The 57,671-nt window shown below is 41.6% G+C and carries 51 protein-coding genes and 2 pseudogenes (1 of these 53 running past the window's edge); 29 read left to right on the top strand and 24 right to left on the bottom strand.

Features of this window, described 5'->3' with window-relative positions:
- A protein-coding gene (locus tag E3K36_13940; GenBank protein MCF6156309.1) for an amino acid dehydrogenase crosses the window boundary here: on the top strand, window positions 1-897 show its 3' portion. Its footprint begins 150 nt before the window's first position; only the last 897 of its 1,047 coding nucleotides appear in the window; the start codon falls outside the window, past its left edge; the stop codon is at window positions 895-897.
- Between the two features lie 257 nt (window positions 898-1,154).
- Here E3K36_13940 and E3K36_13935 read toward each other — a convergent pair whose 3' ends face one another.
- From E3K36_13935 to E3K36_13880, 12 genes and pseudogenes are all read right to left on the bottom strand, one after another.
- On the bottom strand, window positions 1,155-1,583 hold the full coding sequence (locus tag E3K36_13935; protein MCF6156308.1) for a ferrous iron transport protein A: 429 nt from the start codon (window positions 1,581-1,583) through the stop codon (window positions 1,155-1,157).
- Window positions 1,576-1,830, bottom strand: a pseudogene (locus E3K36_13930) (hypothetical protein). The gene E3K36_13935 and the pseudogene E3K36_13930 overlap by 8 nt, the downstream one beginning before the upstream one ends.
- Window positions 1,831-1,892: 62 nt before the next feature.
- A pseudogene (locus tag E3K36_13925) lies at window positions 1,893-2,828 on the bottom strand (radical SAM protein).
- Window positions 2,829-3,057: 229 nt separating this feature from the next.
- Window positions 3,058-3,774, bottom strand: coding sequence for a hypothetical protein (locus E3K36_13920; protein ID MCF6156307.1), 717 nt, complete (start codon window positions 3,772-3,774; stop codon window positions 3,058-3,060).
- 141 nt (window positions 3,775-3,915) lie between these two features.
- Complete coding sequence (locus tag E3K36_13915) at window positions 3,916-4,455, bottom strand: hypothetical protein (protein MCF6156306.1); 540 nt, start codon at window positions 4,453-4,455, stop codon at window positions 3,916-3,918.
- 324 nt (window positions 4,456-4,779) lie between these two features.
- Window positions 4,780-5,973: an NAD(P)/FAD-dependent oxidoreductase gene (locus tag E3K36_13910; GenBank protein ID MCF6156305.1), complete on the bottom strand. Its 1,194-nt coding sequence runs from the start codon at window positions 5,971-5,973 to the stop codon at window positions 4,780-4,782.
- Window positions 5,974-6,036: 63 nt separating this feature from the next.
- A complete protein-coding gene (locus E3K36_13905; GenBank protein MCF6156304.1) occupies window positions 6,037-6,747 on the bottom strand; it encodes a DUF1641 domain-containing protein in 711 nt (236 codons plus the stop codon).
- Window positions 6,748-6,789: 42 nt separating this feature from the next.
- Window positions 6,790-7,587, bottom strand: a complete 798-nt coding sequence (locus E3K36_13900; GenBank protein MCF6156303.1) for a sulfite exporter TauE/SafE family protein — start codon at window positions 7,585-7,587, stop codon at window positions 6,790-6,792.
- A 228-nt stretch (window positions 7,588-7,815) separates the two neighbouring features.
- Complete coding sequence (locus tag E3K36_13895) at window positions 7,816-9,198, bottom strand: MBL fold metallo-hydrolase (GenBank protein MCF6156302.1); 1,383 nt, start codon at window positions 9,196-9,198, stop codon at window positions 7,816-7,818.
- 1,292 nt (window positions 9,199-10,490) lie between these two features.
- Window positions 10,491-11,186, bottom strand: a complete 696-nt coding sequence (locus E3K36_13890; GenBank protein ID MCF6156301.1) for a DUF1326 domain-containing protein — start codon at window positions 11,184-11,186, stop codon at window positions 10,491-10,493.
- A 313-nt stretch (window positions 11,187-11,499) separates the two neighbouring features.
- On the bottom strand, window positions 11,500-11,820 hold the full coding sequence (locus tag E3K36_13885; GenBank protein ID MCF6156300.1) for a hypothetical protein: 321 nt from the start codon (window positions 11,818-11,820) through the stop codon (window positions 11,500-11,502).
- Between the two features lie 143 nt (window positions 11,821-11,963).
- Entirely contained in the window at window positions 11,964-12,431 is a 468-nt protein-coding gene (locus E3K36_13880) for a hypothetical protein (protein MCF6156299.1), read from the bottom strand.
- 621 nt (window positions 12,432-13,052) lie between these two features.
- Between E3K36_13880 and E3K36_13875 the strand changes: the two genes are divergently transcribed.
- The 6 genes from E3K36_13875 to E3K36_13850 all read left to right on the top strand — a co-directional run bounded on the left by E3K36_13875 (window position 13,053) and on the right by E3K36_13850 (window position 20,314).
- The gene (locus E3K36_13875) at window positions 13,053-14,258 is read left to right on the top strand and encodes an NAD(P)/FAD-dependent oxidoreductase (GenBank protein ID MCF6156298.1); all 1,206 of its coding nucleotides are present in this window, start codon (window positions 13,053-13,055) and stop codon (window positions 14,256-14,258) included.
- A 641-nt stretch (window positions 14,259-14,899) separates the two neighbouring features.
- Window positions 14,900-16,573, top strand: coding sequence for a hypothetical protein (locus E3K36_13870; GenBank protein ID MCF6156297.1), 1,674 nt, complete (start codon window positions 14,900-14,902; stop codon window positions 16,571-16,573).
- 139 nt (window positions 16,574-16,712) lie between these two features.
- Entirely contained in the window at window positions 16,713-17,618 is a 906-nt protein-coding gene (locus E3K36_13865) for a zinc ABC transporter substrate-binding protein (GenBank protein ID MCF6156296.1), read from the top strand.
- Window positions 17,619-17,624: 6 nt separating this feature from the next.
- Window positions 17,625-18,329 carry a metal ABC transporter ATP-binding protein gene (locus E3K36_13860; protein ID MCF6156295.1) on the top strand — a complete coding sequence of 235 codons (705 nt, stop codon included), beginning with the start codon at window positions 17,625-17,627 and terminating at the stop codon, window positions 18,327-18,329.
- Between the two features lie 9 nt (window positions 18,330-18,338).
- On the top strand, window positions 18,339-19,205 hold the full coding sequence (locus E3K36_13855; protein ID MCF6156294.1) for a metal ABC transporter permease: 867 nt from the start codon (window positions 18,339-18,341) through the stop codon (window positions 19,203-19,205).
- A gap of 134 nt (window positions 19,206-19,339) precedes the next feature.
- The gene (locus E3K36_13850) at window positions 19,340-20,314 is read left to right on the top strand and encodes a tetratricopeptide repeat protein (protein ID MCF6156293.1); all 975 of its coding nucleotides are present in this window, start codon (window positions 19,340-19,342) and stop codon (window positions 20,312-20,314) included.
- Between the two features lie 239 nt (window positions 20,315-20,553).
- Here E3K36_13850 and E3K36_13845 read toward each other — a convergent pair whose 3' ends face one another.
- Window positions 20,554-20,823: a hypothetical protein gene (locus tag E3K36_13845; protein ID MCF6156292.1), complete on the bottom strand. Its 270-nt coding sequence runs from the start codon at window positions 20,821-20,823 to the stop codon at window positions 20,554-20,556.
- A gap of 114 nt (window positions 20,824-20,937) precedes the next feature.
- On the opposite strand from E3K36_13845, the gene E3K36_13840 reads away from it, so the two are divergent.
- From E3K36_13840 to E3K36_13800, 9 genes are all read left to right on the top strand, one after another.
- On the top strand, window positions 20,938-22,134 hold the full coding sequence (locus E3K36_13840; GenBank protein MCF6156291.1) for a cation transporter: 1,197 nt from the start codon (window positions 20,938-20,940) through the stop codon (window positions 22,132-22,134).
- A gap of 801 nt (window positions 22,135-22,935) precedes the next feature.
- Entirely contained in the window at window positions 22,936-23,358 is a 423-nt protein-coding gene (locus E3K36_13835) for a DUF3303 domain-containing protein (protein MCF6156290.1), read from the top strand.
- Window positions 23,359-23,404: 46 nt separating this feature from the next.
- A complete protein-coding gene (locus tag E3K36_13830; protein ID MCF6156289.1) occupies window positions 23,405-24,595 on the top strand; it encodes a sulfite reductase subunit A in 1,191 nt (396 codons plus the stop codon).
- 151 nt (window positions 24,596-24,746) lie between these two features.
- The gene (locus tag E3K36_13825; GenBank protein MCF6156288.1) at window positions 24,747-25,208 is read left to right on the top strand and encodes a cyclic nucleotide-binding domain-containing protein; all 462 of its coding nucleotides are present in this window, start codon (window positions 24,747-24,749) and stop codon (window positions 25,206-25,208) included.
- 315 nt (window positions 25,209-25,523) lie between these two features.
- A complete protein-coding gene (locus E3K36_13820; protein MCF6156287.1) occupies window positions 25,524-26,339 on the top strand; it encodes a Ni/Fe hydrogenase subunit gamma in 816 nt (271 codons plus the stop codon).
- Window positions 26,340-26,622: 283 nt separating this feature from the next.
- The gene (locus tag E3K36_13815; GenBank protein MCF6156286.1) at window positions 26,623-27,414 is read left to right on the top strand and encodes an oxidoreductase; all 792 of its coding nucleotides are present in this window, start codon (window positions 26,623-26,625) and stop codon (window positions 27,412-27,414) included.
- 269 nt (window positions 27,415-27,683) lie between these two features.
- Window positions 27,684-28,973, top strand: a complete 1,290-nt coding sequence (locus tag E3K36_13810) for a Ni/Fe hydrogenase subunit alpha (protein MCF6156285.1) — start codon at window positions 27,684-27,686, stop codon at window positions 28,971-28,973.
- 113 nt (window positions 28,974-29,086) lie between these two features.
- On the top strand, window positions 29,087-29,569 hold the full coding sequence (locus E3K36_13805) for a hydrogenase maturation protease (GenBank protein ID MCF6156284.1): 483 nt from the start codon (window positions 29,087-29,089) through the stop codon (window positions 29,567-29,569).
- A 6-nt stretch (window positions 29,570-29,575) separates the two neighbouring features.
- Window positions 29,576-29,845 (top strand): hydrogenase maturation nickel metallochaperone HypA, encoded by a 270-nt coding sequence (locus tag E3K36_13800; protein MCF6156283.1) that lies wholly within the window; start codon window positions 29,576-29,578, stop codon window positions 29,843-29,845.
- A 178-nt stretch (window positions 29,846-30,023) separates the two neighbouring features.
- On the opposite strand, the gene E3K36_13795 is transcribed toward E3K36_13800, so the two are convergent.
- The 8 genes from E3K36_13795 to E3K36_13760 all read right to left on the bottom strand — a co-directional run bounded on the left by E3K36_13795 (window position 30,024) and on the right by E3K36_13760 (window position 36,284).
- Window positions 30,024-30,821: a hypothetical protein gene (locus E3K36_13795; GenBank protein ID MCF6156282.1), complete on the bottom strand. Its 798-nt coding sequence runs from the start codon at window positions 30,819-30,821 to the stop codon at window positions 30,024-30,026.
- A gap of 241 nt (window positions 30,822-31,062) precedes the next feature.
- Window positions 31,063-31,602, bottom strand: a complete 540-nt coding sequence (locus tag E3K36_13790; protein ID MCF6156281.1) for a YqhA family protein — start codon at window positions 31,600-31,602, stop codon at window positions 31,063-31,065.
- 12 nt (window positions 31,603-31,614) lie between these two features.
- The gene (gene dnaJ / locus E3K36_13785; protein MCF6156280.1) at window positions 31,615-32,724 is read right to left on the bottom strand and encodes a molecular chaperone DnaJ; all 1,110 of its coding nucleotides are present in this window, start codon (window positions 32,722-32,724) and stop codon (window positions 31,615-31,617) included.
- A 20-nt stretch (window positions 32,725-32,744) separates the two neighbouring features.
- Entirely contained in the window at window positions 32,745-33,893 is a 1,149-nt protein-coding gene (locus E3K36_13780; protein MCF6156279.1) for an aminotransferase class V-fold PLP-dependent enzyme, read from the bottom strand.
- A gap of 2 nt (window positions 33,894-33,895) precedes the next feature.
- Complete coding sequence (locus E3K36_13775; GenBank protein ID MCF6156278.1) at window positions 33,896-34,921, bottom strand: thiazole biosynthesis adenylyltransferase ThiF; 1,026 nt, start codon at window positions 34,919-34,921, stop codon at window positions 33,896-33,898.
- 1 nt (window position 34,922) lies between these two features.
- On the bottom strand, window positions 34,923-35,600 hold the full coding sequence (locus E3K36_13770) for a hypothetical protein (protein ID MCF6156277.1): 678 nt from the start codon (window positions 35,598-35,600) through the stop codon (window positions 34,923-34,925).
- A 219-nt stretch (window positions 35,601-35,819) separates the two neighbouring features.
- Window positions 35,820-36,038 carry a NifU family protein gene (locus E3K36_13765; GenBank protein MCF6156276.1) on the bottom strand — a complete coding sequence of 73 codons (219 nt, stop codon included), beginning with the start codon at window positions 36,036-36,038 and terminating at the stop codon, window positions 35,820-35,822.
- 18 nt (window positions 36,039-36,056) lie between these two features.
- Complete coding sequence (locus tag E3K36_13760) at window positions 36,057-36,284, bottom strand: DUF1858 domain-containing protein (GenBank protein ID MCF6156275.1); 228 nt, start codon at window positions 36,282-36,284, stop codon at window positions 36,057-36,059.
- A 279-nt stretch (window positions 36,285-36,563) separates the two neighbouring features.
- Between E3K36_13760 and E3K36_13755 the strand changes: the two genes are divergently transcribed.
- Together E3K36_13755 and E3K36_13750 are read left to right on the top strand one after the other, a co-directional pair.
- Window positions 36,564-37,430, top strand: a complete 867-nt coding sequence (locus E3K36_13755; GenBank protein ID MCF6156274.1) for a hypothetical protein — start codon at window positions 36,564-36,566, stop codon at window positions 37,428-37,430.
- A 35-nt stretch (window positions 37,431-37,465) separates the two neighbouring features.
- Window positions 37,466-38,752 carry a glutamyl-tRNA reductase gene (locus tag E3K36_13750; GenBank protein MCF6156273.1) on the top strand — a complete coding sequence of 429 codons (1,287 nt, stop codon included), beginning with the start codon at window positions 37,466-37,468 and terminating at the stop codon, window positions 38,750-38,752.
- Between the two features lie 54 nt (window positions 38,753-38,806).
- On the opposite strand, the gene E3K36_13745 is transcribed toward E3K36_13750, so the two are convergent.
- Window positions 38,807-40,495: a diguanylate cyclase gene (locus tag E3K36_13745; GenBank protein MCF6156272.1), complete on the bottom strand. Its 1,689-nt coding sequence runs from the start codon at window positions 40,493-40,495 to the stop codon at window positions 38,807-38,809.
- Window positions 40,496-41,154: 659 nt separating this feature from the next.
- Here E3K36_13745 and thiE point away from each other — a divergent pair.
- The 9 genes from thiE (at window position 41,155) to E3K36_13700 (ending at window position 51,525) form a co-directional block, all read left to right on the top strand.
- Window positions 41,155-41,877, top strand: a complete 723-nt coding sequence (thiE, locus tag E3K36_13740) for a thiamine phosphate synthase (GenBank protein ID MCF6156271.1) — start codon at window positions 41,155-41,157, stop codon at window positions 41,875-41,877.
- 39 nt (window positions 41,878-41,916) lie between these two features.
- Complete coding sequence (locus tag E3K36_13735; GenBank protein MCF6156270.1) at window positions 41,917-42,300, top strand: phosphoribosyl-AMP cyclohydrolase; 384 nt, start codon at window positions 41,917-41,919, stop codon at window positions 42,298-42,300.
- Window positions 42,301-42,424: 124 nt separating this feature from the next.
- A complete protein-coding gene (locus E3K36_13730; GenBank protein MCF6156269.1) occupies window positions 42,425-43,222 on the top strand; it encodes a hypothetical protein in 798 nt (265 codons plus the stop codon).
- A 293-nt stretch (window positions 43,223-43,515) separates the two neighbouring features.
- Entirely contained in the window at window positions 43,516-45,387 is a 1,872-nt protein-coding gene (locus tag E3K36_13725) for a hypothetical protein (protein ID MCF6156268.1), read from the top strand.
- Between the two features lie 4 nt (window positions 45,388-45,391).
- The gene (ccsB, locus tag E3K36_13720) at window positions 45,392-46,243 is read left to right on the top strand and encodes a c-type cytochrome biogenesis protein CcsB (GenBank protein ID MCF6156267.1); all 852 of its coding nucleotides are present in this window, start codon (window positions 45,392-45,394) and stop codon (window positions 46,241-46,243) included.
- Between the two features lie 18 nt (window positions 46,244-46,261).
- A complete protein-coding gene (locus E3K36_13715; GenBank protein ID MCF6156266.1) occupies window positions 46,262-46,540 on the top strand; it encodes an acylphosphatase in 279 nt (92 codons plus the stop codon).
- Between the two features lie 122 nt (window positions 46,541-46,662).
- Window positions 46,663-46,956, top strand: coding sequence for a DUF167 domain-containing protein (locus tag E3K36_13710; GenBank protein ID MCF6156265.1), 294 nt, complete (start codon window positions 46,663-46,665; stop codon window positions 46,954-46,956).
- Between the two features lie 17 nt (window positions 46,957-46,973).
- A complete protein-coding gene (gene ileS, locus E3K36_13705; protein ID MCF6156264.1) occupies window positions 46,974-49,790 on the top strand; it encodes an isoleucine--tRNA ligase in 2,817 nt (938 codons plus the stop codon).
- Window positions 49,791-50,115: 325 nt separating this feature from the next.
- The gene (locus E3K36_13700) at window positions 50,116-51,525 is read left to right on the top strand and encodes a hypothetical protein (GenBank protein ID MCF6156263.1); all 1,410 of its coding nucleotides are present in this window, start codon (window positions 50,116-50,118) and stop codon (window positions 51,523-51,525) included.
- 156 nt (window positions 51,526-51,681) lie between these two features.
- Here the strand turns inward: E3K36_13700 and holB are convergent, their stop codons facing one another.
- A complete protein-coding gene (gene holB, locus E3K36_13695) occupies window positions 51,682-52,722 on the bottom strand; it encodes a DNA polymerase III subunit delta' (GenBank protein MCF6156262.1) in 1,041 nt (346 codons plus the stop codon).
- Between the two features lie 194 nt (window positions 52,723-52,916).
- Window positions 52,917-53,225: a biotin/lipoyl-binding protein gene (locus E3K36_13690; protein MCF6156261.1), complete on the bottom strand. Its 309-nt coding sequence runs from the start codon at window positions 53,223-53,225 to the stop codon at window positions 52,917-52,919.
- 879 nt (window positions 53,226-54,104) lie between these two features.
- Here E3K36_13690 and rny point away from each other — a divergent pair.
- Together rny and mnmG are read left to right on the top strand one after the other, a co-directional pair.
- A complete protein-coding gene (gene rny / locus E3K36_13685) occupies window positions 54,105-55,661 on the top strand; it encodes a ribonuclease Y (protein ID MCF6156260.1) in 1,557 nt (518 codons plus the stop codon).
- Window positions 55,662-55,664: 3 nt separating this feature from the next.
- The gene (mnmG, locus tag E3K36_13680) at window positions 55,665-57,491 is read left to right on the top strand and encodes a tRNA uridine-5-carboxymethylaminomethyl(34) synthesis enzyme MnmG (GenBank protein MCF6156259.1); all 1,827 of its coding nucleotides are present in this window, start codon (window positions 55,665-55,667) and stop codon (window positions 57,489-57,491) included.
- Window positions 57,492-57,671: the final 180 nt, after the last annotated feature.

The raw sequence follows: 57,671 nt of genomic DNA, 5'->3' as shown, positions 1-57,671 counted from the left end.
ACGAGTGATGCCGTGTATGATGTGCTTCGGCTTTCCCGGGCAATGAGTTATAAGAATGCGCTTGCCGGTCTGCCTCTGGGAGGAGGAAAAGCGGTAATCATCGGCGACCCGCTTAAAGAGAAGAATGAGAAACTCCTTACGTCATTTGCCCGGTATGTTCAGAAGTTGAGTGGACAATATTACGCGGCAGAAGACATCGGCATTGGCGTTGAGGATGTGGAAATTTTTGCAAGGGTGAGTAACTATGTTTTCGGTTTGGCGAAAACTGGCGATCCCTCACCTTTTACTGCCCTTGGATGTTTTCATGGCATAAGGGCTTCAGTAAAACATAAGCTTAACCGTGATACTCTCAAGGGGCTTACGGTAGCGGTGCAGGGGGTTGGCAAGGTAGGTCAACATCTCTGTAAAAATCTGCATGAGGCCGGCACAGGACTCATCGTTGCCGATGTGAATCCCGAAGCTGTTGTTCATGTGGTGGAAAACTATGGGGCAAAGGCGGTTGCCCCCGGGGAAATTTATTCGCAGGAAGCTGATATATTTTCTCCGTGTGCAATGGGAGGAGTGCTGAACGACAACACCATTCCCCAGCTTAAAGCCTGTATTGTTGCAGGTTCTGCGAACAACCAGCTTGCCGAAGCGCGCCACGGTAAAATGCTTTACGACAGAGGTATTTTGTACGCGCCTGATTATGTAATCAATGCGGGGGGCATGCTCAACGCATCAGGCGATATCTTTGGGAAATATGATGTAAACGAGGTAATGAAAAAGATATCAGGTCTGTACGACGCCACCTTAAGAATATTCGAAACAGCGCAGCAGGAGGGAAGGATTACCTCTGAAGTTGCCGATGAGCTTGCCCGGCAGAAAATCGCAGAGGGAAGAGTATCGAAAAAATAACATTAATTGGGAATGTTTACGGCAAATGTTCTCCTCAACGGATAAAAATAATATGAACAATATCTGAATTCCGAGGAGGACAGACCGCTCGACACAGCAGGTTTTGAAATCACTCTAGACGTAAAACAGGCGAGGTTTTAAAAATCGCGCTTGTTTTAGGTCTAAGGGAGATAAGGGACTTTCGCAGAGGGCATGGGTTATCTCTTTAAGGAAGAAACCACCCTTTTCAAGCCTGCTTTTCTCCATAAATTCTCCTTTTATAGCGCCTTCACCACAAATATCTTTTCTGTCAGACCTGCTCCCAGCACATGAGATTTCCCATCATTCATTACCATAAAGGTGACACTCTCAGGGTCGAGTCTGCGCATAATTTCTATTTCGTTGCCCTCTTTTATCCATTCCCTGTCAAATTTATTGCACTTTCCGTGTTCCGCTGGTAGCAAGGAAAGCAACTCCTTTATGTCTTCCGTTACGATCTTCGTTCCCTGACGCCTAACATACTGTTTGCCGTAATGGGGATACGCCTTTAGGGTTACCTCTGTCCCTTCAGTAAGCCCCAACTCATTGAATCTTCTCTGTGCCTCACAACCTCCTTCCATATCCGTTACCTTCCCTGAATCACCTGGTTTTAAATCGGTTAGTCTTTTATTCCCATGGTTAAAAAACATCACCTCCTTTCTATTCATGTTGCAAATGAAACAAAACAATAGTTCCCACTCCTGCAAGAAGGATTGCAAAATCCCCTATTTCCTGGGGTATCTCATGTGCAATCACCGCAAGCGCAGTTACCACCCCAAGGGGGAAAGACGTGAGAAAAGACGCGGTAATGACTACCCCGTCAACAAAATTGTGAAAGGCATCTCCCACGAGAATAAGCGGACCCGCCGAATTCTGTATTTCACATCCCTCAATGTGGCAGTGACGTCAGATCATCAGTTTTTCAAGCAACAAAAGATGACGGAAGATCCGCAAACTAACCGGGCTATAAGGAATTATCAATGAATCTTCCTCATATAGAAAATCTTTCCATCATATTCCTTCCTGATAAGCTGACCGCGGGCAACTAACTCATGAACAATGGGCCAATCTGCCTTTGCCCGATCCAGGAATTCTTTTACCGCATCCTCACTCATGGGATGCACTGCCGTGATGCTCAAGAGATCCTCTTCTACATTTCCCGTGAAGGCAAAGGCATTTCCCTCATAGCCAATTAGGTATTCTACACAGTTGATTTTATCACGAAAAATTTGGTAGGCCCGGACGATTTTCTCTTCCGGTGGATACTGTACCCATTTCTCGGCAGGTGGTCTTGTGGGGATGGCCAGGTATGCCTTGGCGGGCTTTAACTAAACCAGAAAATCAGCAAACGCCCGTACATGATCTTCGTCATCGTTAACGTTTTTTACGAGCATCGTCTCTGTCACCAGTTCTCCCCTATAAACGTTAGCAAATTCAAGCATCCCGTTTAAAATCGAGGCTAATTGCAAAGTTTTGTGAGGCCTATTGATCGTGCGCCAAATATCTTCCCGGATAGAATCTACCTTGAAAGAGACCCAGTCAGCCTTCATAAGGTCTTCTCTGACATCTGCACGCCAGATGAGGGATGCATTGGTAATTACTGCAATCTTAATCCCATACGATTTCATCCGTTCGATCCCCTGACCGAGATTGACGTCCAGGGTAGGCTCACCGTCTGGCACGAAGGTAAGGTAATCAACGGATTCTCCTGATTCCCTTACCTTCTCGATTTTCTCTTCCGCTTCTTTCAGAATAACATCGGGTTTATAAAATTCACGGCGTTTGACCAGCATTCGTATCGTGCACCCCACCTGGCAATAAACACATAAATAGGTGCAAACTTTCGGTGGAATGTTGTTAATACCAAGACTGCGCCCCAAACGCCTGGATGGAACCGGTCCAAAAATGATCATTTTGCAAATGCTTCCCGAAGCGAAGAATATTTTTTGAATGATATCCCCTTTCTCCCCTCCTTGCGAAGGAGGGGAAAGAGGGGAGGTTACAACCTGGTCTGTTTTGGTCAGCGATTATCTTCTTCTTTTTAACTCAAAATTTGCGGCGGTAGACTTACCGGCCTCTACCGTAACCTCTTGTGGTACTTCCTTGTTCTTTACTATCAAAAAGATCTTTCCCGGTATCCTATTAATGCTTGCCCGGATCGAGTATCTTGCCAACACGAGCAGAAAGTATGTATGCCTCTACAGCCTTCATTTTGGGATCATCTTCTGCAAGCTTTTCTCCTTCCATGGGGTTTTCAATACACCAGTTTACCATGTCTCTCAGCAGAGCTACCTTATTCATTTGTGTCTGATATTTGGGATATGTTTCCGGGTGAGTGTTTGCCGCATCCGGATGGCACATGTCGCAGGAAATCCCGTTTTTGCCAAGGCTGGGGTTATGAAACAACACATATCCTTCACTAATCATACGATCCATTTCAGCTGCCCATACCTTCTTTTCCCTTTCCGTATGCGATTTTCCTCCATGTACTAATACAAGGGGTATTTCTTCTGTATCCCTGACGGTAACATATGGCATGCCGTTGACAGAAAGCTGGATAAACATCTCGGTTTTCGGTAATTTCGCAGTAATTTCCTCCTCACAGAATTCCATGAGTTGCATCAGAAGTTCCGCTGCCTTTCTCGCTTTGTGTGCTGGCATGACCTCTCCTTCATTACATCCTTCCACGATCACCTTTTTCCTCCCATCACAGGCAGTAACAACCTGCACGGCATTTTCCCCTGACGGCCGGACATCATTCGATGTATTGCCGCCAGAAATATCTTCCGCTTGTGCAGCATACGCAACCATTACCAGACACAGGTAAAAACTGAAAAAAATCTTATATACGATCTTCATTGTTATCTCCCTTAATAATTTTTGAAGAGAATCATAAAAGTTTAAAATCTCATCCCTTAAATCGCCTAATCCGAACGAGCCGGAAAAGACCGTAGCGGCAAGGCGCGCCTTGCCACTACAAAAAATATCTTTTGCACGCTACTAATACGAAGGACCCGCTACCGGCTCTCTGTTAGCTAATACGTTCTCGTAGGAAACCACCATCGGGTTCCTGTCCCAGAGCTGATAGGTTTTGTTAATATTTCCCCGGGAAATAACGTCTGCTGTTCCCCATCCGGTGCCATCAAACTGGTTAAACGGGTCTGCCCTATCCATTTGGATGGTAAGTGCCGGAATACCCTCAGGCGCATAAGGCCAGGGCCATGCAGTGGACAACATACCGTGAAAAATCATGTTCCTTATTTTATTGGTAAGCACCTGATGGGTATGGCCGTGTATAATCGTTACTGATTTGAACGGAGCTAACAATTGCTGGACTTTCTCTGCATCGTCCGTCCAAAAATTCCATGGTTTATAATATTTGTATAAAGGCGAGTGAGAAAAAACAACGATTGGTGTGGCCTTGCTGATGCCGGAAAGATCCTTTTTCAGCCACTTCCGCTGTTCTTCACCAACGGTAAAAGGCCTCCCTTTTGGATTATCCAGCTGGGCCATAAATAACATTCGTTCCAGGGGTGACATTTTTGTTTCTGACCAATAATTCTCTACAATAACACTATTAAGTACAATAATAAGAATTACTCTCAGGCTGTGAAAAAGCAGCAGGTTGTTGAAAATGAACAAAACCAAAAACAATAACAGAAAACACTGCTGCAATGGTAATTCTACATATTGAAACAATTATTAATTTACCATGAGTTCGTATCATATCTCTTCTCTCTCTTAATCATATTTCTATAGATACCTTTTCAAACTGAAATTGCATCTTCAACCTTTTTATTGCCATTATCATGGGGCGGTGGCACACAGATTAAAGCCCCTTTTACAATTTCTGCCCATAAATAATTATGCACGCCCCCTCAGCATGCCATGCCAGTACATCCTTGGTAAAACATAAGCTTTCAAGGCGTACATGCTGTAACGTTCCTGCGATTGGTCAAAAGGAAAGGTTTCCCGGGGATTTAACTTATAATCAAATTCTGCAAGAATGAGACTTCCGTATCCGGTTACAATGGGGCATGCGGTATAACCGTCGTAAAAATCCATCAAGGGTGTTCCGTTTATTTTCGCCAACAAATTTCTGACAAGTACCGGCGCCTGCTTCCGGATAGCCGCCGCGGTCTTTGATGTAGGAAGGCTGCTGCAGTCGCCAATCGCAAAGATGTTTTCAAAACGGTTATGTTGCAGGGTGTCTTTATGTACGTCCACCCATCCGTTTTCACTGGCAAGCGGGCTGTTTTTTAAAAAATCAGGGGCGCTCATCGGCGGGGTGATGTGAATCATGTCATATTTCATGATAACGTCCTCCCCTGTTTCCACCTTCTTAAAGACGGCCTCCTTTTTATCTGGCCGTAATTCCACAAGATTATGCTGATACCTAACATCGACTCCTTTCCTTTTGGCTACTTCCACAAGCGCGTTTGCATATTTTTTCACGGAAAAAATAACCCCTTGCGGAAGCGCAAAGGTAATGGAGCTTTTTTCCCGTACACCTGATTTCCGGAAATAGTGTTCTGCCAGATAACAGATTTTCTGCGGAGCTCCGCCGCACTTAATAGGAGTGTTTGGTTGTGTAAAGATGGCATTACCGCCTTTAAAATTGCTGATGCTTTCCCAGGTTGAATTGACGGTTTGGTAAGAATAATTGCTGCAAACACCGTTTTTTCCGATTGATTCCTTTAGACCGGAAATTTTGTCCCAATCAAGCTGAATTCCAGCAGCAATAATCAGATATTTGTATTCTATTGTCTTCCCTGTTTCCGTGGTGAGATTATTGTTTTCAGGATCAAATCGGACAACCCTGTCCTTTACCCAGACAACCCCTGAAGGTATGACGTCTTTTGTGTTCTTTTCGGATATCTCCCGGGAAAATACCCCTGCACCAACAAGTGTCCATATTGGTTGATAATAGTGTTTCTCTGAAGGTTCGATTATGGCAATCTCGGTGGGATTACTGCTCCTGCTTAATTGCGCTGCTACCGTAATACCGGCAGTACCGCCGCCGACAATTACTACCTGATATGTATCTTTTTGTGACATGGAAAGATCTCCTCTGTGCTGAGAGTATTAAGGGAAAAGCTCTTGTGCTTTTCTGTTCAGTCGTTACAATCCATTATTTTTGAGCAAACGCCCAAATCGTTTACCGAAACTGATAAGAAATCCGAGTGCGCATTGCAGGTCACAATTTCCTAACGCCTTTATCAGTCCTAATATTCCAATTTTCTGAGGACGATCTTCTTTGCAATCCGCAAGCGCGCATCCGGCTTGCGCTACTATATGTACCGCCTTAGGGTTCAGAATGCCGGAATTCATGAGTACTTTCAACTCGTCTGATCTGAGAAGCCCGTTCATTTTTGATGCTGCATCTTTTCCCTGTTTCATGATCAATCCGAAATCGATTCCTGATCGTTCAGCATTTTTGCACAGTTCATCAAATGAATCCACAATCATTGCCAGGGTGTCAGGCACTCTCTCGAATTGTTTCAGGAGTAAAGCCAGGGTATCTATATTTTTTATTACCTGGGAAAGGGTATCGATTTTTTTGGGGTCGGTAATCTGGATTAACATTTCCCCCACTTTTTTACAGCGTTCTTCAATATCAATCCCGGATTTTACAGCATTTCGATAATACTCGTCAATTGAATCGGTTGTTATCGCCATTACCACAGGAAGTTTTTTAGTAATACCCTCCATGTTTGCTAACGATCTTTCGAGGGAATCAATCCGCACGGACAGATGCGTTAAGAGTTCCGTTATTTTGGGAATATCCAGGCTTTCTTGTGGCGCGGGTTCTTTCGTTTTGTCATATTCCATTGTTCATCCTCACGTTCTTTTCTTTTGTATCAACCTGTCACATCACTTATTGAAAAAAAACTCTTTTACGATAACAAAAATACCCATCCCCAGCACAAACCAGCCAAACGATTTTTTCAGCCTTTCCCCGGGAACTTTTTTATTCATGGCGTTGCCAATAAATATTCCGCCAGTGGCTGCTGTTGTAACAATAAGCAGCATTTGCCAATCCATGGTATAGTGAGCAAGATCACCGGTAAAACCAATCAATGATTTAACAGCTATAATAAGCAATGAAGTTCCTACAGCCATTTTCATCGGCAGTTTGCTGAATACTACCAGAGCAGGAACAATTAAAAATCCCCCGCCGGCGCCTACAAGCCCGGTAAGAATACCAACAAAAGTTCCCTCCAGCACTATCATGGGGTAATTAAATCGTTGTGGCTGCTGATCTTCATTTTCCTTTATTTCATTTTTTATCATGGAGTAAGAAACAAAAGCCATGAAGAAGGCAAACAAAACCATGATAAAAACAGGTTTGGTTATTTCAAGGCCACTCACGCTAAAAAGATGATCAGGAATTAGCGGCACAAGAAATTTGCGGGTAACAAAAACTGCAGCTATGGATGGTATGCCAAAGATGACCGCAGTTTTCAGCTCCACCAGCCCCTGCCTGTATTTGGGCAAAGCGCCAACAAGACTTGTAACACCGACGATAAAAAGTGAATACGCAGTGGCAAGAACCGGCTCAATACCGAAAAGATAAACCAGCACCGGCACCGTGAGTATAGAGCCACCTCCACCAATAAGGCCAAGTGAAATTCCAATAATAACCGAAGCGGTATAACCAATAATCTCCATTTCCTAAAATTGAATGGCAAAATTGATTGCTTATCTGTTCATGGCAAGTTAATGAATATCACATATTGATTAGCTCGATCGAATTCCTGCTCAGTTTTATTTTACCGAGGTGTTCCATTTTTTCAGCAAGCGGCTTATAAGTTCTCTTGATGAATTCAGATTATCGGTAATTTGCTGGTAAGTTAGATTAAGCTGCATTTTCCCGAAGAGACAAAAGCAAAAATAATATTATACCTTTAACGGAAACCCTGCGTTAGCCCATGCCTGCATTCCACCGGCAAGATTGTGCACATTGGTAAATCCACGCATTTGTAAGTAACTGGCCCCTATATTCCCACGATATCCTACACGGCAGGTAACGATAATTTTTTCTCCTTTTGGCAGATACACATCCTTAAGAAGCATTTCCGGTAATGGCAAATGTTCGGCTGCTTCTATGTGCCCTTTATTCCATTCAGCTTCCGCCCTTACATCAACTATATGCAGATAGATTTTTCTTTTAACTTCTTCCTGTAATTCCTGCACCGACATCTGGGAAAGCCTCTCTATCGGATAACCAAGCTCCTGCCATGCGGGAATGCCGCCTTGCAAATACCCAAGAATATTATCATAACCAATCCTGTAAAGGAGAGTACACATGTCCCGATACTTTTCATCTTCGGTAAAGACAAGGAGGATATCCGACTCTGGCTCCACTGCCATGCCAATCCAGTTGGCCATTTGACTTCCAAAGCCAATATTAATGCTTCCCGGAATATGCACGCCACCGTACGCAGGCGCATCTCTTGTATCAAGAATCTTTGCACCCCTTCCCATTGCTTCCCGGAATTGAGGAGGAGTAAGAGGTCTGTTATCAGCGCGTCTATTCAGCAATGGCGCACCTTTCGCGTTCATCGATATAATGTGTGAAAAACTCTTTGGACGGGCGGGATATTCCTGCATGAAGTGCTTTTTAAATTCATCCACAGAATCAAGACTGAGCAGAGGGTTTGTGCGGCGCTCATATCCCAGAGTAGTGCTGGTTTTAGAACTCATTCCTCTCCCGCAAAGCGAACCTTGTCCATGTGCAGGAAATACCTCTAAACGGTCGGATAATTTACCAAGTTTTTTATAAATACTTTCATAAAGATTTTCTACCTGCTGTTCTAACAGTTCCTTTCCTGCCAGGTCAGGCCTTCCTATATCTCCAACAAAAAGAAGGTCGCCGCTGAGAATGAGCCATGGTTCTTCTGATCGGCTTTTATCAGTTACTAAAAGAGAGAGAGAATGCGGTGTGTGTCCTGGAGTATAAACCACCTCGAGTTTTGCCGTACCTAATTCTATACAATCCCCTTCTTTTAAGGTTTTATGTTCAAAGGAGACGGGTGCTGTTTCATGAAAATAGATATCAGCGCCGGTACGGGAGCGAATTTCTAAATTGCCGCTCACATGATCGGCATGGATGTGCGTTTCGATAACATGCGTTATCTTCATTCCTTGATTTCTTGCGATATCAAGGTAATCCTGTACATCTCTTTTCGGATCAATAACTGCAGCAACTTTTGCGGCGGGACAACCAATCACATAGGAAAGGCAACCGATTCCCGGCACTTCAATTTGTTTAAAATACATGTAAATCCTCCTTCCCGATAAATTGTGTATTCATTACAAGGTGTCAATTAAGGAATCGCTCAATCTTTCACCAAAAATACAGATAATTATATAAGGGTGGATTAAGCGACAGAGAACCCACCCCTGAGTCCCCTCCCAGGAGGGGATTGAGGGGTGGGTATTATGAAGGTGGATTCGACGAAAAAGACAGCGCCTTAATTGTTCGACTGAGCGCTCACGACTAAGTCCATGCCGCCCTATAAAACACAATAAATTGGTTTTTTCGAAACAGTTTACTTTTTTGAAAAACATCCTGACTCGAGCAAGTCGGAACATATAGCACGACATTTATGTCGATGTCCTGCGAGCTGAAGTTCGCGCTATGCAGACGGTAAAACCTTATTTTTTAGCTGCTCGCTCCCAAACTCCTTCCCCATCTCCATGAGGACATGATTTGGGAGTGTACTGAACGAGAAACTCAGTTTCTCTGTAATTGTGTTCCCAAACGGATGCTTCAACAAGTTCAGCACATGGTTTGGGAACAAGCGGTGACGGTTTATTTAAAGACAATTTTCAAATGGCGAAAATGTTACTTTTTTTGAGCCGGAGTTTCTCGACCGTTGCTATCCCAAACCAAATCCACATGAAGATGGGGAAGGGTTTGGATCGAGTTAAACAGTGTAGCGTCAAGGCGCGCCTTGACACTACACATCGGTTTGAAATGCCTAAGTATGCATAAAAGCGACTTAAGTTAGGCTGTCTTCGGCAGACTTTTTATCTCCCCTCTAAAAAGATGGACCGGGGGTGTGTTCTGGCAAACTTACTCATCCCTGTATCCCTCTTCCTGGCCTACCTGCAGGGAATCATAGAAGATTGAAATCTTTTCATAAATTAGACCTCCGGCGACTTAAAATATCGATTTTTGCAATGCCAGTCCACCTCCTTCACCCCCGCCAGCGGGGGACAGTTGTTTGTCCCCTTTATTGAGTGGATCCTTCCCCTTTATTCCCCATCGGAGGGGGGGAGGAAATTTTTGTTTGAAATATAAGTTATGCCTCCTTTAGTAGCAACTTTTTAGATACACGGCAAATGTCTGCCAAAAACTCCCCTCTCCCGTCCGGCTTATTTATGAAAAATACTAATGCCCTAATGGTTGTTTCCCCCTCTCTTCGAGTGCCTCTTCAAATGCGTAGGTTTTCCCACCAAAACCTTTCCACTTTGCAGAAATTTTAGGAAAACATTAATGCCGAAACAGCACTTGATTTGTCCAACGATTATCGAAAATGTGATTCGGGAGATTTGAGTGCAAAATTTTATTCGGAACTACCTTCGCAATGCATATTTGCGTTAAAGTAAGAGTTACTACCCTTCAGTTCAAATTTCCGTTCACCGTCGTTAAAACTACCAGAGATAACCCTGCCCTGCATAAAAACCGGGGTCAATTTACTTTTGGTATTTGTATGCATTACAGGGGTTTTGTTGTCCCCACCGAGAACCGGTTCAGTTGTCAGTTGCATAATCTTGCCATCATCGACCTTAACGGTGTAATTGCCATCTTTTCCAGAAAATTCAATTTTAGCGCTATCGGCCTTCTCGACTTTGCCGTAATTGCCGAAAATACCCTTGGTAAACCTGATGGCCGCTTGTTTCTGTTGATCATCTTTTGCATCGATATAAATAATGACCCAATCACCAGGTTTTGTTGCGTAGGCGATCTTTGCGCCTGACAGATCTACACCGTCATAACTACTATCACTCAAAGACAGTACAGCTACCGTATGACAGCCCGTCTCCAATCCGAATAATTCACAGGCACATGGTATATTGCAGTTACATCCCTCGACGAAGACACCTTTTACACTGTATTTTTCACCTGCATGGACACCGTGATGCTCATGCTCATGCTTATGCTCATTGGCAAAAACTGTCCGGTAGGACATGCCGACTGTTCCACAGGTAAAGGCAGTGGCAAGTAAAATACCAAAGGTTATAATAAATTTCCTACGCATAAATATCTCCTTTCCAGTTGGGTAGGGTGGCTTAAGCGACAGGAACCCACCCCTGAGTCCCCTCCCAGGAGGGGATTGAGGGTGGGTAATGGGTAATATGAAGGTGTATTCGGCGCAAAAGACAGCGTCTTAACCGTTCGACTGACCCTTCGACAGGCTCAGGGTGGGGTGCCGTGCATGGTGAGCTTGTCAAACCATCATGACGAAGTCCACCCTGCCCATTTAGCATGAAATGTTTAATTTTTTCCGTTAATCTTAATTCCTTCTTTCATAATCTCGGCGACCTTAGCGGCCTCTGCTGTAAACTGAACTCTTACTTCTTTTCTAACTCTTTTTCCAATTTATTTATTCTCTCCTGTAAGCAATCAACGCACCTGTTGCAATTGCCGGGGCACTCTTCATGTCCGCATTTTTCACACTTCTTGGCCGCTTCCTTTGCAGCCTTTCGCCTTGCTATACACTCTTCACATTTCCCGCAATCACCCGGACATACATAATGCCCACAATGATCACACCCGTGGTGACGGCCATGCCCATGGGCAAAAACCATGGTATGAGACAACTCTCCAATAATTCCACCTGTAAAGGCCATGGCAAGTAAAATACCGAGGGTTATAATAAATCTCTTACACATGAACATCTCCTTTCCAGCCTAAAAATAAAATCCTGCAATATATCAAAATATAAAAAGGTGCATGCAGATCTTGTAGTTATCTGCACGCCACCTTTATACCCGACCAATCGCTACGATTGGAATCTATAATTCCCATCCAGTAGTTACTTAAGATATAATTTATGGCATTCAATACACGTCTTTTGTACTAAATCCGTAACGGCGGTTAATGTCGCTCCTTCATCATTTGAATCCGCAGCTTTTTGAATTTCTTTCACATGTGCATCCATCTTGTTTATATAGTCAGTAAAAACCGCTCTTCGTTTTTTGGTCTCCTCAGGATTCAAGGCTTCTGCCATCATAAACCATTGACCTCTCGGAAAAAAGTTATCGAGTATCTTTTTGCCCAGATCGGGAAGGGCACCAGCCTCCTGCTTCACGTAATTCAGATTACCCTCTAATATCCCTTCGATCATATTCGTTACCCTGTTTTCCATTTCACTGGTAAGTCTCTTGATGGGTAAGTTGACACGCGCTTGCTTTTCCTCTGCCAGAGATGGCGAATGATATACCCCGTTCATTAAACCCACTATTCCTGCCAGACCAATACCCAAAAAAATGATCCTCTTCATATTCCATCCTCCTTTCAAAAAATAAAAGTTATAAGATAATCACGTAATCGTATAGATTGAGTTATGCAAAACAAATTCCTTCACAGTTAAATTTCGTAAATATCTTATAATGTCTTACGATATAACAAATTAAACTGCACAAAGAAAAACGTGAGAATACTTATTCAGCAATATAAATCCAAGAAGCTAGAATAATTTGTCTAAATTCATCGACAAATTTTTATCCCCATATATTTTCCGGCATTGCCAAAACTTATTTAAGAGTACACAGGAAATCCTTGTAAACTCCTGATTTACAAGGAAAATTCCTTTATAAAATCACAGAATATTCCTCTGTGCGCTCTGTGGTTTCATTCTTTGCTCTTGTTTTTGCTTGTAAGGGAAAGAAAAAGGTAATTTGCCCACGGCTTTACTGCCAGGATAAAGATTGCACATAATTTTGACAGATTGCCGCAGGATAAATTATAAGTAGGGTGGATTAAGGCGTTGTTTTTTTACACCGAATCCACCTTCACGGTATTTGTAAATGGTGTGTTTGCTCTGTTTAACCCACCCTACTGAAGATCCGCTCAAATAAAATGAAAATTCTTATACAATCAAGTTAAACCTTTAAGGAAAAGTATGGGGTTCAGACATCATCAAATCGTAATCGTTGGAGGGGGGTCAGCAGGCATTACCGTTGCCTCAACACTTTTTAGGAAAAATAACAGCTTAGATATTGCTATCATTGAGCCTTCAGCAAAACACTACTATCAACCCGGTCTGACCTTTGTCGGAGCCGGTATCTTCAATACAAAGGCAATCGTGAGAAATGAAGGCGATGTTGTTCCTGCAAATGCCCGGTGGATAAAAGACGCTGCAGTAAAACTCCTACCCGATCAAAATAAAGTAGTATTAAAATCGGGAGAAAAGATACAGTACCATTATTTAGTCCTCTGTCCTGGCATTCAGATCAACTGGCATAAGATTCATGGGTTAAAGGAATCTCTGGGCAAAAATGGTGTGTGCAGCAATTATAGCCCTGATTTTGCTCCCTATACGTATGAATGCATAAGAAATTTCCGGGGCGGAACTGCCATTTTTACTCAGCCAAATACCCCTATGAAGTGTGGAGGCGCCGCACAAAAGGCCATGTATTTAGCCAGCGATTATTTCAGAAGGAAAGGACTTTTAAACAAGGCAGAGGTAAGATTTACCACTGCTGCCGGTGAGATATTTGGAATAAAGATTTTTGCTGATACCCTTACAAAGGTTGTGCACCGGTACGGTATAAAAACATGCTGGCATCACAATCTGAAAGAAATTAAGTACGGTACACGGGAAGCTGTTTTTGATCTGTTAGAGGAAGGAAAGCCGGTAAGTGAAGTAACGATGAAATATGATATGATTCATGTCACTCCCCCCATGTCAGCACCTGATTTCATCAAAGAAAGTCCCCTGGCAAATCAGGCGGGATGGATTGATTTAGACAAAGATACCTTGCAACACAAACGATATATGAATGTATTTGGATTGGGGGACGCATCAGGCACCCCTAATGCAAAAACGTGCGCTGCGGTCAGAAAGCAGGCGCCAGTCGTTGTGGAGAATTTATTGCAGTATATGAATGATGGTAGTATCCCGAACGCAATAAAATATAATGGCTACGGCTCCTGTCCGATAGCAACCGGCTATGGAAAATTACTCTTAACAGAATTTGATTATGACAAAAAACCGACCCCTACATTTCCTTTGGATCCATCAAAGGAGAGATACAGTATGTGGTTGCTTAAGAAATATTTTTTACCATGGTTTTATTGGAACAGGATGCTGAGAGGGAAACCATAAGACTTTTAAGATTTTCGCTTGACTTACCGTGAAAAAGGTATTAGCATGCCTTGCATTATTTGAAGGTTAAATAACATTTTTCTCCAATGTATATGCCATTAACGAAGTATTTTACCAGAAACAAAAATCGAACAAATATCCTGTTTGTTTCGACTCTTCTTCCCTATTTACTGTTGTGTTTAACACTCGGAGGTTTTCACAATAGTTTTTTAAATACCCAGCATTGTAACCACAAGCAACATCCTCTCGCACGGAAGACTATTGACACCTCTCATACTTCACACATTGAGATTTCAGAAAACGGTTATCAGCACGACTCCGAAACATGTCAAATCTGTCAATGGCTGAAGACACCTTCAACCTCAGCACGATTTCTATCAGTAGATGCACAATGCGAGTGTATCTACATCAGTCTTGCATATTATTCCAACCCCGCCATTCCATCTTTACCCATCCATAATTTTACCATCCGTCCGCCTCCCTCATTCTCCTGTTTTTCTGCATAGCTACATAATTTAGTCCATTAAAACACAAAGACACTAAGCCCGTAGGGGCACGGTGCACCGTGCCCCTACATTGAATTCCTAAACGTTAAATTATTCCTAATCTTCTCATTTCGAGGCGTTTAACAGGAGAATAGTATGAGATGGATAATCTATACATTGCTCGCATGCATACTCATTGCAGGCGGCGATGAACGGCCGTTCTCAATTACCAGAGTATATGGCGAAGTAACGTCAACAACCGATAAAGATTCTCAACCGATGAGCATCACAGAAGGACAAGAAGAAACTGCAGAAGGTACAAAAGAAATTAGTATTAGTAAGGATGAATTTGATGAGATTGTTGGTCAACTTCAGGGTATGAAGGAACTGCTTGTCAATATGAAACGGGATTATGATATCCGTTTTAAAGAGATGCAGGAAAAGATCGCTACTCTTGAAAAAGAAAAAAAAGAACTCGAAAAACAAAAATCACACATATTAGAAGAGGACGAGGTAACTACTGCCGGGGTAGAAACAAAAACCTTAGAAACCCCTGTGGCAGAAGAAGAACCCTTGCCGAAACAGACAGATACAAGCACAACTTCACCTCTACCTTCTCAAGCTTTATCCCTTTCACCTGCGGAATCTGCGTTACCCTCAACTGCCACACCAGACCAATCCATAAGTCCAAGCATTGGACAATGGTCTCCCGCTCAGCCGATAACTTTATGGAGCGCAGGAGGGACTTATATGGGACTCTCTTTCATTGGATTATTTTCAGCAGCGGCTTCAACCGCTGAAGATTTGGAAAGCCTCGAGACGGGTGCTCATGACCCCATACAACGTGGATTTACCGTGCAAAATCTGGAAACATCATTTCAGGGAGCAGTAGATCCTTATTTTTACGGAAATGCCTTTATCATCTTTCAAATTGATAAAGAGGGTGAATCGTTTCTTGAAGTGGAAGAGGCCTATTTGACCTCAATGTCTCTCCCCTTGAATTTACAAGTAAAGGCAGGTACTTTCTTTACGGAATTTGGCAGATTAAATCCCACGCATCCCCATGTATGGGATTATGCTGATCAACCCTTGGTGAATGGTCGATTTTTGGGCGCAGATGGACTGCGAAATCCCGGAGCACGAATCTCCTGGATAGCCCCGACAGATATCTATACGGAACTCTTCTTTACGGTACAGGACAGCCAGGGAGAAACGGCTCATAGTTTCAGGAATGAAGAGGCATTGTTTGGACGGGAGGCAGTTGAGACGCGTGTGCGCGCTATGGAAGATCTGCTTTACGTTCCCCGTATTGCAACCTCTTTTGATCTGACAGAGGAACAGACTATTTTATTGGGTGCCTCTGCAGCCTTTGGACCAAACTCTACAGGAAGAGATAAAAATACGCTTATCTACGGTGTAGATATGTTTTGGAAATGGAAATCCAGATATGCTGAAGGTGGTTTTCCATTTATAACATGGCAGACTGAGGTCATGGGGAGACGTTTCGAGGCCAGTGAAGATATAAATGCCGGTCTGCCCGATGAAGTGCTGGATAACTGGGGTGTATATTCTCAAATCATGTGGGGATTTAAAAAACGGTGGATGGCAGGACTACGGGGAGACTATGTAGATGGAGAAGAAGGAGCAACCGATCCTTTAGGATTTGAACGTTGGAGACTCTCTCCCAATCTTACCTTTTACCCATCGGAATTTTCAAAAATTCGGTTACAATACAATTACGATGATATATTAGGGAATGATACTTCAGAACATTCTGTATTCCTGCAATTCGAATTTTTACTGGGTACACATGGGGCGCATAAATTTTAAAAACTGTTAACAACAGAGGTCACGCAAAAAAACTTTAAAGGGTGGCACGGACTTCGTCGTGAGCACTCAGTCGAACGACAAACTTGTTTGTCCGTGTATAATTTGGAACAATAATGGCTATTTGCTCAGGAGTTTTTTTATGAAAATATTTCTTTACTTGTTATGTGTATTAAGCTGGGTATCCGTTGCCCAGGCAAAGTTAAATATCGTTGCAACAACATCTGACCTAAGCGCTTTAGTTAGTGAAATCGGAAAAGAAAAAGTTAACATAACTACCATTTCTAAACCGACAGAAGATCCGCATTTTGTAGATGCAAAACCCGGTTTTATTGTTAAGCTTAATAAAGCAGATATGCTTATTGAGGGAGGATTGCAGTTAGAGATGGGCTGGTTACCGCCGTTGGTTTTAAGTGCAAGAAATCAAAAAATACTTCCGGGAAATTCTGGATATATTGTTGCATCTTCCGGGGTTCATATTTTAGAGGTACCCACAGCACTCACTCGTGCTGCTGGAGACATCCACCCCTTCGGGAACCCCCATATCATGCTGGATCCTTTAAATGGGAAAATAGTCGCTACCCATGTCTGTGACCGGCTCTGCCAAATTGATGCAGAAAATTGTAATTATTATAAAGATAACTTAAACAATTTTATAAAAAAACTTGATCAGAAATTGCCAGAATGGCAAAAAATGATGGACCCTTTTCAAGGAACAAAAATTGTCACTTATCACAAGACTTTCCCCTATTTTGCAAAAAGGTTTAATCTGAATGTAATAGGTGAGCTTGAACCAAAACCGGGAATTCCCCCTTCACCTTCCCATCTCAATACCCTTATCCCCATGATGAAAGATGAAGGGGTAAAACTTATTCTTATTGAACAATTTCGTGAACGCAAAATTCCTGAATTTGTTTCTGAACGGACAGGGGCAAAGGTTGTCGTTTTACCGATTATGGTCGGAGGGCAAAAAGAAATTCAAGACTATCTTGACCTTTTTGATTATACTATTAATCAGATTGTAACGGCACTCAAAACCAAATCTTAACCACGTATGAATACCGAAAACTGTATTACATTAAAAGACGTTGCTATTGGATATAGCGGGAATATTATTCTTAGCGGCATTAATTTTTCTTTAAAAAAGGGTGAATTCGCAGTCTTATTCGGACCAAATGGTTGTGGCAAAACCACACTGTTTAAGACCATTCTGCACATTATTTCCCCGATCCATGGATCTATCATTTATGGTGACGATTATGCCCCAAGATTTGGTTATGTACCACAGCGTCAACACTTAGACGAAATATATCCATTTACCGCGGAAGAAGTCGTTTTGATGGGTACTTTCGGACAGAGGAAACCATTTTGTCCCACTTCCAAAACCGATCATTTATTGGTAGAACAATGCTTAAAAGACGTTGGAATGCTGGATTTAAAAAAAGAATTTTTTTCCGAATTGTCCGGGGGACAGAAACAGCGTATACTTATAGCACGGGCATTGGCAACACGGCCAAATGTTTTGCTGCTTGACGAACCCATTACAGGGCTTGATGTCCTTGCTCAAAAAATGATCATTGAACTTATCTCAGGACTCCACAAAAAGCACCAATTAACGATTATGATGATCACCCATGAGGTTCATCATATTCCACGATGGGTAAAAAAAATAATCCATATTCATCACTATAAAATAGTACTTGGCTCATTGGAAGAGATACTTTCTTTATCAAGGATCGATGAAATACCGACTCAGTGAAAATTATACATGGAACAACTTTTAGATATACTTAGTCCAGATTTCCTTTTACGAAACGCCTTTTATGCAGGATTGATCGTGGGGTTTGTGTGCCCTCAGGTAGGCATTTTTTTTGTGCTGCGTCGTATGATCCTCTTGGGTATAGCCCTGCCTCAGGTATCAAATGCAGGTGTCGCCTTTGCATTTCTATTACATACCCTTGGATGGCATTTTTTCTACCATATGGAATCCGAAAAGGTCATGGCATTGACAGGTTCTGTAGTCTTCACCCTTATCACAATCTTTGTTTTGGCCATTCTCGAACGCAGACGGAAAGGATTTACTGAAAACCGCATAGGGTTTACTTATGCAATAGCAGGAGCGGTTTCTATATTGTTTGTTTCCTGGAATCCGTATGGAAAATCAGAAGTACTTTCTATGCTTACGGGAGAGATTATTTCCATACCGGATATTTATCTATGGTCAATGCTTGCCATCTACGGCACGGTCTTTATTGTTCTAATCGGTTTTCATCGTAACTTTATATTGGTATCATATGACATTGATATGGCGACTACCATTGGGAAAAAGGTTATCCTATGGGACATTATGCTTTATCTTATTATCGGTATAATTATATCCTTCGGGGTTATGACCGTAGGCCCGCTGGTAATATTCGGCTTTCTATTGATACCGCCAGTTGCGGCGCGAATGGTCACGCGTGGAATCCCGCTTTTCTGCATCGTTTCATCGGCCATTGGAGTTATTGCATCTTTTGCTGGTTTTTACATTTCATATCGTTTTGACCTTCCAACAGGCCCGACTGATGTCGCACTCCTCTGTGTAATATTAATGTTGCTCTATTTCGGAAAAATGCTTTTCCGATTTAAAAGATAAGTTGAATCACTATCCACACACGGATATAATTCGCTATAGCAAAGATTTTCATTATGTTTTTGTTTTCAATCTAATTTTGTATATTTCGTTTTTTTTCAGTCCAATTTTTAAATTAAACCAGAGGAGAAGGAATCGTGAATAGTAAAAAGATTGTTGGTACAACTGCTATTTGTAGCCTTGCAATTATAACGATATTGCATCCAACCTATTGTTTTTCTAAAGAGGGTATCGTTACAACTGAAAGTAATGATAAAATGAAAAGAGATAAGCCAGCATTCCCGATTGACGTTGCTAATGAATTTTATAAACAAGGTTTGAACTATGCGCAATATGGCCTTTATGACGAAGCAATTGAAATGTTTACGAAGTCATTGGCCAAGAACCCCAATAACTTAGAGGCATACAAAAATCTTGGTCTGGCATACACACAAAAGGGGATGTATGACAAAGCCATTGAAACCTTTCAGAAGGTTGTAGAAAAAAAGCCTGAAGACGCCGATACACATTATAATCTTGCTTCGGTGTACTTCGATAAAGGTGCCTTTGACAAAGCAATTAAGGCATTTAATAAAACAATCCAAATCAATCCCGAATATCGTTCTGCTTATTCCCTTCTGGGTATTGCATATACAAAGATTGGTAAGTACGATGATGCAGTACAAACATTGAAGAAACGTATAGAACTAGACCCAAATCTTGCAATAACCTATTCGAACCTTGGTATCGTTTATTCGATGAAAGGGATGGATAAAGAAGCCTTGATAGAATATAACAAGGCACTGTCAATCGATCCAGGACATGAAAATGCACTCTATAATATTGCCTTATTGTACGATAAAACAGGAAAGGTAGATGAAGCCATCCAATATTATAATAAAACGGTCGACATTAATGTAAGTAATGCAGATGCCCAATATCGGCTCGGCAAAAATTACATGAAGAAAAAACAATACGATGATGCACTTAACGCATTCCAGACAGCTGTAATGTCTGACCCGAATAACGTGGAGATTTACCATGATATTGGAACTGCATACAAGGCTAAAGGCATGGAGAAAGATGCGGAGGGCTACTTCACTTTATATAAAAAAGCCAAAAATGAGAAATAAAGTTGAAACAGAGAGGTAGAAATATGGCATGAATGTTTATTCCTGCATACTTTTTCATCTGGTAACTATCCAGGTCCGAATGCAGTAGCCAGAAGTCAGAATTCAGAACAAAGCGGTTTGAATGGTTTATGCTGTTTATACTGCTTTTTTTCTGACTTCTGAATCTGACTTCCAGATTCCGGCTCTGAGACGCAACAAGGGAACTACCAAATTCATGCAGTTCTCTATAATCCAAAATATTAATACATCTCTGCCAATTTCTTCGAAAGTACTGAAAGATTCTTATCCTTTGTCAGATATTCTGCCTCATTCGGATGTACCTTCAAATCAAGGAGCATTTTCTTAATCTTTTTCCATCCTGATTCCTTCTTTTTTTCACTCGTTTCCAAATATAAATCTGAGACTAATTCCCCTAGCCTTTGTATCAGGCGAAGGTCCTTGTTTTCATAAAAATTCTTAATCACCTTCTTTTGATATTCCGTGTAACCTTTTCCAGCATTCTGATCCATATAACTTCTCCATTCTTAAATTTGGTTTTGACGACCTTTTCCCTTATAATTATTATTATTACAAATGTTTGATTACAAAGCCACACATTATCTTGACTAAAATATCTGTAGAAAATGAAATTTCTTGAGGAATTCAATAGAAAAGTAGCATGCCTGCTTATCAAAGATTTTGATAATACAGACAACAAAACCGTACGTATCCAGTATGGGTTCATTGCTGGTTTGATTGGCATTTATGCGACCATTGTTCTGTTTCTTTTAAAAATGACCCTTGGTTTTGTGGTGGGGTCTGTATCAGTGGTTGCCGAGGCTTTCCATCTCCTCTCACACCTGGCCAACTCAGTTATCCTTTTGATCAGTTTCAAGATAACGGCTCGACCGGCTACCGCAAAGAATCCGTTTGGCCATGGGAGAATGGAGCATATCGCCCCACTTATTATGTCGATTTTCTTGTTTGTTTCCGGTATTCAGATTGGTGAAAAATCGCTTCACCAGACGATTAAACCCCACGAACTCCTTTACTGGCCTGCACTGCCCTGGATCCTTTTCAGTACTGTTATCGTGAAACATTGGCTTGCACAATTTGTTCACTTTCTTGGAAAAAGAGTTAATTCTCACGCCATCCTTGCGAATGCAGCCCACCAGAACATTGAGGCGGTAATGACGCTTACCGTTGCCGGGGGGCTGATTGTAGGCCATTACCTTCATTCCCCAAAGATAGACGGCTACATTGGTATTTTAATGTCGGCCTGGTTATTATTTTTAGGCTATACTCACGGGAGAGAAGCAATTGTACCTCTTCTTGGCCAGGCTCCCGGGAAAGATATTATTCGGAAAATACGGGAAACAGCAAAATCTATCGATGGTATTAAGGATGTTCATGAGATCATCGTGCATGACTATGGATCAATGTTCTTAATTTCTTTCCATGCTGAAATACCTGCAAGATTGGGACCTGTTGAGATGCATGAAATTGCAGAACTGAGCGAACGCAAACTTAGGGAGATTTTCGGCGGTGACGCCGTATGTCATATGGATCCGGTCATGGAAATGACTCCCGAAATTCACGCTACAGAGGCACGATTTCAAAAGATACTGAAATCCCTTCCTCAAATTGTTAACTATCATGACTTTCGGGTTGTTGCAGCGTCTCAGGAAAGAATAATCATCGTTGCTGATATTGACTTGAGAGAAGAAGTTGTTGAAGATGAATTCAAACAGATTTCAAAAGATCTGGAAAGGCGTGTAATGGATGAAATGGAAAATGTAGCTTATTGCAGTTTTTATATTACACCAAAGTTTGCATACTAATCCTTCTCTGAAAGGCGCATAGCGCCTCATAATCAACAATATTTTGTCGATGTTTTGTTATATAGTTCAGTTCATGGAGGAAGTTTCGTGGCATAGACAACCCCCTGACTCCCCCTTAATAAACTAGGGGGCGAGGGGGTTGTAATGCTGCTGGTATTTCGGGTTTGGTTTAATTGTTCAAGGTTGTTGTAGTTATACCTGCCCTTTAGGGCCACCTTTCTCAAGCAGAGTCTTGGGAAAGGCGTAGTATCTTCCGAAGATGATTTTGACATTTTTAGCAAAAATTATGAATAAAATTAACCCTGTCAGGGTTTTAAACCCTGACAGGGTTGACTCACAAATTTCGTGCTTCGGTTTTTATCTTTTTTCGACTCGTTCGGGTCAAAAACCGGGATGGAGACATATCATCTCCCTGTGCTGTGTCCTCAGCACCCAAAATACCCGGAGTCAAAGGCAAAAATCACTTTTACCCGAACGCATAATATACGCAGCGTCATTAATCAGATACGAATATGTCATTCCCGTGAAAGCGGGAATCCAGAAAAACACCGGATTCCAGGTCAAACCATGAATGACAGACAGTTGTAAACTTATGTCGTTATGTATAATTTCTCCATGAAGGCGACTACTGGTAATAATCCTGCATGTACCGTTAATCCCTTCCCACTCATCTCCGTCTTGATTTTCGGTTGTTTTCTGGCCTCTTTTTGTGCTATATTTTCCATAGAAAAGGTAAACTATAAATATTGCATATTAGTATAATTAAGCACTGAAACTTATTCAAAAGGGGGAAAAGACCGCATGAAACAACTGAAAATTACCTTATTTGGTGCATTTGTCATGTTTGCAGCCACAATTTTTAGTACTCATAATATATATGCCAATCATCATGAAAAGGAAACGGAGTGGGCAGTCGGTGCCACTGAAAAAAGAACACTCTACGTCGCTCACTGGACACATACCCCTGAAAATTGCCCCGGCAGGAGCGGAGATGGCGCTAAGATGCTGGGTAAGTTCTGGGAAGGAAGAAAATTGGCCGAAGAAAAGGGTATCAAGATACTGGGAGCATACGTAACAGTTACAGAACATGATTATTTTATTATCTTTGAAGCAAGCGATTACGGCGCAGCAGTAGAATTCTTTCTTCCGCTGGTACCCAGTCAAACCGGAAAAATTGTACCCGTGCTTACCATGGATGAATGGTTAAAGATAATGCCAAAGTAAAAAAGAAACGGATGGTTTTTTTGCGTCAAAAAAGAGGCATGGCTTTATGACAGAACCGCCATCAGAAAATAAAGATACGTTTATTTTGGATCGAGATCACTTCCAGAAACTCCTTGATACTCTCATCCAAAAAGGCTATCGGATTGTGGGCCCTACCCTAGGTGAAGGCGCTATTGTATATAACGAGTTGAACTCGGTTGCAGATTTACCCGTTGGGTGGACAGATGAACAGGATGGCGGTACCTATCGACTCAAGAAGCGTGATGACCAGGCGCTCTTTGGTTATGTTGCCGGCCCGCACTCATGGAAAAAATTCCTGCTCCCGTCGGCATTACGCCTGTGGCAGGCCAAACGCGTGGGCAATAGTTTTCAAATTGTTGCAGAGAATGGAGATGCCACAAAGTTTGCCTTTGTTGGCGTCCGCTCGTGTGATATGCATGCCATTGCAATTCAGGATAAAGTCTTCATGAATGGACAATATGTTGATCCTCATTATAAATCGCGACGTGCGGATGCTTTTGTCCTTGCTATTAACTGTGGGAAAGCTGGCGGTACCTGTTTCTGCGTATCGATGAATACAGGCCCGAGGGCAACATTCGGTTTTGATCTTGCAATGACCGAAATTTTGGAAGATAACAGACACTATTTTGTGATTGAATCAGGCACAGAATTGGGAGCAGAGATCCTCCATGCGGTTCCATATAGGAAAGCAAATGAAGAAGAAATATTTTCTGCTGACAGTGTGATAAAAAAAACTGTCGGACAAATGGGCAGGAGTATGGACACCACGGACATCAAAGACCTGCTTTACAGAAACTACGAACATCCACGTTGGGAAAATGTCGCAGAACGTTGTTTGACCTGCGCTAACTGCACCATGGTTTGTCCGACGTGTTTTTGCACAACCGTGGAAGATGTAACCGATTTAACGGGCGAGCACGCTGAACGTTGGCGGAAACTGGACTCGTGCTTCACGATGGATTTTTCTTATATCCATGGAGGAAGTGTCCGATCTTCGACAAAGGCCCGCTATCGCCAATGGATGACACACAAAATTGCAACCTGGATTGACCAGTTTGGCACATCGGGTTGCGTTGGCTGTGGACGCTGCATCACCTGGTGCCCTGTTGCGATTGATATCACAGAAGAAGCCCGTGCTATTCGTGAAAGTGAACCTATTTTAAAAAGAGAAATCACAGAGGGTACGGAGAAAAAACCTTACAATCGTAAAGAATGAATTCACTATCAAACAGCGAGTAAATACTAAAAAAGTTGTTGCTGCGATGGCGCATACCAAAAGCAATTTAAATGACGCGGTATAATAATCTTAATCTTGTGGAATTCCGATGGTATCTGTAGTGAAATAATCCAGGAGAACAAAAATGCAGATGCATACACTCGAACCTTATCTGGCAGAACATCCATTCTTAAAAGGCCTCGAACAGAAGCATCTTAAAATTATTGTGGGATGTGCATCCAATGTGCGGTTTGATGCCGGACAGTTTATCTTACGTGAAGGTGAAGAGGCTAACAATTTTTACATTATTCGGCATGGCAAAGTGTCCCTTGAAATATTTACACAGGATCGTGGCCCTATTACCATTCAGACTATAGGAGAGGGCGAGGTGCTCGGTTGGTCATGGCTCATTCCCCCATATCACTGGCATTACGATGCACGGGCTCTTGAGCTCACCCGAGCCATTGCCCTGGATGGAAAATGTTTGCGGATAAAATGCGAACAAGATCATGACCTTGGTTACGAACTGCTGAAACGGTTTGCCTATATCATTACGCAACGGCTGGAGACAACAAGATTACAACTTCTGGATATTTATGGTATTCACACTTAGGATATCAGCAGTAAACGGTGGCATGGACGAATTTGTTTGTCCGTGCTGATTTAATGTTAAGGAATTTCAATTCTGTAGGGTGCGTCCTACGCACCATCCATACGATGGATTGTTTTGGTGTGTAGGACGCACCCTACACAAGCTGTCCTCGTGGGACAGGCGCCCTTGCCTGTCATCATCGCAAAGAGAAATCTTACGATGTCAGAATTCCACACATTCGTTCGGAATAACAAGAGAGTCGTTGGGTTTGCGTCTTTTAAAACCCAACCTAATTTAAGACTAAAGGAATTGAATACAATGTACACCCAAAGTCCAATGTTCCCCACTCCGTTTCGTATTCAACGGGTGAAGAAGGAAACACACGATACATTCACCATCGAACTGAAACCGATGAACGGTATTGATGAATTTTCATTTGCAGCCGGACAGTTCAATATGCTCTATGTGTTTGGCATGGGAGAGGTACCAATTTCCATCAGCGGAGACCCGGCCATACCGGATATACTCAAGCACACGACACGCGCAGTGGGGACAGTAACGAAAGCCATGCACAAACTAAAACGCGGAGATGTGCTGGGAGTGCGAGGCCCGTTTGGAAGTCATTGGCCTGTAGATGAAGCGATAGGGAAAGATCTTGTTCTTATGGCGGGGGGGATTGGACTTGCACCCTTACGCCCGGCAATGTATCAACTCATTTCAAATCGCAAAAGATACGGGAAAATCGCTCTTCTTTACGGTGCCAGGACACCACAGGACTTACTCTACGCCCAAGAACTAGAACAATGGAACGGACGCTTTGATGTAGAAGTAAAAGTCACCGTCGATAGCGCTACAGGAAATTGGCAAGGTAATGTTGGTGTCGTAACCATGCTCATCCCCAGAGCCCAATTTGATCCCCTGCAAACAGTGGCAATGATTTGCGGCCCTGAAATAATGATGCGTTTCGCGGTAATAGAACTGCAAAAAAGCGGAGTAAACCCAGAAAACATCTTTATTTCAATGGAACGGAATATGAAATGTGGAATTGGCCTTTGCGGTCACTGTCAGTTCGGGCCTACCTTTGTGTGCAAAGATGGCCCTGTGTTTCGCTACGATAGCATCAAAAACATCTTTGGAAAACGAGAAATATAAAATAGTTCATCGCTTCATATAAGTAGATGCAGAACTCTTTCGCTGGTTCAATCGTCCTCGATTGAACCGAAACATTTGGTATAATTCCATCTCACAGCACGAGTACAAGCTTTCGTGTGCCGTTCAAATATCTGATTCAATCTGCAAGACTGAACCAGCCTTGAGCGACGCCGTGATGTTTTCGGTGTGGGATTCACCGAAACATCTAAAATATTTTTATGATCTTCAGGATGCTGCAAAGGCGGCATGATGACTGTAGTAAATTTCATCTTTTCTAAGTACTATGAATAAAAACCGAAAACCCAAACTTGCCGTATGGAAATTTGCCTCCTGTGATGGTTGTCAGTTGAGCCTCTTAAACTGTGAAGACGAATTGCTTACCGTGGCCGGCAAGGTTGAGATTGCTTACTTTCCAGAAGCTTCGAGTGCCGTAGTAAAAGGGCCCTACGACCTCTCCCTTGTTGAAGGATCTGTCACCACGCAACACGATGCTGCGCGTATTCAGAAGATTCGCAAGGTATCAAAAGTACTCGTCACCATTGGTGCATGTGCTACGGCCGGCGGCATTCAAACGTTACGCAACTTTAAGAATGTAAATGAGTTTATTTCCATCGTGTATGCATCTCCGAAATACATAGAAACACTCGACAAATCAACGTCTATTGCCAGCCATGTCCATGTTGATTTTGAACTGCAGGGATGCCCCATTAACAAACGTCAACTTCTTGAAGTGCTTGGAGCCTTTCTGTATGGACGAAAACCAAATGTTCCGGCATATAGTGTTTGTATTGAGTGCAAACGTCGCGGAACCGTTTGTGTGATGGTGGCACAGGGCATACCATGCCTTGGACCGGTCACCCATGCCGGATGCAACGCAATATGCCCAGCGTATAACCGAGGTTGTTATAGTTGCTACGGTCCGATGGAAACACCGAACACGGCTTCACTGAGTTCATGGTTTGCCCATCTTGGGGTGAAGGAAGAGAATCTTGTAAGAAGCTTTCGTAGCTTCTATGGTTACTCCGAGCCTTTTCGTAAGGAAAGTGAAGCACATGAAAATAAAGACAGAAGATGAGAATTCAGCCCCCCTTTCCAAAACCCTCACACCATTTTAAATTTCTTGCTTTATACATATACAGAATGGTATTTTTACATAACTCTCAAGCTGAGTCCCATACTATAGCTTTTGTCTTTTGTCTGCTTGTAAAGAAAGTTAATATTACGATATCAGAAAAGTAATTATCCAATAATGAAAAATGTCGCCCTGAGCCAAAGGAGAAGTGTCTTGTCAAAACGGGATTCTTCGCTTCGCTCAGAATGGCAGTGCAGCGGGGGGATTTTCGGGTGAAAAATAAAACGATCAAAGTGGATTACCTTGCCCGTGTCGAAGGTGAGGGCGCCCTGTATGTCAAGATCAAGGACAATAGCCTAACGGATGTCAAACTGAAGATCTTTGAGCCGCCACGTTTTTTTGAAGCATTCTTACAGGGGCGCAATTACAGCGAAGCCCCTGATATTACGGCACGCATCTGTGGAATATGCCCAATCGCCTACCAGATGAGTGCAGTACATGCGATGGAAGATGCATTTGGTGTTACTGTCGATGGGCAACTCCGTGCACTTCGTCGACTCATTTACTGTGGCGAATGGATCGAGAGTCACGCCCTCCATGTATACATGCTGCATGCACCAGACTTTTTAGGTTACACCGATGCGATCCAGATGGCAAAAGATCACCCCGCTCTTGTACAGCGTGGACTGCAACTGAAAAAAGCGGGAAATGAGATAGTAGCATTCCTTGGCGGTAGGGAAATCCACCCTATCAATGTGCGTGTCGGAGGTTTTTACAAAGTGCCCGCAAAACGCGAACTTGAACCTCTTGCTGAACGTCTGAAATGGGCACGTGATGCAGCCCTTGAAACTGTCCGCTGGACTGCCACACTGGATTTTCCCGATTTTGAGCAAGACTATGAATTTGTTGCCCTTTGCCATCCGGGCGAATATCCTTTCAACGAGGGGAGACTTGTCTCGAACAAGGGATTAGACATTTCCGTGCGTGACTATGATGATTCTTTTGTCGAAGAGCACGTACCATATTCCAATGCGTTACATTCCATCATCAAAGGACGCGGCGCTTATTTCGTTGGCCCTCTGGCCAGGTATAATCTAAACTTCAACCGGCTCTCCCCGATGACGCAAGAAGCGGCGCATTCAGCCGGACTTTCGTACGTCTGCAACAATCCGTTTCAAAGCATTATCGTTAGGAGTGTGGAGATCCTTTATGCCTGCGATGAGGCATTGCGCATCATCGATCAATATGAAAGACCCGATAAACCGTCAGTGCAAGTTCAACCACGAGCCGGTACGGGCTACGGTTGCACTGAAGCGCCGCGAGGAATCCTTTACCATCGTTATAGTACCGATGATAATGGTGTGATTATTGACGCAAAGATTGTTCCACCCACATCTCAGAATCAGAAGACCATTGAAAATGATCTCTGGCAGTTTATCCCGAAATATCTGGATCTCCCTTCCGAAAAACTTACGCTGCAATGTGAGCAGGCAATACGCAATTACGATCCGTGCATCTCATGTGCCACGCATTTTTTAAAGCTTTATGTTAACCGGGAATAGAAAATCAGGATAATAATTTATTTTAGGTTTTCCGACTTATGATTTGTGAGTTGGGATTTAAAATCGTAGATCACAAATCGTGAATCGTAATTATTTGTAAAAATGGTAACCACATGAAAGGCAAAAAATGGGACGACCCCTTTGTCTTCATAATTGGCATTGGTAATGCGTACCGCAGCGATGATGCTGTGGGACTTCATGTTGCTCAATGTCTGAAGAAACAGGCACATGATCATGTCTATGTCCTTGAAGAAAGCGGTGAAGGACTGTCATTAATGGAGTCATGGAAGGATGCCGATACCGTCATCCTTATTGATGCAGTTTATTCTGGAGCAAGGCCGGGAACCATTCTTCGGTTTGATGCACGTGATCAACCCATCCCGTCAAATCTTTTCCATTATTCCACACATGCCTTTGGTGTCGCTGAAACCATTGAACTGGCACGGGCACTCAACCAGCTACCGAATCGTCTCATCGTCTATGGTATTGAAGGGAAATGCTTTGAGGCTGGCGCTGGATTATCTGTAGAAGTCGATAAAGCAGTGCAAGAAGTCACGATACGTGTACAACAAGATATCCGGAATTCTGGAATTTAAATACCTATGCACGAATTTTTTCTCGTTAAAGACCTTATACGCAAGATAACGTCCTTGGCACATGAGCAAGGTGCAAGCAGGGTGACCGGCGTGATAGTTAAACTTGGTGCATTATCCCATATCTCTCCGGACCATTTCCGCGAACACTTCATCCATGCCTCGCTGGGAACAGTTGCCGAAGGGGCCCGGTTAAATATCGAAGTCCTGACTGATGTGACTGACCCGCAATCCCAGGAAGTTTTGCTTGAAAACATCGAGATTTACTTAGCGACATAAGTTTACTACTGTCTGTCATCCCGGGCTTGACCCGAAATCCAGTGTTTTTCTGGATTCCTGCTTCTGCGGGAATGACATATTCGCATCTGATTAATGACGCTGTGTATTGTTGAATAGATGAAGCACCATGCTCACTTCCTGCAAGAAACGGTTAGTATCAAACAAATTTTACACACACTTACATCTTCAGGTTATAGGATACGAGATACTCATGGCGCAGGTATTGGAGTAATTTTGTGATAATTTCAAACCCCTCTGACAGGGAATGTAGGGTATCACCCAATTCATGCCGCCTTGCCATGTCATGTTCCGAAGCCAGACCAAAATAGGTTTTCCCAAAGTCTACATAATACCGGCTGTCTATCAGGGTCTTTTTATATTTAAATTTCTGTTCGATGTACTCTGGAAACATGCCAGTGAAGAACAACGTGTAATTACCAATATGACAGTAGATATAAAATCTCCGGGCACTATCGGAACGCTGAATCTCTTCAATCATGTCGATAATATACCGGTATTGTTTTTCGTCGTCTTTTTCCATCTTGAATAACCTGGACGTCTGTACAAACATGGCAAGCATATTTGCAAGATAATTTGACACATCGGTGCTATTTAACAACCGTAGCACTTTATTCCTATTCCAGGGATATTGCGGTTCAGTACTATTCAATTCCTCAACGATATTATCGACAAAATCTGCGTCGTCTTTTTTTAGTTTAAATACCCTTCTGAGGAGTAGGGTAAATAAAAAATAAGGTGATGAATGAAGGATTATATTCCCTTCACGCATCACCTTTTCAAAAACACGATCACTATCAACCAGCTTTGAAATAATATCTGCATCTCCATTAATGAGATTTGCTATATACTCATAGTCTTGTCTCTTCGTTACATAGTTTTCAATAAGAAACAGCAAATCCTTATCAGAGAGAGAGTCAAGGTTATGTGTATTTAATTCATTATGTTGCCTTTCCATCTTTTTTCCTTTGTAAGCTATTTTAAAAACAACTTTTAGCATTGTTAAAAACTTAACAATAAAAAGCAATTTCTTACCGTAAGGTGTACAACACAAGAGACATGACACACAGGATTTTTTATTTTTTATAACATTTATTGCTGCTTCTGTGGTTCCATAGTTTCACAATTTCCATGCATTTTCCAATAAGAAAACAGCAAATCTTTGTCTGGGGGAATAATTAAGCTCATGGAAATTTAATTCATTGTTTTGTCTCTTCATCTTTCTTTTTTCGTGTTTCATCGCCTACCACCAACTTCGAGAAGAGTGTGATCGCCATGATAACAATAGCTATTGAACCGCCAAAATAGAGGGTTTCTAAGGGGTTCTCCCACATTACAATGTGCTTTAAAAAAGTGATGACTATGACCACAACAACCGCTGCAATCAGTTTTTCTTTTAAATCAGTGAGATCACGTATTTTCAACCAGAACGGGTAGGCAATAGATTGGTCTTTGTCTACAAACAATTCGAAGAGTCCAATCCCCATAACAAACATCACCACGGCAACCATAAACAAATCTATGGCAGAAATAAAGTGCACAGAGAGTTCTACACGATGTTCACCATGATTAAACAAAAAATTCAATATGTCTGGAATACCATTCACAAACTCCCAAATCCCTGAAAATATCAAAAAACCAGAGGCCAAAATTGTAAGAATAGAGGCCACTGCTACAAAATACCGCCCTGCATTAACAAAGCTTTTATTTATAATTGTTAAAAAATCCCGGTTTTTCATGTAATTCCCTTATTATTTTTCCCTTTCAATCGCCTGAAATTCTTCCAGTAATTCTTTCTGCCTTTTTGTCAAGTTCTTGGGGGTGAGGACAATTACCCGCACATATTGGTCGCCGAATCCACGGCCTTTTAAATAAGGCATGCCACTACCCCTCAACCGGAACAGGGTTTCAGTCTGTGTTCCTGGTGGAATTTTCATCAAGGCATTTCCGTCTAATGTAGGCACTTCAATCTTTGAACCCAGAGTTGCTTCAATTAACGAAATGGTTGTTTCCATATAAATATCGCTTCCTTGCCTGTGAAAAATGGGGTGTGGTTGTACAGAGACAATTACGTAAACATCATCCTTCAACCTCCCTGCAGCCTTATCGGCTGTAACCCTTAAAGTTGTTCCATTATCCACCCCTGGGGGTATCTTGACTTTGATCTTGTCCAGTTTTTGTATCTCGCCGCTCCCGTGACAGTTCTGGCACGGGTGTTCAATGATTTTTCCCCGGCCTCTGCAAACAGGACAGGCACCGATTTTGATAATCCTGCCAAAACCTTGTAGTTGATCCTGTTGCACTTCACCCCCTCCCTTACAATTCGTGCAAGTCCTGGGAATCGTACCTTTTGCAGCGCCCGACCCACCACAATCTGTGCATTTTTCCATATGAGGGATAGCGACCTCTGTGCTAACGCCTTTATACGCTTGTTCCAGGGTAATTTCAACCCGGACTCTCTTAACCGGTTCCTCCGGTTGCACGAAACCCCATCTGCGTGTGCCAAAGAAGTCGCTAAAGATGCTGCCACGACCAAAAAAATCAGAAAAGATATCGTGTCCGAAAATGTCTTCCAGATCACTTACGTGGCTAAAATCCCGCCAGGTAAACCCTTCCTTGCTAAAATCTGAAGCAACCCCCGCATGACCATACTGGTCATATCTTTCCCTCTTGTCGTCATCAATAAGTACTTCATATGCCTCGGATATTTCCCTGAACTTTTCTTCAGCCAGTTTAGGATTATCTTTGTTGAGATCAGGATGGAATTTCTTCGCTAATGCACGGTAAGCTGCTTTGATTTCTTCTTTCGAAGCAGTCCTGTCTACCCCTAATAGCCCATAATAATCTTTTTTGTCTGACATGCCCCATATCTTACGTTCATTTATAACTTTTCGCTTGCAATTTTATCCAGCGCTTTTATGAGCTGGTCTACGTCCTCTTCTGTGTTAAATAATCCCGGGCTGATTCTCACAGTACCGTCTGGAAATGTCCCCATCATTTGGTGGGCAAACGGCGCACAGTGAAGACCCGGACGTACTGCAATATCAAAGGATTGATCGAGAACGGCACCGACCTCTGCAGGTTTAAATCCTTTTACATTTATTGACAGGATACCGACCTTTCGGGATATGTCCGTTGTACCATGCAAAACAAAGCGCTGATCATCCTTTAAGGCGTGTATAATTTTATTGGTCAATCGTTGTTCGTGTGCCCTGATTGTATCAATCCCTTTTGATAAAACGTATTCAATCCCGGCCCGTAGACCTGCAATCCCAACCGTATTGGGAGTACCGCTCTCCAGTTTGAAGGGTAATTCTTCTGGTTGAGACAATGAGGCTGGCTCGAAACCCGTCCCCCCTTCCCTCCAGGGATCTAAAGTTAGCCGTTCTCCTACGTATAACCCCCCTGTTCCAGTTGGTCCAAGTGGTCCTTTGTGCCCCGTAAAGGCGAGCATGTCAATGAAGAATTTGTCAATGTCAATTTCAAATACCCCGGCAGTTTGAGCAGCATCGACCATGAAAAGAACATTATTTTCCCTTGCGATCTTGCCGATTTCCTGGATCGGTTGGATGGTACCAAGGGTATTCGGGGCATGCGCCATAACAATTAGTCGTGTTTTGGATGTAATGGCGTTTTTGATATCGTCTGGATCAACAAAACCTTCTGGAGAATTTCTAATCTTGGTTACCGTAATTATTTTTTTCTTTTCGAGGCCATGAAGGGCACGAGATACTGCATTATGTTCGAGAAAGGTTGTGATGGTATGGTCGCCCGGTTTGAGTAGCCCTTTAATTCCCATATTAATCGCATCAGTAGCATTAAACGTAAGAATAAGCCGCCTGGAATCTTTAATACCAAATAATCGCGCAACAACATTGCGGGTATCTTCAATTTCCTTTTCTGCTGCTACCGCCATCCTATGCCCTGAACGCCCCGGGTTGGCGCCCAGTGTCCGGTAAAAAATATCCATTGTTTTGTATACAGCCTCTGGTTTTGGAAACGTCGTTGCAGCATTATCTAAATAGATCATATTTACATCCCTATATATTTTGCGTAAAGCCCCTTTGCGAGAGAGGCATCATTTGTACCTGAAATAATTGACCGACCATCGGTAAATACCGTTAACTCGTATTTACCGATCTTCAACCGTAACAAAAAGCTATTAAAAGACACGTCTCCTACTTTTTCCAGCCTACCTGCAAGCTTCTTTAAGTCTAGTATTGATCCGTTAAGGTGTAAAATTTGTACGGCGTTTCTACCGCACAAGGAGGTTATCATTGAATACGTATTTTTCGATAAGAATTCATAATCGCGTTGCTTGCATGTTATGCAATCGGACTTCTCTTTGATATCTTCTACGTGCAGCTTTTTTATTTCATTGCACCAGAGGTCAATATGTAAAAGACCTTTCCTCAAACTCTCAAAATTATCCGTTAAGATTTTTAACGCTTCTGCTACCTGAATGGAAGCAATCATGCTGGCAATGGGTGCAATAATTCCTTCCGTATCGCATGTTTCGATAGTTCCGGGGGGTGGAATATTTTCAAGTATACATCGGAGACACGGGGTTTTCGATGGGACAATGTTCATGGTCAAACCCATACTCCCGACACAAGCCCCATAAATCCATGGTATCCCCTTTTTCACGCAATAATCATTCATCAGGAACCGGGTTTCAAAGTTATCGGTTCCATCAATGATAATATCAGCGCTTTCTAAAAGGGTTTCAATATTCGATGGATTGAGGTCTGCAATGAATGATTCAACCTGGACATGAGAATTAACTTTTTGGAGTTTCTTTTGTGCGGCAACAGCTTTTGGAAGGTTTTTGTTGATATCTTCTTCGTCAAATAAAGATTGGCGTTGCAGGTTACTTTCTTCGATATAATCACGGTCTATAATTTTTAAGCACTTCACCCCGCTACGGACAAGAAGATTTGCAGAGGTACAGCCCAATGCACCACAGCCAACAAGCACGGCATTCTTCTGCATAAGTATTTTTTGCCTTTGATCACCTATGCCGTAGAATAATATCTGCCGTGCATAACGTTCTGACATGTTACGTTTTTATTTTGAAGTTACTCAAACACGAAGGATCGCCTGCCGCAAGGGCTTTTTCTCTTTTATACTCTATATGAGAATTTATTCCTTCACCAAACCCTGCAATCCATTCATTGATGATGTTACACATCGTTAAAAAGTCTGCACCTGCATCTCTCCAGTATGACTCATGAACGCAGCTCTCATGGTCCCAGGCTGTTTCTTTTTCAGAATCCGTCACCACCTGTGCGCCCCGGTCACAAGGCATTCCATCGCAGAGGTAGTCTCCCATCACCTCAAAAGTCTTTGACGTATTGCCACAATCTGCCGTTGATAGCCCTTTGCCCTTGATAGCCTCTTTCCCGCAACTAATGCCATGCTTGCGGGCAGCATCAGCAGCCACCTTTGCGGCATCGCTATACTTAGCACAAAAAGCAGCAATAATGGCAGCTTCACGTGATTCTATCTCTACAATAAGGCTTTGAATTCCCTGATGAATAGGTTTATTGGCTAAGAGTTCTTCTAAGGGTTTACTAACACTCGATTTTGGATATTTTTTGTAAACCTGTTCCAGGATTTTATCCGCTTCAGCACCATATTTCGCTTTAAATTCAGAAACGATAGCGAATTCTCTTGCCTCCGTGGTTTTAATCTTCCCGTACATCCAATGATGGATTGGACCCAATACTAAACTCATTCAGAAACTCCTCGCTGTGAAATTTGAATAAAAATTAACCACCAAAACCACTGAGATTTAGATGTTTTTCTGACAAAGAAAATGCTGCAATCTTTCTTTTCAGATTATACAAGCAAAGCACGGACAAACAAGTTTGTCCGTGTCACCCTAAAAACCTCTTAAATAATATCAAACTTCCTATACAATGAATATATGTATGTATGACATTCAACACACGAGCTAGGCGAGTTCGACTGATTCTACTTCAGGAATCTCCTCTTTGAGGCGCTCCTCAACGCCATATTTTAGCGTCATGAGTGCACTTGGACAAGATCCACATGCGCCTCTTAAGCGCACCTTTACAACCCCTCCCTGAATATCAACCAATTCAATATCCCCACCATCTGCTTGCAATGCAGGTCTGATATGTTTCAATGCCTCTTCTACTTTCTCTTTCATGTGAATTCTCCTTTTTATTTACTGATTAACTTTTTTCTTTTCAATAACTTCGTTCAATTCCTCAATAATGACTTCCGGATCAATATTATGCATAGCAGCACCAAATGCAATATCTTCCATCTTTGATCCTGGACACGTAAAGCAACCTGCTCCAAAATATTTTTTTATGAAAGCCTCAGCTTCCGGATATTGCTTAATTACCTCTCCTATGCTCGTCTTTTTTGTTATTTTTTTAACTTCTGCCATAAATTTATAATTCCTCATTAAAATTTTAGGGATTATTTTAAAAATATCACAAAAAAATTCCCTACAGAATCAATAAATACAATAAAACAGAAATCATAAATAAAATTTTCACGATACTACACCCACGTTAATCTGTAATCGTCGTTACGAAGTTAAGGGTATCGGACAACGGAGTTTTTGTCAATCAAAAAAATCCAAAAAACATATCTATTAACGAAGATACGATGTTTTAAAATTTTGATTGATTAATGAATACTTATTTTTTACACTTATTAACTTATGATGCTATCTCATATACCTTTTATTATCTCCATAATCCTGTATTTTGTTTCTTCTGTCTGGTCGGTTGGCTCTATTATAAAGCCCACTTTTTTTAACAAAAAAGTAGCCAAGTGGTCCATGATGATGGGTTTTTTTATCCACAGCGGTTTCCTGGTATTCCTGGGTCTCGAATCCGGTAATATCCCTATAACAAATGTCTATGAATCCTTCGTATCCTTACTGTGGTGTGTTCTTTTTGTTTTCATCAATCTGGATTATCTTTACAAGCTGCCATCTTTAGATACATTCTTAATGCCTGTCGTTACTGCACTCTCTATTTGGGCGCTTACATTTGACGGGGGAAACTTATTAATTACCGTGAGCCTTCAGAATTTCTGGCTTGTAGCGCACATTATCCCCATATTCGTAGGCTATGCTGCCTTTACGATATCTTTTAGCCTGAGCGTCATGTATCTCACGCAACAAAGACAACTGAAACACAAACTATTTGGTCCGCTTTTTAACAAGTTACCGTCACTAGAAGGAATTGACAGGCTGATGTGGAAGACGATTTCTTTTGGTTTCCCGTTACTTACGCTTGGGCTTGTGTTTGGTACATTTTGGGTCAAGACACAAAATATTTTAGGAGATCTGTGGTACCTGGATTATAAAGTTGTCTTAGGTTTGGCCACCTGGCTTATATATGCAGCACTGTTACATATGCGACTTGTCGCATCTTTTCACGGTACCAGAATCGCTTTATTGACTATCGCCGGTTTTTGTCTGGTGCTTTTTACTTTTATCGGAACCTTCTTTATGGGATCCAAACATGCCTTCCAGAAGGTTAGCGAACAAACGCATAATGAGATTTTAAATATACAGTAATACTATAGTAGACTAAGTTAGACAAAGGTTTGAATATGAGCATTCTGGTCATTGGACTTAATCATAAGTCGGCCCCGGTAGAGATCAGGGAAAAATTGGCTTTTAATGCCAATAATATTTCTGCCGCCTTATCACTATTTCTCAACAGACATCAAACGGCAGAGGCTGTTATTTTATCAACCTGTAACCGTGTAGAAATGTATGTGTCATCTATAGAAGATACTATTAAAGTAGAAGATGTCTTTTCATTCCTTGCGGACTTTCACAAAATTGAGTTAAGCAGCTTTTCTCCCTACATGTACCACTATAAAGATGGTCGTGCCGTGAACCATCTTTTCTTTGTTTCTGCCAGTCTTGATTCTATGGTGCTTGGTGAGTCGCAGATCCTTTCGCAGGTCAAGGAAGCATACACGATGGCATCCATGGAAGAGGCCACTGGAAAGGTTATGAACCAACTATTTCAGCAGGCACTCAATGTTGCTAAAATCATACATACCAAGACATCCATTGGGAAGGGAAAGGTTTCTATCAGTTCTGTTGCTGTGGAATTTGCTGAGAAGATATTTCAAGATTTCACAGGCAAAATGGTCCTCGTGGTGGGTGCCGGTGAAATGTGTGAACTTTTGTTAAAGCATCTCTACGAAGAAGGGGCACGTACCATTGTGGTTGCGAATCGCACCTTTGAACGCGCCCAGGAAATTGCCAATGCCTTTCAGGGCCAGGCCATTAAATACGAATTACTGGGTGAATACCTTGCTAAAGCCGATATTATCATTAGCTCAACCTCTGCTCCGCATTATGTAATCCACGTCGACCAGGTAAAAGAAGCAATCAGGCATCGAAGGGGCAATCCTATGTTCCTCATAGACATCGCCGTGCCCAGGGATATTGAACCCGATGTCGCCAACATTGATAATGTCTATCTTTACAATATTGATGACTTACAATCTGTTGTGAATCAGAATATTGACGAACGAACCAGGGAGGTGGAGAAATGCCGTTCTATTGTTGAAGAGGAGGTAGAACACTTCATGGCAAGACTTGAGGAAATGAAGATAGAACCAGCAATAACCCAATTACGCAATCATTTTCATAGCGTTGGGAAAGAAGAGTTAGGACGTTTAAGGCCCAAACTAAAAAGTGTAGACAATGGAGACTGGGAGCAAGTTGTTTACACCATGGAACGCACCATAAACAAGCTCCTCCATCATCCTGCTAAAGTTGCCAAACTAGAGGCAAAGAATGGAGGTGGATACCGATATGTAGAAACCATCAAAAAATTATTTGGCATATTTCATCACACTGAGCGCCCGCCGCATTAGTTCTAGACCAAAAGGTTTTTCCCACAGGTTCCCAAAACGACCACTACCGCACTATCACAATACTAAAAAATCAGCAGATCTTAAGGATGCATTAAACTCATATTCGCAGACCCTATTTCCACCCAGTTTTTTTGCCTTATACATTGCTTCATCTGCATTAACAAACAATGCCTTTGCGTTATTATAAGAACCGAGTTCAGCTATACCAATGCTTATTGTCTTTTGAACCGTTTTATTCTTCAAGGGGACGCGGAATTTAATATTCCGGAAATCATTCAGTATACGATTGGCAATGGTAACGGAACTCCGGTTCGTAGTTTCTGGCAAAATGATGACAAACTCTTCACCACCGTATCGGCATGGTATATCGATTCCCTTTCGTATTTGTTTTTGTATTAAACTTCCCAGGCGTTGCAATACTTTGTCGCCAGCAGCATGTCCATACGCATCGTTAAAATGCTTGAATTTATCTATGTCGATAAACAACAGGCTTATATCGTGTTGATGGCGCTTTGCCCTCAGTACCTCTTTTTCTAAAATATCATCAAAGTATCTTCTATTGTACAAACCTGTCAGTTTGTCCGTAATCGATAACTTTTCAAGTTCATCTTGAAGTTGTTTCCTTTCTGTAATGTCCCTGAGAATCTCTAATTTAGAAACATGTATATCTCCATTTACAAATGGCACAATAATAGAATCGTAAATCTTCCCCTGAATAGTCCTTTCCATTTTTACTGTCTGCCCCTTCATGGCCTCCTTTATCCCACATTGATGACAGAGGGTTTCCTGATTACATATTGCATGATAACAATACCTTCCCACCGCATACCCGTATTCTTTCACCGCTGCATTGTTCATATACTCGATTTTGTTTTCTTTATCAATTACAAAAATCATATCCTTTGTGTTTGAAAGGATGGTGTTAAAAAAGTCCTTTTGTTCTTTAATAGTTTTATATGTTTGTGCAAGTTTCCTATTCGACTTATTTAGTTTTAAAGATATCGTATTAAAGGCGTTAAAAAGTTCTTCTATTTCGGCCGATGATTTTGCCCTGAGTATTGAATCGTATGACCCATTGGCAATTCTTTTTGTTGCTGTACTCAGTAAATTCAATGGCTTTGTTACACCCCTTGTTAGAAGATATGCATAAACGATACTAAAAATGACCGCTACCGCCACAACAATATACATAGAAAGCCAGCAATTTTTCTCTACTTTTTTTGAAGAAGCAATAGTCTGTTTATATGCTGAAGCAATCGTTTCATCAAAGGCGGCTAACACTTTCTGAAGCTTGGATGCATCCATTTCAAATGTTTTTATTACCTCATCCATTTTTATTGCTTTGGATATATTATTACCTGTTCTAAGATACATTTGCATCCTAGTATCTAATTTCCTAAGACTGTGAAATAACCGCACAATTTCACTTAGAAGTTTACTGGCACCTTCCTCGTAAGTATCCAGGTCTATGTCTTTTATTTCCTTCTCTATAGATATTTCTAATATCTTGTGATAGTCTACATGTAATATGTCTCTTTGTTTTATAATTTCTTTCACTGTTATAAGCCAATGTTCTAAATGCTCGCTTAACTCCTTAAAAGTTTTCATGTTAGAAGTATGGACAGCAACTGTTTTTTGTGTTTTCCCAATCCTATAAAGAGAAAAGGAGATACAAAAAACCATTCCCATCATTAATACAAGGATAATACCAAAACCAAGTCCCAAACGTTGTCCGACCCGCATTTTATCCCTTTATTTTAATTTATGGAAAGTTAATCAGTTTTCTGTAACTGAACCTGTTCCGTTATTTAACCCGCATCCTGAAAAAAGGATTTGGTTATACATTTTTGTGTTTTTTAGTGTAAAAATGACATATTTGTATCATTTGACAACACAATACGGCAATTTTCGTAACTATTTACTGAAGGACAATGTGCATTTACCCTTGGTAGAAAAAATGAAAGGGTCAAGCAGATAATCTTATTTTATCATCAAAGACATACTTGTTCAGAGAAGCAATTGCCATGAGGTATTGACCGGATCAGGTGCTACCCTACAGAAAACCCAGGTGATTTGTCTTTTATGCTTCTTGCAGTAAGGTAGCAAAAGACACAACTGCGGTATGAGGACAGGCAAGAGAAACCCAAAGGATAATAGATGAACTGATGGGAGCCGTAACTGAACTTCAACTAAAAATAAGATTGACTCTCGGAAACAGAAACGATATTGTTGAATCTTTATTGAAAAACTTCATTTTCCTGCATACATTACACACTATTGGATGAAATGCTTAAGTATGCGCTATTTATAAGTCCAGGAGCCATTGATTGTATCAAGGATTGTTAGGAAAACGTTGGGAAATAAAGGAAGATATAGGGGAAGGAAACAACATATTAAAGGAGATGAAAAAACGACACAGAGATAATCTTTCCCTTGTCCTAATTACGGACAGGAATCTTTGTAAACATCCATTTCTGGATACAATAAAATTAGCCCTCAGGGGTGGTGTAAAGACGGTACAATTAAGGGAAAAGGGACTTTCTACTTATGAACTTTATTCCTTAGCATGTGAACTGAGAAAGATAACTTTGGATTTCAATGCAAATTTAATCATCAACGACAGGATCGACATTGCCTTGGCGGTAGAAGCAGACGGCGTGCATTTGGGCTGGCAGTCTCTTCCTTTTAACATAACGAGGAAATTATTTGGTTTTGAAAAACTGATTGGCCTATCTACCCATAATCGTCGAGAGGCATTACAAGCCCAAGGCTACGGGGCAGATTACATCACCTTTGGACCGATCTTTGATACACCTTCTAAGGCAGGACTCCTGAAACCCACCGGTTCAGGAGAAATTCGAAAGTTGAAAAATGAAATTACGATACCCGTTATAGCGCTGGGTGGAATCAATGAAAAAAACATAGAAACTGTTTTAGCAAGTGGGGTGGATGGTGTCGCTGTCATTTCAAGTATTATGTATGCTGATAATCCTGAAGATACGGCCAAAAGTTTATACAAGAAAATTGTAACGTTTAAGTCGGAGAAATCCCAGCACGGTAACAAATTTCTAAATCACAAAATAACTCCTGAATCCGAAAACAAATATAAAACATCAGATCCGTAAAAAAATGCCTTAATACAGTCAAATAAAAGGAGATTCCTTATGCAATTATTGGAAAAATTACACTTTAATGAAAAGGGGCTTATTCCCTCGATAATAGTAGATGAGCTGGATGGAAAGGTACTTACCTTATGTTATATGAACAAAGACGCCGTTGAAAAAACGATTGAAACAGGCAAGGTACATGTGTTTCGCCGTTCTCAAAACCGTCTGATGATTAAAGGAGAAACTTCGGGTCATATTCAGCTTGTAAAAAGGGTGTTTTTCGATTGCGAAGGAAATTCACTCGTGTTTGTTGTGGAGCAGCATGTTGCTGCGTGTCATGCAGGTTATAAAACATGCTTTTATCGAGAGTATATTCCAAAGACAGATAGTTTTCAGATTGCAGAAAGCAAGATATTCGACCCTGATAAGGTTTACAAATAACCAGATATTTAAAATAATTACAGCGTCATTACAAAAAATAAAATTCATTGAAAAAACGCTTGAAAACGGATAAGGCACATGTTATAGTTTGTTTTCATTATGGATACTTCTAGCTGTTTTCGTGATGCACTTAAAATTTTATTCCGCCTCACCAACTGGAGGAAAAAAAATGTCTAAATATAGGAAATACGCGAAGTTTTTCCTTTTATTAGCCTTTGTAGGAATGTCAGGTTGTGCCGAGTTGAGCGAGCTCAGAAATTTGAACAGAAGACAGGCAATTACAATAAGAGACCAAGCTGACGAAATCGCCAGGCTTAACGGACAGCTTTCTTCTCTATCGGACAAGCTTAGGGCAAGCGAAGAGGAGATGGATAAACTCAGGAAGCTTGCAAAATCAATCGGTGAGGGTGTAACTGTCAGAGATACCGTAGAAGGGCCTGTGCTCCTTTTCCCGGAGAAAGTGCTCTATGACTCTGGTAGCGCAACAATAAAGCCTACCGGAGAAAAGGCTTTGAAAAAAATGGCAGATTTCCTTAAAGAGAATCCACGCATCGCCATCAGAATTGATGGTCACACTGATACCGACCCTATTTTAAGAACGAAACACCTGTGGGATTCAAACCATCATTTGTCTGCCGCACGTTCGTTGAGTGTATTTCACTTCTTGACAAAGAGTGAAAATATTCCTGGAGCAAGAATTCACATTGCCGGGTTCGGCCCAAATCGCCCCATCGCAACCAATAGTACGTCCGCCGGAAAGAAGGAAAACAGAAGGGTGGAATTTTTAATATTGACTGCAGTTGCTTCATTGCCCCCGAAAGAAACTTCATTAATCACCGGGCAAGAACCCGTGCTGACGGAACAGACAGAAGAGATACCGGTAGAAACATTCGAAGAAACAGAAGAGATTGAAGAAAAATAAGTTGTTTGAGGGAAATAGTTTCTTCCAATAGCCGCAGGTTATTGGAAGAAACGTTGGTTTAGTAATTGTAGTAATGTAAATAGCCGGATACATCAAGCCTGCGTTATCCACAATTCGCAAACCAAGTTTCAAAACAACCCCAGTCTAAAAAGACTCTGTCACTTCAATGATGCTAAAAGTTGAATCTAAAGTGTTATTGTTTGTGAAATCTTTGCCTATTTATGTAATGTATTGATATTATTTTATAGTTTGTTGTAAAAGTATTTTTGAGTTATTTTCAGTTTGATAATCTTATGAAAAATGGAAAACAGAATCAGCCTCGCACAATAACAGAAACAAAAGATACTGCAAAGCAAATCAATCAGAAACAGATAAATCGATACAAGCCAAAGGAAACCAACAAAGTTTGGGATTTTTTTTGCTCAGTAAAACTTGCGGTAGCAATTATTTTGATAATGGTTGTGGCATGTATCCTGGGAACGGTAATCCTGCAAGAAAAAACCCTTGATGAATATACGGCAAGATATGGATACGGACTTGCAAATTTTTTCAGAATAACACAATTATCGAATGTATTCTACTCCTATTGGTTTTCATTCCTGCTGGTATTGCTTTGTGCCAACCTTATTTGTTGTACCATAAAGCGGTGGAAAAATACCTTCCTGCAGACCGGTTTCATTCTCACTCATCTCAGCCTTGTTTTAATATTGATTGGTGGTGTTGTAAAATTCCAACTGGGCGTAAAGGGCGGCGTAAATGTTTACGAAGGGAAATCGGTAAATTATTTTCTTACCCAGTTGATCAACCGGCAGGGGAAATTGGACTACGTCAAGAAAGATTTGCCATTTTCGATTGCTTTAGATGATTTCATATTAGAAAAGAATGAACCGAAATTTCAACTCGTGTCATATGTAAAGAGTAAAGACCGTCAAAAAGTGCTGGATGTTAAACCTGGGAAAAGGCAACGAGTTCCGGGATCGGATTATCGGGTAACTATCAAAGACTATATTCCAGATGCAGAATTACAACAAGAACCGATGAATACATCAGACAAACCCGAGAACCCGGCTATTTTTGTAAGGCTGATGGGGTCTGAAAAGGTTGCTGCAGAGGGATGGTTATTAGCTCATGATCGTAACTCTTATGAGGATAAAAAACAAAATTTACGAATAGAATATGTCTGGCTGCCTTCCCAGGAAGAATTAGATAAAGCCATTAGCTCAGTTGAGGCTGGACATGCAAAGGTATCTGTAGCGATAGCTGGCCAGGGTTTGTCTCAAGACTATTCTCTGGAATTAAATAAAGTTTTTAAATTTGAAGGAACTGAATATTCGATAAGAATGTTACAATATGTGCTTAATTACGGAGATAAAAGGCCTTTACATGAGCAACCGTCGGATAATCCAGCTGTTCAAATAGAAATCAATGGCCCGGAAGGCGCTGAAACCCGTTGGGTATTTGAGAAATTTCCTGACTGGGATAAAATGCATCCTGGGAAATATAAGAATGTAAAACTGACCTGTAGTGGAATTGCCAGTGCCTATATGGCAAAAAATACCATAAGGATTTTTCAATCACCCGAAGGAAAACAGGTAATTGCATATATAAAGGACAAACGTGTGGCAGAAACCATACCATGGGAATTGGAAAAGAAGTATACTATTGCCGATACAGGGAATCAGCTTACCGTATCTAAATATTTCCCATCCTTCGATTTCAAAAGAGAAGTTATAAAAAAATCAGACGAGATCGGGATACCTGCTATTTTAGTTGAAGTTGATGGACCACGAGGAAAGACCGAAGATTGGTTGTTCTCCAATAATCAATATGCCACATGGTATCCCGATAACAATTTCGCACTCGTTTATGAATCCACGGGCGAGTCAATCAAGCACTTCACGAGTAAATTGCGAATCGAAGAAAATGGTCAAACCGTAGCGGAAAAAACCATCAGGGTAAACGACCCTTTGAAATACAAAGGCTACGCTATTTATCAATCAAGTTACGATCCAGAGGCTGGAAATTTTTCCGGTTTACAAATTGTTAAAGACCCTGGTATCCCGGTAGTGTACTCGGGTTTTGGTGCATTGTGTTTTGGGGTTATATTTATATTTTACATAAAGCCATTTCTGCGGAAAAAAACAAAAAAAGAGGCGGAGGAATAATAAAATGAGTTTGATCAATGTCACGTTGATTGTATATGTAATAGCTTCCATTAGCTACATAGTAAGAGAGATCTGGGGATCCAAAACTACAAAATGGACATCTCTTGGATTGCTCATTTTAGCATTTTGTCTGAATCTGGCGATGGTAGCAAAACGTTCTATAGAAGCTGGGCACCCGCCCTTTTCTAACTTATATGAATCGCTCATTTTTTATGCCTGCTGCACGGCCTTTGTCTATATTATATTCGAATTCGTTTATAACTTTAGGGTCGTTGGTGCCCTGGCATCCGTCCTGTCGATGTTAATATTGCTCTATGCAACACTTCAGGATGATACCATAAGACCCATCATGCCGGCATTGAAGAGTAACTGGATGTTAGTACATGTCGTTACCTATATGCTTGGATATGCTGCTTTTGGCATTTCATTTGTAACAAGTATAATATTTTTAGTTGTTAAACCTTTTGCCAGGAAGGGTAAAGAGGATAAAGAAAGTGATGAAGGGAAAGAGATATTACCCAGAAATTTTGACAGGTTAAGCTATAAAATAGTTGCTTTTGGATTTCCCTTTCTTACCCTGGGTATGGTTACCGGTGCGGTTTGGGCAAAAAAAGCGTGGGGTGATTATTGGTCGTGGGATCCTAAAGAAACGTGGTCTTTGATTACGTGGCTTGCATATCTGGTCTATTTACACAGTCCCCTTGTTTTGCCGAAAATGAACGTTAACAAATCAAAGGCCTCTGTTATTTTAGCATTCTGGTTACTCTTCGCGTTTGGAATAGTGAACTTTACCTTTGTGGGTTTAAACTATTTACCTTCCGCATCTGAGAGCGAACATATTTACGGATCACAATAGTCTTTTGAAGATAAGCATATGCCTATGACAAGGGCGCATGTTTATGTACACGGCAGGGTTCAGGGAGTATTCTTTCGCGCTTCCACGAGGGACAAGGCCCGATCATTTGGCATTAAAGGATGGGTAAAGAATTGTTTCGATGGCAGTGTTGAAGCTGTTTTTGAAGGTAAAAGGGATGCCGTTGATAAGATAGTAAATTGGTGCAGAAAAGGACCGCCCGGTGCTTTTGTCGAACATATAAATGTCTGCAGGGAAGAATACTCCGGTGAATTCGATGAATTCTCGGTAGTTTATTAATAGTTGTTCAATATCAGATGGAAGACCTCCCCTTCGTCTCCTCCTTCGCAAGGAGGGGAAAGAGGGACGGTTATAAAATTTCAAAGAACCCGACTGGATATTGGACAGTTACCAGTATTCGTATGCTTGATATTGTCACTACAAACTCAGGCGTTATTCTATCCATCCGAACACAGCCAGGTTCAAGCAAAAATCGTATTATAGGCGAATATGGAGGACGCTTGAAATTAGCCGTTACAGCAGCCCCGGAAAAAGGCAAGGCAAACAAGGCAGTAATTGAACTTTTAGCAGACACACTGCATGTTCATGAATCCTCTATCCATATCATTTCCGGCGAAACATCACGAGATAAGAGATTAATGATTGAAGGATTAACCCTTGAAGATTTAAAATCCTTATTGAACCTGGAATCTTAAGGAAATTACTCATCTATATGGATTATAAAAACACCCTCAATCTACCCACCACCAAATTTCCCATGAAGGCGGATTTGCTCAGAAAAGAGCCGGAAATCCAAAAAACGTGGGAAAAGGATCAACTCTACGAGCAAGTTCGCAAGACACGTGCCGGGAGAGAAAAATATATCCTGCACGATGGCCCCCCCTACCCGACTGGTGAACTACACATTGGTACCGGTTTGAATAAAATATTAAAAGACTTCATTGTACGATTTCATACAATGAAGGGTTATGATGCGCCTTATGTTCCCGGCTGGGATTGTCACGGTTTGCCGATTGAACACCGCGTAATGCAGGAAGTTGGTGAAGAAAGAAAAAATTTAACAAAACCAGAAATTCGGAAAAAATGCAAAAAATATGCGGAAAAATTTGTAAAACTTCAAAGAACTCAATTTAAGGCGCTTGGGATACTGGGAAACTGGGAACATCCATACCTGACCTTTGATCCTAAATATGAAGCAGGCATCATCGAGGTATTTGGAAAACTGGTTGAAAAAGGATATGTGTATCGAAGCAAAAAACCTGTCCACTGGTGTCCCAATGAACTTGGACAAACGACCCTTGCCGAAGCAGAACTTGACTATAGGGAAGAAACTCCCAGTCCATCCATTTATGTAAACTTCAAACTCACTGACGGTATCGACAATTTATTCAAAGGTGCAGACAGCAATAATTCGTATATCATGATATGGACAACTACCCCCTGGACACTTCCGGCAAACGTTGCAGTCGCCATCCACCCAGAACATGAATATGTTGCCATTCGTTATTTGAATCCTAAAACGCAAAAGAAAGAAATTACTGTCCTTGCTGATAAGAGGGCTGAATTAATCATATCTGCGTTAGGAATCAAGGATTACGAATACCTCGGCAAGATACAGGGGCGTTTATTGGAGGGTATAAAATACCGGCATCCTTTTATAGACAGAATAGGTTCTGTAGTATTGGCAGACTATGTGACCTTATCGGATGGGACGGGCTGTGTTCACACAGCGCCAGGACATGGCCAGGAAGATTATCTTACCGGCATTAAATATCATTTACCCCTGTTAAGTCCTGTTGATGAAAAGGGTAATTTTACAAAAGAGGCAGGTGAATTTGCCGGGCTCAATATCTTAAAAGAAGGAAACGACGCGATAATTAAAAAACTGGAGATGTTAGGGGCGTTACTTGATAAAAAAGACATTGCCCACTCCTATCCCCATTGTTGGCGATGTGATGATCCGGTTATCTTCAGGGCAACGGAGCAGTGGTTTGTCAGTCTTGATTATAACAACCTGCGTCAAAAGGTATTGGATGAGATAAAGCGGACGAAATGGATACCTTCCTGGGGCGAGAATCGTATGGCAAAGATGATTTCGGAGCGCCCTGATTGGTGCATCTCCCGACAGCGTTCATGGGGTGTACCCATTCCTGCCTTTCATTGTGTACATTGCCGTCAAGCACATATAAATACAAAGACCATAGATTATGTGAGAGACAAATTTGAGAAGGAAGGGGCCGATATTTGGTTTTACAAGGAGGTATCTTATTTTTTACCGCCTGATACGAAATGCACTCAATGTGGGGGTGACCGGTTTGAAAAAGAAATGGATATCTTCGATGTCTGGTTCGAGTCTGGCTCAAGCCACCATGCCGTTTTACACAAGCGCACTGAGTTATCGTATCCAGCCGATCTGTATCTGGAAGGGACGGATCAACACCGTGGATGGTTTCAGCTTTCATTACTTCCATCGGTTGGTGCGTGGGATAAAGCACCTTTCAAATCTGTCTTGACACACGGGTTTGTTGTTGATGAACATGGAAAAAAGATGTCCAAATCCCGTGGAAATTTCATATCTGTAGAAGACGCTTTAAAGGAATTTGGTGCTGACGTGCTCAGGTTATGGACTTCCTCTTTAGACTATCAAAATGATATGAGTGTGTCTCGTAATTTAATCATCAGGTGTTCGGATGCCTACAGACGGGTTCGCAACACGTTCAGATATCTGCTCAGCAACCTTTACGATTTCGACCCAAAGGTAAATACCATAGCCTATGAAGGATTACTGGAAATAGACCGATGGGCATTGCATAAGACACAAGAATTAATTAAGAACATTACGTCGGCCTATGAGTCGTTACAATTTCACCGTGTTTTTCATAATATCTACAACTTTTGTTCGGTGGAAATGAGTGCCTTTTATCTGGATATTTTGAAGGACCGGTCCTATACCTTTCCCAAAAATTCAAAGGAGCGACGTGCCGCACAGACGGTGATGTATTACATCCTGTTAAACCTTGTTAAATTGTCCGCACCGATTATTGTTCACACGGCGGAAGAAGTATGGTCAGCAATTATCCATAAGGATGAGGACGTCTCCAGCGTTCATTTGACGACATTTCCAAAAGAAGTCCCTGTCTGGACAGACAACTCTCTCAATGAAAGATGGGAAAAGTTAATCAATATAAGAACCGATGTGGCAAGGGAACTGGAAAAGATGCGTGCCGCCAAGTTGATAGGTAACTCATTGGAGGCATCCGTCAATCTTTATACAGAAAACGAAGAACTCTGGCGGTTCCTTAAAAGCTACGAAAAAGACCTTCCTATGATATTTCTTGTGTCTGAGGTAAATTTGGATAAGAGTATAACATCCGAAGCGGTGAAGGGGGAATTAACCGAAAATCTTTGGATAGAATGCAATGTATCGCAACACAAAAAATGTGAAAGGTGCTGGAACCTGAGAGAGAGCGTGGGAACCGTCAAGGAACATCCTACCATATGTGCCCGGTGTGTTACCGCACTTCAATAATTTTCAATTTAGCTTTTTGAAAAATCTCAATAAAATTAAAGCCACTCACGACCTTTATAAGGTGTAAGGCCTTTCCCGTATCAAACGTACCTATAAATCCCCTGAGGTAGGTCAACCGTCCCCGGTTGATATCATAATGACAAGCGAGGACGCTTGTCCTACCGATAGAGGAGGTTTTGTTCTTCCCTCTGAAAAGAGTTGTAAAAACAACCTTTCTGTGTCATATTACAATAGGTGCAGATACCATTTCTCTTTGCTTACCTCGCTTTCGCTTACCGAATTGAATCATATATTATTTTGAAAATGTAAGGGCGGCGGTAAAACTATGAAAAATACATCTTTTATCCTTGCCTATTGTTTTTTAATTGTTTGTGCCATCTTTGGTTTTTGTTCAAATTTAACATGCGCGGCGCCACCACCGCTGGTTGCGACAACATGTGAAGCAACGGACGTGACTTCAAGCTCGTCAACCCTAAATGGGAATGTTATTAGTTATTTTTTTGAACCTCTTACAATAACAGTATGGTTTGAGTACGGAACGACCCGTGACAATTACAGCGGTACATCCTCAACACAAAATGTGACTGGAACTAGCGAGACAACTGGTAGCGCCATACCTGTAAGTATCGGTATAAGTGGATTGTCTCCTGACACAACTTATTATTACAGGATTGTAACACAGATCGTTAACCCTGGTGGAGTAATTGTGGGTGGAAGCACGGGACGAGAAAAGTCCTTTGCTACGTTATCGGCAACGGCGACGCCCGTAGCAATAGTCACACCATCACCACATCCAACCAATAATTGCAGTTGTATAATACCTGGAAAGGTAATAGATGCATTAACTAAAAAAGGTATTAAAGGCGCAATGATTACTGAGGCTAGCGCTGGTCTAGGAATATCTTTTACAAACGCAGATGGTTCTTATCTTTGGTTCGATCCAGAAGAGGTTTGGTGTTGTGGAGGTGCTTATACTCTTACTGCATCAGCAGATGGTTACAAATCGTTATCACAACTTATTGACATAGAACCTTGTATCCCTCGAACGTTAGATTTTGAATTACAACCCATATCGGCAACACCAACGCCAATAGTATCACCAACGGAGCTACCAGATGTAATAACAGATGATGCAACAAATGTAACATCCAGTTCGGCAACTTTACATGGAAGAATCCTGAAGTATGTGACGATAGGAGCAAAGTGGTTCGAATACTGTACGGTCAGCGGGGCATTAGACCGTACAGTGGCAACATACGGTTCAGGTGAATCAGAGACATATGACATGGTAAGCGCCGACATAAATGGATTATCACCTGTAACAACTTATTACTATAGGATAGTTGGGCAGTATAAAGATCATAATACGTACGGAGATGAAAAGTCTTTTATAACATTGGCGGCAACGCCCGCAGTAACACCTACACCCCTATGCGAAGCTGAATCCATAGAGGCATTTCCCAAAATGCTGAAACTCCGGAGAGAAGAGAGCGGTGACGTAACGGTAGCGGTGGCAGGTAGCGAAGGTTGCCCGGTTGTGGGTGAAACAGTAACGGCGAAGATCAAGACAGGTAAGAGGCGTATATCAGTTACACCGTTAAGCCAAAATACCGACGCTAGCGGTGAGGCTATATTTACGATTACAGCCACGAAGAAGACCGGTAATGCAAGGGTCAAATTCGAGGCAGCCAGCGGTTTGAAGACGACTGTAACCGTGAAGGTGAGAAGAGAGTAATACAATCTCAGCAAAAGGAAAACTGCAAGATTGAACCAGCTCTGACGAACTGAAGTTCGCGCTACAACCGCAACTTTGAACTGTTACTGACATAGGTAGCTACTGAGAATTACAATGTAGCCATGATTACCGTTGGCATTAAAGAATTAAAAATTATTATTGTAAAGATGGTATTCTGTAACCAAATTGAAGATGGAGTATCTTCGTTATCATATTTTCCAGTAATAAAGTAATATTAGCATTACGGTCAAGATGTTCCAGGGATGTCTTGATCACGTGTATAATGCGGAACAGCACATCTTCAGAGAATGATTTGCTTTTCGAGATTAATGCATCTCTCCAATCAATATAATAAATAGGTAACTCGCTTCCCTCTGTCTTACAAATAAGCAAGTCCCGGTAATACAAAAGAAATGAAAGTATCAGTTCTTTTACGTACGTTCGTTTTTCCTCTAATACTTCCAGATCCTGGATATGCCATTCCTCGAATAATTCTTTTGAAAAAGTTAAATTATCATTCATTTCTAATGTCAAAATCCGGTCAACAAGCCAATTCTTCTTTTCAAGGGCATGTGTACCGGAAAGTAATGTAGCCCTCTCAACACTGCCATTGGATACGACTGCTAATCGTTCTGCTTGTTTATTATCCAGTTGAAACCGATTTATGAGGATGTCTTTTACCACGGTTGCTGATAACGGAGAAAACCGGACTATTTGACACCTCGACCGGATCGTTTCCCTGACTGATTCTAAAGAGGTTACGATTAATATAATAATAGCATAGGAAGGAGGCTCTTCCAAAGTTTTCAATAAACAGTTAGATGCCTCCTCGTTCATCTTGTCCGCTGATTGTATAATTGCTATTTTATACTTTGATTCCAGAGGTTTGACACTCAGGACGTCCTGGAGGTATTGTAATTGTTCAATTTTAATCACCCGACTGTTTTTCTCAGGGAGTATGAAAAAAAGGTCAGAAAAATTATCACTGGTGATTCTTTTACAAGAATTGCAGGTATCGCACGCATCCACACCAGGATGTTGACAAAAAATCGTCTTTGCTAATTCTTTGGAAAATAATGTTTTACCGATGCCTTCCTGGCCAGCGAAGATATAAGCGTGTGCCAGACGGTCATTGAGAATAGCGTTTTGAAATAACTTCACAACACGGTCCTGGCAAGAGATGATTTTAAAAGACATGTGTGATCTCGTCTAACACAGATGCATAATACTATTGATGCCCTGGAAGTTCTTTGGGATAAAGCTTTTTTACCCCCTTCCATCCACCTGCAACAAGAGGTAGATAGAGAGGGATAAATGGTTGTATCATTGTGTGCTATGGATAAGCATAACGAGGAACGTAATTCTCATCGTATTGCTTGATGCTTGAAAAACTAATCCTCTTCTTCCTCTTCCTCCTCATCCTCCTCTTCCTCTTCTTCCTCTTCCTCTTCTTCCTCCTCTTCAGTTTCGAGTATTGCCATAATATCACCTACTTTCACTACGTCACCTTCCTGCGCAAGTATCTCTAACAATCTGCCGGACACAGGAGCTGTAACATTAAAAGTTGTCTTCTCGGTGATCATCTCGACAAGGTCTTCACCCTCTTCAACCTCTTCATCTTCTTCTACATACCAAAAAGAGACTGTCGCTTCGTCGCCATTATTTCCTTCCACTTCTGGTAATTCTACTTCGACTCTCATATGGATTCTCCTAAATTATCAAAGCAATGGTTTTAGCAAAAAAAATATTTAGTCTTTCATTGAAAACCTCTATTAAGATGAAAGAAAAGATTATACTTAGCGATATTTTTCTTGTCAAGCATCAAGGTAATAAATAAAAAATCAAAAACAGTTACTTATGATTCATAATTTCTTAACCCTTTTCATAATATGGATATAAAATCGCTTGACTTGGTTTAAAAGATAGTTTAAAATTCGATTTAAATGAAAAACCGCTGACAAAAGCATTCCAGAAGGAATGTGTTACGTTTCAAAACGAACTTTAAAATTTCATGGTATGCATTGTCAGTATTATATACTTTTTGGAAAAGTCTTAAAGAGAAGCTCGGGAAACGCTGATCTAAGGAATGCCCCTGATATTATTAAATCTTTATATTAGAAATAGTTGGAGAAATGAACAAAAACAGTATATCAATATCTACAAGATACCTGTTGTTTTTGATATACTGTTTTGCTTCTTATGATTGTCATTTAACGATAATCAATTATGGATCTTAAAGGAAAAATATTTAATAAGCCCAATCTGATTTGTCCAAGAGGTACTTTAAAGAGATGGCGCTATTGCCATAATCGATACGGCATTTTATATAATCATATTATGCCAATGCCGTACTTTAAGTCAAAATATGTAATTCTTGGGAAATATTTCTAAAAGATCCCGTCCTTCATTTCCTATTCTAGTTCTGTTCAAACTGGCATTTCGCTCAGGTGGCATTTCTTCCAAACGGTTTCATCAAGTTTCGTTTTTCCCGACCTTCATTTCTCATTATCTCGTATTACATCTAAGATTGTTTTTTATTTTTGGAGGATGAGCCCGACAAATCGGCTTATGAATGTAAAATGCAACTATTTCAACTATTGGCATGCATCCTTTCCCCTCTATGCCTTGCCATTGGATACTTTATTTGTATTCTCGTATACAAAAAGAGGCAAGCTGCCAGCGAAAAGAAGATAAAGCATCTTCTTGAAGAATCACAACAAGCGGCTGAAAAAATTAAGAAGGAAGCTGAACTGGCAGCGAAAGCAGAACTGTACCAACGCAGAGAGGCTTTTGAAAAAGAAACCCAGGAAACAAAGATGGAGTTAAGGTTACATGAAAAGAGGTTGAGCAAAAGAGAAGATAACCTGGAACGCAAAATGGAGTTATTAACAAAAAAGGAAAGGTATATTGACACGCTTTCTGCCAATTTTGCCATAAAAGAAAAAAAATTAGACGAAAAGAGATTAGAACTTGAAAAGTTAATAGAAGAAGAAAATAAAGCCCTCCAGAAAATCTCTAATTTATCCAGAGAAGAGGCTGAAAAACTTTTATTAAGTCGGCTGGAAAAAGAGCTTGACATCAAATGCTCTGAACTGATTTCAAAAAAAATAGTGGAAGCAAAGGAAAATGCAGAACAAACTGCTGTATCATTAATAAGCACCGCTATTCAACGGTGCGCAGCAGCTCAAACAGCTGAAAATATCGTAAGTTCAATTGAACTCCCCAACAATGAAATGAAAGGGCGTATCATCGGCCGCGAAGGAAGGAACATCCGCGCCTTTGAGAAGGCAACCGGAATTGACGTTATTGTGGATGATACCCCTGGCGTAATCGTCCTTTCTGGATTTGATAGTGTCCGCCGCGAAATAGCACGGCAATCGATGGAGAAACTGATCCTTGACGGAAGAATTCATCCGGCACATATCGAAGAAATTGTGAAAGAAACGGAAAAGGAAGTAGAACAGGTTATTCAGGAAACTGGAAAGCAAACGTGTTTTGAATTAGGGATTCATAATATTCATCCGGAATTGATAAAACTTGTTGGAAGGCTTAAGTATAGAACGAGTTATGGACAAAATCAACTGCAGCATTCTATCGAAGTTGCAAACCTCATGGGTATCATTGCAGGCGAATTAAAACTGGATGTCCCATTGGCAAAAAGATGCGGCCTTTTGCATGACATTGGTAAGGCTATAGGCCCTGAAATGGAAGGCACTCATGCCATCGCAGGCGCTGATCTTGCAAAGCGTTATGATGAAAGACCTGAAGTGGTAAACGCAATTGCCGGCCATCATGAAGAAACACCGGTGGAATCTGTTTATACTGTGTTGGCAAGTGCGGCTGATGCTATCTCTGCGGGAAGACCAGGTGCAAGGAGAGAAACGTTGGAAAAGTATATTAAACGACTGGAGAAACTGGAAAGTATTGCAACTTCTTTCAACGGTGTAGAAAGCGCCTATGCCATTCAGGCAGGAAGGGAAGTACGTGTGATGGTATGTCCGGATAAGACAAATGACAAGGCCGCTTCCAAGTTGTGTTATGATATTGCCAAAGAAATCGAAGGACAATTGGAATACCCGGGGGAGGTCGTTGTTACCGTAATTCGGGAAACACGTTTTGTTGAACGTGCAAAGTAGTATATGCATACAGAATTTGACGTAATCGTGGTCGGCGCCGGACATGCAGGCTGCGAAGCAGCCCTCGCATCTGCACGTATGGGCATGAGTACGGCATTGCTCACGATAAATCTGGATACGATTGCCCAAATGTCATGCAACCCTGCCATCGGTGGCCTTGCAAAAGGTCAATTGGTTCGGGAAATCGACGCCCTCGGTGGTGAAATGGCAAAAGTGACAGATGAGACAGGCATACAGTTCCGTATGCTCAATACCAAAAAAGGCCCTGCCGTTCATTCTCCCCGTGCCCAGACCGACAAAAAAGCCTACCAGGTATCCATGAAAAAAAGGGTGGAAAGCCAGAACAATCTTTTTTTGAGGCAAGAGGTTGTCGACGACCTCATCATCGATAATAAAAAGGTAGTCGGGATTATTGGTCAAAGTGGCATTACATATAGAGCAAGGGCTGTCATCCTTACTACAGGGACGTTCTTAAAAGGTCTTATCCATATCGGAGAGTTTATAACCTCTGGTGGCCGGATTGGAGAACTCTCATCAGAAAAGTTGTCAGATTCCTTGGGGAGGATGGGGTTTGAGGTTGGGCGTCTCAAGACAGGTACTCCCCCGCGTCTTAACGGCCGCACTATTAACTATAAGATACTCACACCACAGTATGGTGATGAAGATCCGCAACCTTTTTCATTTTCAACAGCATCGGTTATCTGTTCACAAGTCCCTTGTTATATTACTCATACGAACCCGGATACACACAAAATCATTGTGGCCAACTTGTCCCGTGCACCACTCTACACGGGACAGATTAAATCTGTGGGGCCCAGATACTGCCCCTCTTTAGAAGATAAGATTGTACGCTTTCCAGGAAAAGATCAACACCAGATATTTCTGGAGCCAGAAGGGTTAAATACCTTTGAGGTTTATTGCAATGGGATCTCAACCAGTATGCCCCATGACGTTCAGGAGGCAATCGTTCATTCTATTGCTGGCCTGGAATCAGCTGAAATACTGCGTTACGGTTATGCCATTGAATACGATTTTGTACCACCGACCCAACTCCAGCCATCCCTGGAAACAAAACTGGTAGAAAACCTTTTTCATGCAGGACAAATTAATGGAACCTCCGGTTATGAAGAAGCTGCTGCCCAGGGAATTATGGCCGGTATCAATGCGGCACTGAAGATACAGGGAAAAGAGCCTTTTATCCTGGGCCGCTCTGAGGCATATATCGGTGTGCTGATCGATGACCTTGTTACAAAAGGGACACAAGAACCCTATCGGATGTTTACCTCCCGTGCGGAATACCGGCTTCTTTTAAGACATGACAATGCCGACAGACGGTTAATGAAATATGGGTACCGTTACGGACTCATTTCAGAACATCAATGGCACAAATTACAGGAAAAGGAGGAGTCCATTACGGAAATCCTGACCTATCTGGGAAAAAAAATGGTGGGGCCGGACACCCTTACAAAAATATTGAGTCGGCCAGACAGCGCCTTTGATCACTTACTAGCCATGGACACCGGACTCAGTCAAAGGCAAATATCAAAAGAAGTAAAGGAACAGGTAGAAATTGAGGTAAAGTATAAGGGGTACATAGAGCGTCAGCAAATCCAGATAGAGAAGTTCAAAAAGATGGAAGATTATAAAATCCCCCCATGGCTTGACTACCAGAATATTTCTGAACTCAGGAAAGAGGCACGCCAAAAGCTTGTCCAGATCCGCCCGGTTTCCCTGGCACAGGCCTCCCGCATCTCAGGTGTCTCCCCTGCCGACATTACCATTCTTATGATCTATCTTGTGGGGAAAATGAAAAAAGATCGTGAATCGTGACCGTTCTCCGTGTCCGTGTGCTGGATAATTTCGCATCTCTTTACGGTCACGCTAACAGACTGTGCCAAATGAAACTGTTCTTTGACAAAAAAGTTTGAAAAAGAAACCCTAGCAGGCACTATTTTTCAAAAGCGAGTTGTTTCAAGCTGAAATAATATGATAAGTGACTATCGATATCAC

The organism is Candidatus Brocadia sp., from assembly GCA_021646415.1.
GTDB lineage: Bacteria > Planctomycetota > Brocadiia > Brocadiales > Brocadiaceae > Brocadia.
This window is presented reverse-complemented; position numbering and strand designations above follow the sequence as displayed.

Coding starts and splice junctions, on each gene's coding strand:
- E3K36_13935 (MCF6156308.1), bottom strand. CDS start 1,583: ATGAATAGAAAGGAGGTGATGTTTTTTAACCATGGGAATAAAAGACTA.
- E3K36_13920 (MCF6156307.1), bottom strand. CDS start 3,774: ATGAAGATCGTATATAAGATTTTTTTCAGTTTTTACCTGTGTCTGGTA.
- E3K36_13915 (MCF6156306.1), bottom strand. CDS start 4,455: ATGTCACCCCTGGAACGAATGTTATTTATGGCCCAGCTGGATAATCCA.
- E3K36_13910 (MCF6156305.1), bottom strand. CDS start 5,973: ATGTCACAAAAAGATACATATCAGGTAGTAATTGTCGGCGGCGGTACT.
- E3K36_13905 (MCF6156304.1), bottom strand. CDS start 6,747: ATGGAATATGACAAAACGAAAGAACCCGCGCCACAAGAAAGCCTGGAT.
- E3K36_13900 (MCF6156303.1), bottom strand. CDS start 7,587: ATGGAGATTATTGGTTATACCGCTTCGGTTATTATTGGAATTTCACTT.
- E3K36_13895 (MCF6156302.1), bottom strand. CDS start 9,198: ATGTATTTTAAACAAATTGAAGTGCCGGGAATCGGTTGCCTTTCCTAT.
- E3K36_13890 (MCF6156301.1), bottom strand. CDS start 11,186: ATGCGTAGGAAATTTATTATAACCTTTGGTATTTTACTTGCCACTGCC.
- E3K36_13885 (MCF6156300.1), bottom strand. CDS start 11,820: ATGTGTAAGAGATTTATTATAACCCTCGGTATTTTACTTGCCATGGCC.
- E3K36_13880 (MCF6156299.1), bottom strand. CDS start 12,431: ATGAAGAGGATCATTTTTTTGGGTATTGGTCTGGCAGGAATAGTGGGT.
- E3K36_13875 (MCF6156298.1), top strand. CDS start 13,053: ATGGGGTTCAGACATCATCAAATCGTAATCGTTGGAGGGGGGTCAGCA.
- E3K36_13870 (MCF6156297.1), top strand. CDS start 14,900: ATGAGATGGATAATCTATACATTGCTCGCATGCATACTCATTGCAGGC.
- E3K36_13865 (MCF6156296.1), top strand. CDS start 16,713: ATGAAAATATTTCTTTACTTGTTATGTGTATTAAGCTGGGTATCCGTT.
- E3K36_13860 (MCF6156295.1), top strand. CDS start 17,625: ATGAATACCGAAAACTGTATTACATTAAAAGACGTTGCTATTGGATAT.
- E3K36_13855 (MCF6156294.1), top strand. CDS start 18,339: ATGGAACAACTTTTAGATATACTTAGTCCAGATTTCCTTTTACGAAAC.
- E3K36_13845 (MCF6156292.1), bottom strand. CDS start 20,823: ATGGATCAGAATGCTGGAAAAGGTTACACGGAATATCAAAAGAAGGTG.
- E3K36_13840 (MCF6156291.1), top strand. CDS start 20,938: ATGAAATTTCTTGAGGAATTCAATAGAAAAGTAGCATGCCTGCTTATC.
- E3K36_13835 (MCF6156290.1), top strand. CDS start 22,936: ATGAAACAACTGAAAATTACCTTATTTGGTGCATTTGTCATGTTTGCA.
- E3K36_13830 (MCF6156289.1), top strand. CDS start 23,405: ATGACAGAACCGCCATCAGAAAATAAAGATACGTTTATTTTGGATCGA.
- E3K36_13825 (MCF6156288.1), top strand. CDS start 24,747: ATGCATACACTCGAACCTTATCTGGCAGAACATCCATTCTTAAAAGGC.
- E3K36_13820 (MCF6156287.1), top strand. CDS start 25,524: ATGTTCCCCACTCCGTTTCGTATTCAACGGGTGAAGAAGGAAACACAC.
- E3K36_13815 (MCF6156286.1), top strand. CDS start 26,623: ATGAATAAAAACCGAAAACCCAAACTTGCCGTATGGAAATTTGCCTCC.
- E3K36_13805 (MCF6156284.1), top strand. CDS start 29,087: ATGAAAGGCAAAAAATGGGACGACCCCTTTGTCTTCATAATTGGCATT.
- E3K36_13800 (MCF6156283.1), top strand. CDS start 29,576: ATGCACGAATTTTTTCTCGTTAAAGACCTTATACGCAAGATAACGTCC.
- E3K36_13795 (MCF6156282.1), bottom strand. CDS start 30,821: ATGGAAAGGCAACATAATGAATTAAATACACATAACCTTGACTCTCTC.
- E3K36_13790 (MCF6156281.1), bottom strand. CDS start 31,602: ATGAAAAACCGGGATTTTTTAACAATTATAAATAAAAGCTTTGTTAAT.
- dnaJ (MCF6156280.1), bottom strand. CDS start 32,724: ATGTCAGACAAAAAAGATTATTATGGGCTATTAGGGGTAGACAGGACT.
- E3K36_13780 (MCF6156279.1), bottom strand. CDS start 33,893: ATGATCTATTTAGATAATGCTGCAACGACGTTTCCAAAACCAGAGGCT.
- E3K36_13775 (MCF6156278.1), bottom strand. CDS start 34,921: ATGTCAGAACGTTATGCACGGCAGATATTATTCTACGGCATAGGTGAT.
- E3K36_13770 (MCF6156277.1), bottom strand. CDS start 35,600: ATGAGTTTAGTATTGGGTCCAATCCATCATTGGATGTACGGGAAGATT.
- E3K36_13765 (MCF6156276.1), bottom strand. CDS start 36,038: ATGAAAGAGAAAGTAGAAGAGGCATTGAAACATATCAGACCTGCATTG.
- E3K36_13760 (MCF6156275.1), bottom strand. CDS start 36,284: ATGGCAGAAGTTAAAAAAATAACAAAAAAGACGAGCATAGGAGAGGTA.
- E3K36_13755 (MCF6156274.1), top strand. CDS start 36,564: ATGATGCTATCTCATATACCTTTTATTATCTCCATAATCCTGTATTTT.
- E3K36_13750 (MCF6156273.1), top strand. CDS start 37,466: ATGAGCATTCTGGTCATTGGACTTAATCATAAGTCGGCCCCGGTAGAG.
- E3K36_13745 (MCF6156272.1), bottom strand. CDS start 40,495: ATGCGGGTCGGACAACGTTTGGGACTTGGTTTTGGTATTATCCTTGTA.
- thiE (MCF6156271.1), top strand. CDS start 41,155: ATGAAAAAACGACACAGAGATAATCTTTCCCTTGTCCTAATTACGGAC.
- E3K36_13735 (MCF6156270.1), top strand. CDS start 41,917: ATGCAATTATTGGAAAAATTACACTTTAATGAAAAGGGGCTTATTCCC.
- E3K36_13730 (MCF6156269.1), top strand. CDS start 42,425: ATGCACTTAAAATTTTATTCCGCCTCACCAACTGGAGGAAAAAAAATG.
- E3K36_13725 (MCF6156268.1), top strand. CDS start 43,516: ATGAAAAATGGAAAACAGAATCAGCCTCGCACAATAACAGAAACAAAA.
- ccsB (MCF6156267.1), top strand. CDS start 45,392: ATGAGTTTGATCAATGTCACGTTGATTGTATATGTAATAGCTTCCATT.
- E3K36_13715 (MCF6156266.1), top strand. CDS start 46,262: ATGCCTATGACAAGGGCGCATGTTTATGTACACGGCAGGGTTCAGGGA.
- E3K36_13710 (MCF6156265.1), top strand. CDS start 46,663: ATGCTTGATATTGTCACTACAAACTCAGGCGTTATTCTATCCATCCGA.
- ileS (MCF6156264.1), top strand. CDS start 46,974: ATGGATTATAAAAACACCCTCAATCTACCCACCACCAAATTTCCCATG.
- E3K36_13700 (MCF6156263.1), top strand. CDS start 50,116: ATGAAAAATACATCTTTTATCCTTGCCTATTGTTTTTTAATTGTTTGT.
- holB (MCF6156262.1), bottom strand. CDS start 52,722: ATGTCTTTTAAAATCATCTCTTGCCAGGACCGTGTTGTGAAGTTATTT.
- E3K36_13690 (MCF6156261.1), bottom strand. CDS start 53,225: ATGAGAGTCGAAGTAGAATTACCAGAAGTGGAAGGAAATAATGGCGAC.
- rny (MCF6156260.1), top strand. CDS start 54,105: ATGCAACTATTTCAACTATTGGCATGCATCCTTTCCCCTCTATGCCTT.
- mnmG (MCF6156259.1), top strand. CDS start 55,665: ATGCATACAGAATTTGACGTAATCGTGGTCGGCGCCGGACATGCAGGC.